The 56,272-nt window shown below is 57.2% G+C and carries 57 protein-coding genes and 1 tRNA gene (2 of these 58 only partly in view); 24 read left to right on the forward strand and 34 right to left on the reverse strand.

Annotation, left to right across the window (positions count from 1 at the left end):
• A protein-coding gene (locus ACR0JX_RS14175) for a COQ9 family protein (RefSeq protein WP_480544420.1) crosses the window boundary here: on the reverse strand, positions 1–103 show its 5' portion. It extends 590 nt beyond the left edge of the window; the window shows 103 of its 693 coding nt (coding positions 1–103); the start codon lies at positions 101–103; the stop codon falls past the left edge of the window.
• 111 nt (positions 104–214) lie between these two features.
• On the opposite strand from ACR0JX_RS14175, the gene rpsU reads away from it, so the two are divergent.
• Positions 215–421 (forward strand): 30S ribosomal protein S21, encoded by a 207-nt coding sequence (rpsU, locus tag ACR0JX_RS14180; protein ID WP_008207378.1) that lies wholly within the window; start codon positions 215–217, stop codon positions 419–421.
• A 302-nt stretch (positions 422–723) separates the two neighbouring features.
• Positions 724–1,779, forward strand: coding sequence for a CAP domain-containing protein (locus ACR0JX_RS14185; RefSeq protein WP_480544421.1), 1,056 nt, complete (start codon positions 724–726; stop codon positions 1,777–1,779).
• Between the two features lie 66 nt (positions 1,780–1,845).
• Here ACR0JX_RS14185 and ppk2 read toward each other — a convergent pair whose 3' ends face one another.
• Positions 1,846–2,781, reverse strand: coding sequence for a polyphosphate kinase 2 (gene ppk2 / locus ACR0JX_RS14190; protein WP_480544422.1), 936 nt, complete (start codon positions 2,779–2,781; stop codon positions 1,846–1,848).
• Between the two features lie 235 nt (positions 2,782–3,016).
• On the opposite strand from ppk2, the gene ACR0JX_RS14195 reads away from it, so the two are divergent.
• The gene (locus tag ACR0JX_RS14195) at positions 3,017–3,847 is read left to right on the forward strand and encodes a CPBP family intramembrane glutamic endopeptidase (protein ID WP_480544423.1); all 831 of its coding nucleotides are present in this window, start codon (positions 3,017–3,019) and stop codon (positions 3,845–3,847) included.
• Here the strand turns inward: ACR0JX_RS14195 and ACR0JX_RS14200 are convergent, their stop codons facing one another.
• Positions 3,848–4,306, reverse strand: coding sequence for an Lrp/AsnC family transcriptional regulator (locus tag ACR0JX_RS14200; RefSeq protein WP_480544424.1), 459 nt, complete (start codon positions 4,304–4,306; stop codon positions 3,848–3,850).
• Between the two features lie 138 nt (positions 4,307–4,444).
• On the opposite strand from ACR0JX_RS14200, the gene ald reads away from it, so the two are divergent.
• Entirely contained in the window at positions 4,445–5,563 is a 1,119-nt protein-coding gene (ald, locus tag ACR0JX_RS14205; RefSeq protein WP_480544425.1) for an alanine dehydrogenase, read from the forward strand.
• A 185-nt stretch (positions 5,564–5,748) separates the two neighbouring features.
• Here ald and ACR0JX_RS14210 read toward each other — a convergent pair whose 3' ends face one another.
• Positions 5,749–6,558 (reverse strand): mechanosensitive ion channel family protein, encoded by an 810-nt coding sequence (locus ACR0JX_RS14210; protein WP_480544496.1) that lies wholly within the window; start codon positions 6,556–6,558, stop codon positions 5,749–5,751.
• A gap of 96 nt (positions 6,559–6,654) precedes the next feature.
• Complete coding sequence (gene mscL / locus ACR0JX_RS14215; RefSeq protein ID WP_480544426.1) at positions 6,655–7,083, reverse strand: large conductance mechanosensitive channel protein MscL; 429 nt, start codon at positions 7,081–7,083, stop codon at positions 6,655–6,657.
• Positions 7,084–7,228: 145 nt separating this feature from the next.
• Between mscL and ACR0JX_RS14220 the strand changes: the two genes are divergently transcribed.
• Positions 7,229–7,927: a glutathione S-transferase family protein gene (locus tag ACR0JX_RS14220; protein WP_480544427.1), complete on the forward strand. Its 699-nt coding sequence runs from the start codon at positions 7,229–7,231 to the stop codon at positions 7,925–7,927.
• Between the two features lie 63 nt (positions 7,928–7,990).
• Here ACR0JX_RS14220 and ACR0JX_RS14225 read toward each other — a convergent pair whose 3' ends face one another.
• Complete coding sequence (locus ACR0JX_RS14225; RefSeq protein ID WP_353013522.1) at positions 7,991–8,440, reverse strand: YtoQ family protein; 450 nt, start codon at positions 8,438–8,440, stop codon at positions 7,991–7,993.
• Between the two features lie 85 nt (positions 8,441–8,525).
• Positions 8,526–9,161 carry a class I SAM-dependent methyltransferase gene (locus ACR0JX_RS14230; protein ID WP_480544428.1) on the reverse strand — a complete coding sequence of 212 codons (636 nt, stop codon included), beginning with the start codon at positions 9,159–9,161 and terminating at the stop codon, positions 8,526–8,528.
• A gap of 84 nt (positions 9,162–9,245) precedes the next feature.
• On the opposite strand from ACR0JX_RS14230, the gene ACR0JX_RS14235 reads away from it, so the two are divergent.
• A complete protein-coding gene (locus tag ACR0JX_RS14235; protein ID WP_480544429.1) occupies positions 9,246–10,130 on the forward strand; it encodes a LysR family transcriptional regulator in 885 nt (294 codons plus the stop codon).
• A 45-nt stretch (positions 10,131–10,175) separates the two neighbouring features.
• On the opposite strand, the gene pheT is transcribed toward ACR0JX_RS14235, so the two are convergent.
• The 9 genes from pheT to ACR0JX_RS14280 all read right to left on the reverse strand — a co-directional run bounded on the left by pheT (position 10,176) and on the right by ACR0JX_RS14280 (position 20,001).
• A complete protein-coding gene (pheT, locus tag ACR0JX_RS14240; RefSeq protein WP_480544430.1) occupies positions 10,176–12,572 on the reverse strand; it encodes a phenylalanine--tRNA ligase subunit beta in 2,397 nt (798 codons plus the stop codon).
• 78 nt (positions 12,573–12,650) lie between these two features.
• Positions 12,651–13,454 (reverse strand): CE1 family esterase, encoded by an 804-nt coding sequence (locus ACR0JX_RS14245; protein WP_480544431.1) that lies wholly within the window; start codon positions 13,452–13,454, stop codon positions 12,651–12,653.
• Positions 13,455–13,560: 106 nt separating this feature from the next.
• The gene (locus ACR0JX_RS14250) at positions 13,561–14,202 is read right to left on the reverse strand and encodes a hypothetical protein (protein ID WP_480544497.1); all 642 of its coding nucleotides are present in this window, start codon (positions 14,200–14,202) and stop codon (positions 13,561–13,563) included.
• Entirely contained in the window at positions 14,136–15,209 is a 1,074-nt protein-coding gene (gene pheS, locus ACR0JX_RS14255) for a phenylalanine--tRNA ligase subunit alpha (RefSeq protein ID WP_480544432.1), read from the reverse strand. The genes ACR0JX_RS14250 and pheS overlap by 67 nt, the downstream gene beginning before the upstream one ends.
• An 85-nt stretch (positions 15,210–15,294) precedes the next feature.
• Positions 15,295–16,365: a Hint domain-containing protein gene (locus ACR0JX_RS14260; RefSeq protein WP_480544433.1), complete on the reverse strand. Its 1,071-nt coding sequence runs from the start codon at positions 16,363–16,365 to the stop codon at positions 15,295–15,297.
• 106 nt (positions 16,366–16,471) lie between these two features.
• On the reverse strand, positions 16,472–17,842 hold the full coding sequence (locus ACR0JX_RS14265; RefSeq protein WP_480544434.1) for a glutamate--cysteine ligase: 1,371 nt from the start codon (positions 17,840–17,842) through the stop codon (positions 16,472–16,474).
• Positions 17,843–17,909: 67 nt separating this feature from the next.
• Complete coding sequence (locus ACR0JX_RS14270; protein ID WP_480544435.1) at positions 17,910–18,437, reverse strand: hypothetical protein; 528 nt, start codon at positions 18,435–18,437, stop codon at positions 17,910–17,912.
• Complete coding sequence (locus ACR0JX_RS14275; protein ID WP_480544436.1) at positions 18,434–19,279, reverse strand: GNAT family N-acetyltransferase; 846 nt, start codon at positions 19,277–19,279, stop codon at positions 18,434–18,436. Before ACR0JX_RS14275 ends, ACR0JX_RS14270 begins: the two co-directional genes overlap by 4 nt.
• The gene (locus ACR0JX_RS14280; protein WP_480544437.1) at positions 19,276–20,001 is read right to left on the reverse strand and encodes a 16S rRNA (uracil(1498)-N(3))-methyltransferase; all 726 of its coding nucleotides are present in this window, start codon (positions 19,999–20,001) and stop codon (positions 19,276–19,278) included. Before ACR0JX_RS14280 ends, ACR0JX_RS14275 begins: the two co-directional genes overlap by 4 nt.
• A gap of 12 nt (positions 20,002–20,013) precedes the next feature.
• On the opposite strand from ACR0JX_RS14280, the gene ubiA reads away from it, so the two are divergent.
• The 3 genes from ubiA to ACR0JX_RS14295 all read left to right on the forward strand — a co-directional run bounded on the left by ubiA (position 20,014) and on the right by ACR0JX_RS14295 (position 23,281).
• Positions 20,014–20,976 (forward strand): 4-hydroxybenzoate octaprenyltransferase, encoded by a 963-nt coding sequence (gene ubiA, locus ACR0JX_RS14285; protein WP_480544438.1) that lies wholly within the window; start codon positions 20,014–20,016, stop codon positions 20,974–20,976.
• 63 nt (positions 20,977–21,039) lie between these two features.
• On the forward strand, positions 21,040–22,959 hold the full coding sequence (locus ACR0JX_RS14290; protein WP_480544439.1) for an OmpA family protein: 1,920 nt from the start codon (positions 21,040–21,042) through the stop codon (positions 22,957–22,959).
• A 1-nt stretch (position 22,960) separates the two neighbouring features.
• Positions 22,961–23,281 (forward strand): hypothetical protein, encoded by a 321-nt coding sequence (locus ACR0JX_RS14295; protein WP_170446384.1) that lies wholly within the window; start codon positions 22,961–22,963, stop codon positions 23,279–23,281.
• Positions 23,282–23,291: 10 nt separating this feature from the next.
• Here the strand turns inward: ACR0JX_RS14295 and ACR0JX_RS14300 are convergent, their stop codons facing one another.
• The 3 genes from ACR0JX_RS14300 to pgsA are packed head-to-tail and all read right to left on the reverse strand — an operon-like array spanning position 23,292 to position 24,654.
• Positions 23,292–23,735 (reverse strand): molybdenum cofactor biosynthesis protein MoaE, encoded by a 444-nt coding sequence (locus ACR0JX_RS14300; RefSeq protein ID WP_480544440.1) that lies wholly within the window; start codon positions 23,733–23,735, stop codon positions 23,292–23,294.
• Position 23,736: 1 nt separating this feature from the next.
• The gene (gene moaD / locus ACR0JX_RS14305; protein WP_480544441.1) at positions 23,737–23,982 is read right to left on the reverse strand and encodes a molybdopterin converting factor subunit 1; all 246 of its coding nucleotides are present in this window, start codon (positions 23,980–23,982) and stop codon (positions 23,737–23,739) included.
• A gap of 3 nt (positions 23,983–23,985) precedes the next feature.
• Complete coding sequence (pgsA, locus tag ACR0JX_RS14310; protein WP_480544442.1) at positions 23,986–24,654, reverse strand: CDP-diacylglycerol--glycerol-3-phosphate 3-phosphatidyltransferase; 669 nt, start codon at positions 24,652–24,654, stop codon at positions 23,986–23,988.
• Between the two features lie 169 nt (positions 24,655–24,823).
• Here pgsA and ACR0JX_RS14315 point away from each other — a divergent pair, with 169 nt between their 5' ends.
• Positions 24,824–25,708, forward strand: a complete 885-nt coding sequence (locus ACR0JX_RS14315) for a DMT family transporter (protein ID WP_480544443.1) — start codon at positions 24,824–24,826, stop codon at positions 25,706–25,708.
• Here the strand turns inward: ACR0JX_RS14315 and uvrC are convergent.
• The 6 genes from uvrC to ACR0JX_RS14345 form a co-directional block, all read right to left on the reverse strand.
• Entirely contained in the window at positions 25,705–27,579 is a 1,875-nt protein-coding gene (gene uvrC, locus ACR0JX_RS14320) for an excinuclease ABC subunit UvrC (RefSeq protein ID WP_480544444.1), read from the reverse strand. The two genes, ACR0JX_RS14315 and uvrC, sit on opposite strands and share 4 nt — an antisense overlap.
• Before the next feature lie 290 nt (positions 27,580–27,869).
• On the reverse strand, positions 27,870–28,649 hold the full coding sequence (locus ACR0JX_RS14325; RefSeq protein WP_480544445.1) for an SDR family oxidoreductase: 780 nt from the start codon (positions 28,647–28,649) through the stop codon (positions 27,870–27,872).
• Between the two features lie 21 nt (positions 28,650–28,670).
• On the reverse strand, positions 28,671–29,621 hold the full coding sequence (locus ACR0JX_RS14330; RefSeq protein ID WP_170535642.1) for a calcium/sodium antiporter: 951 nt from the start codon (positions 29,619–29,621) through the stop codon (positions 28,671–28,673).
• Between the two features lie 168 nt (positions 29,622–29,789).
• Complete coding sequence (locus tag ACR0JX_RS14335; protein WP_480544446.1) at positions 29,790–30,587, reverse strand: S49 family peptidase; 798 nt, start codon at positions 30,585–30,587, stop codon at positions 29,790–29,792.
• Positions 30,588–30,690: 103 nt separating this feature from the next.
• Complete coding sequence (locus tag ACR0JX_RS14340) at positions 30,691–31,452, reverse strand: ABC transporter permease (RefSeq protein ID WP_170535638.1); 762 nt, start codon at positions 31,450–31,452, stop codon at positions 30,691–30,693.
• Positions 31,449–32,378 carry an ABC transporter ATP-binding protein gene (locus tag ACR0JX_RS14345; RefSeq protein WP_480544447.1) on the reverse strand — a complete coding sequence of 310 codons (930 nt, stop codon included), beginning with the start codon at positions 32,376–32,378 and terminating at the stop codon, positions 31,449–31,451. Before ACR0JX_RS14345 ends, ACR0JX_RS14340 begins: the two co-directional genes overlap by 4 nt.
• A gap of 158 nt (positions 32,379–32,536) precedes the next feature.
• Between ACR0JX_RS14345 and ACR0JX_RS14350 the strand changes: the two genes are divergently transcribed.
• Complete coding sequence (locus tag ACR0JX_RS14350; protein WP_480544448.1) at positions 32,537–33,646, forward strand: CaiB/BaiF CoA transferase family protein; 1,110 nt, start codon at positions 32,537–32,539, stop codon at positions 33,644–33,646.
• 59 nt (positions 33,647–33,705) lie between these two features.
• On the opposite strand, the gene hemE is transcribed toward ACR0JX_RS14350, so the two are convergent.
• A complete protein-coding gene (hemE, locus tag ACR0JX_RS14355) occupies positions 33,706–34,740 on the reverse strand; it encodes a uroporphyrinogen decarboxylase (RefSeq protein WP_480544449.1) in 1,035 nt (344 codons plus the stop codon).
• 107 nt (positions 34,741–34,847) lie between these two features.
• Between hemE and hemC the strand changes: the two genes are divergently transcribed.
• The gene (gene hemC, locus ACR0JX_RS14360) at positions 34,848–35,819 is read left to right on the forward strand and encodes a hydroxymethylbilane synthase (RefSeq protein WP_480544450.1); all 972 of its coding nucleotides are present in this window, start codon (positions 34,848–34,850) and stop codon (positions 35,817–35,819) included.
• Positions 35,820–36,037: 218 nt separating this feature from the next.
• Here hemC and ACR0JX_RS14365 read toward each other — a convergent pair whose 3' ends face one another.
• The 6 genes from ACR0JX_RS14365 to ACR0JX_RS14390 are packed head-to-tail and all read right to left on the reverse strand — an operon-like array spanning position 36,038 to position 41,487.
• Positions 36,038–37,309 (reverse strand): aspartate aminotransferase family protein, encoded by a 1,272-nt coding sequence (locus ACR0JX_RS14365; RefSeq protein WP_480544451.1) that lies wholly within the window; start codon positions 37,307–37,309, stop codon positions 36,038–36,040.
• 33 nt (positions 37,310–37,342) lie between these two features.
• Positions 37,343–38,449: a mandelate racemase/muconate lactonizing enzyme family protein gene (locus ACR0JX_RS14370; RefSeq protein ID WP_480544452.1), complete on the reverse strand. Its 1,107-nt coding sequence runs from the start codon at positions 38,447–38,449 to the stop codon at positions 37,343–37,345.
• Complete coding sequence (locus tag ACR0JX_RS14375; protein WP_480544453.1) at positions 38,446–38,730, reverse strand: cupin domain-containing protein; 285 nt, start codon at positions 38,728–38,730, stop codon at positions 38,446–38,448. The genes ACR0JX_RS14370 and ACR0JX_RS14375 overlap by 4 nt, the downstream gene beginning before the upstream one ends.
• Positions 38,727–39,833 (reverse strand): mandelate racemase/muconate lactonizing enzyme family protein, encoded by a 1,107-nt coding sequence (locus ACR0JX_RS14380; RefSeq protein ID WP_480544454.1) that lies wholly within the window; start codon positions 39,831–39,833, stop codon positions 38,727–38,729. The genes ACR0JX_RS14375 and ACR0JX_RS14380 overlap by 4 nt, the downstream gene beginning before the upstream one ends.
• Positions 39,830–40,408, reverse strand: coding sequence for a dimethylsulfonioproprionate lyase family protein (locus ACR0JX_RS14385; protein WP_480544455.1), 579 nt, complete (start codon positions 40,406–40,408; stop codon positions 39,830–39,832). Before ACR0JX_RS14385 ends, ACR0JX_RS14380 begins: the two co-directional genes overlap by 4 nt.
• A complete protein-coding gene (locus ACR0JX_RS14390) occupies positions 40,405–41,487 on the reverse strand; it encodes an alcohol dehydrogenase family protein (protein ID WP_480544456.1) in 1,083 nt (360 codons plus the stop codon). The genes ACR0JX_RS14385 and ACR0JX_RS14390 overlap by 4 nt, the downstream gene beginning before the upstream one ends.
• A gap of 96 nt (positions 41,488–41,583) precedes the next feature.
• On the opposite strand from ACR0JX_RS14390, the gene ACR0JX_RS14395 reads away from it, so the two are divergent.
• The 12 genes from ACR0JX_RS14395 (at position 41,584) to ACR0JX_RS14450 (ending at position 53,519) form a co-directional block, all read left to right on the forward strand.
• Positions 41,584–42,471, forward strand: coding sequence for a MurR/RpiR family transcriptional regulator (locus ACR0JX_RS14395; RefSeq protein WP_480544457.1), 888 nt, complete (start codon positions 41,584–41,586; stop codon positions 42,469–42,471).
• Positions 42,472–42,605: 134 nt separating this feature from the next.
• Positions 42,606–43,307 (forward strand): hypothetical protein, encoded by a 702-nt coding sequence (locus tag ACR0JX_RS14400; RefSeq protein WP_480544458.1) that lies wholly within the window; start codon positions 42,606–42,608, stop codon positions 43,305–43,307.
• The gene (locus ACR0JX_RS14405) at positions 43,304–44,614 is read left to right on the forward strand and encodes a hypothetical protein (protein WP_480544459.1); all 1,311 of its coding nucleotides are present in this window, start codon (positions 43,304–43,306) and stop codon (positions 44,612–44,614) included. Before ACR0JX_RS14400 ends, ACR0JX_RS14405 begins: the two co-directional genes overlap by 4 nt.
• Complete coding sequence (locus ACR0JX_RS14410; RefSeq protein ID WP_480544460.1) at positions 44,604–45,560, forward strand: AAA family ATPase; 957 nt, start codon at positions 44,604–44,606, stop codon at positions 45,558–45,560. The genes ACR0JX_RS14405 and ACR0JX_RS14410 overlap by 11 nt, the downstream gene beginning before the upstream one ends.
• 17 nt (positions 45,561–45,577) lie before the next feature.
• The gene (locus tag ACR0JX_RS14415) at positions 45,578–46,840 is read left to right on the forward strand and encodes a DUF58 domain-containing protein (protein ID WP_480544461.1); all 1,263 of its coding nucleotides are present in this window, start codon (positions 45,578–45,580) and stop codon (positions 46,838–46,840) included.
• On the forward strand, positions 46,840–47,835 hold the full coding sequence (locus ACR0JX_RS14420) for a stage II sporulation protein M (RefSeq protein WP_480544463.1): 996 nt from the start codon (positions 46,840–46,842) through the stop codon (positions 47,833–47,835). Before ACR0JX_RS14415 ends, ACR0JX_RS14420 begins: the two co-directional genes overlap by 1 nt.
• Complete coding sequence (locus ACR0JX_RS14425) at positions 47,832–48,725, forward strand: RDD family protein (RefSeq protein WP_480544464.1); 894 nt, start codon at positions 47,832–47,834, stop codon at positions 48,723–48,725. The genes ACR0JX_RS14420 and ACR0JX_RS14425 overlap by 4 nt, the downstream gene beginning before the upstream one ends.
• Positions 48,726–48,846: 121 nt before the next feature.
• Positions 48,847–49,638 (forward strand): hypothetical protein, encoded by a 792-nt coding sequence (locus tag ACR0JX_RS14430; RefSeq protein WP_480544465.1) that lies wholly within the window; start codon positions 48,847–48,849, stop codon positions 49,636–49,638.
• Positions 49,639–49,779: 141 nt separating this feature from the next.
• Positions 49,780–49,869, forward strand: a tRNA-Ser gene (locus tag ACR0JX_RS14435).
• A 150-nt stretch (positions 49,870–50,019) separates the two neighbouring features.
• Complete coding sequence (locus ACR0JX_RS14440; protein WP_480544466.1) at positions 50,020–51,336, forward strand: tyrosine-type recombinase/integrase; 1,317 nt, start codon at positions 50,020–50,022, stop codon at positions 51,334–51,336.
• 322 nt (positions 51,337–51,658) lie between these two features.
• A complete protein-coding gene (locus ACR0JX_RS14445; RefSeq protein ID WP_480544467.1) occupies positions 51,659–53,200 on the forward strand; it encodes a YfjI family protein in 1,542 nt (513 codons plus the stop codon).
• The gene (locus ACR0JX_RS14450) at positions 53,193–53,519 is read left to right on the forward strand and encodes a hypothetical protein (RefSeq protein ID WP_480544469.1); all 327 of its coding nucleotides are present in this window, start codon (positions 53,193–53,195) and stop codon (positions 53,517–53,519) included. Before ACR0JX_RS14445 ends, ACR0JX_RS14450 begins: the two co-directional genes overlap by 8 nt.
• A 469-nt stretch (positions 53,520–53,988) precedes the next feature.
• Here ACR0JX_RS14450 and ACR0JX_RS14455 read toward each other — a convergent pair whose 3' ends face one another.
• A complete protein-coding gene (locus ACR0JX_RS14455) occupies positions 53,989–55,632 on the reverse strand; it encodes a type I restriction-modification system subunit M (RefSeq protein WP_480544470.1) in 1,644 nt (547 codons plus the stop codon).
• Positions 55,629–56,272, reverse strand: the 3' portion of a protein-coding gene (locus tag ACR0JX_RS14460; protein WP_480544471.1) for a hypothetical protein. Its footprint extends 508 nt past the window's final position; 644 of the gene's 1,152 nt are visible here — the last part of the coding sequence; the start codon falls outside the window, past its right edge — the gene reads right to left on this strand; the stop codon is at positions 55,629–55,631. The genes ACR0JX_RS14455 and ACR0JX_RS14460 overlap by 4 nt, the downstream gene beginning before the upstream one ends.

Raw genomic sequence — 56,272 nt, forward strand, 5'->3', positions numbered from 1 at the left:
CAACGGCGGCGCGAAAGCTGGTTTCGGACCATCCGTCAAACGGAACATGGGCAAGCATCGCGTCCAGCATCTGCTGTTTTGCGTCTTCATAGGTCACTGTCATGGCGGTTCTCCGGTGTTCGGGGCCAGTACTAGACAAGATAGGACGGCTTTGCTATACGGCCAGCTCCTGCAATTTCCTTGCAACTCTATCTAGAAAGGTGGTGACAACCACATGCAGGTTAGTGTTCGCGACAATAACGTCGATCAGGCGCTTCGTGCCCTGAAGAAAAAGCTGCAGCGCGAAGGCGTGTTCCGTGAAATGAAGCTGAAGCAACATTTCGAGAAACCGTCCGAGAAAAAAGCGCGCGAGAAAGCTGAAGCGATCCGCCGTGCCCGTAAACTGGCACGCAAGAAAGCCCAGCGCGAAGGTATGCTCTAAGCAGCGACACGTCTCGTCCAGCTTTGGATGACACTATTTGACGACCCCCGAGGCACCGCCCGGGGGTTTGTCGTTTCTAAGACCGGTTTGATCTTGCCGACTCGTGCGTGAGGCTGTGCGACAAGCTGCCATTTCAGCCCCGGCAGAATTTTGCCCGGCATTTTGCAGCGCAGCGAATCCCGCATCGGTAGCACTGCGATGCCCAAATTCGCCTGCCAGATCAACCCGCCTATCCGCCACAGGAAAGGTCTTTGTATCAGCCTCTCGTCTACCCAGACACCAAATCAAAAATGGAGGCTACTATGTCGACTGCAAGCACAATCGAGCGCGAAATGCTCGCACTTATCAATGAAGAGCGAACATCCCGCGGGCTGAACCCACTGCAATTGGAAACCAACCTGAACGAATCTTCTGAAGATCACAGCACCTGGATGCTGGACCGCGATATTTTCAGCCATACAGGCGCAGGCGGGTCCAGCGCAACGCAACGGATGCAGGCTGCGGGGTTTGATCTATCGGGCAGCTGGCGCACGGGCGAAAACATCGCCTGGCAATCTGAGCGCGGCGCGCCGGGCATCAGCGACGACGTCGCTCAGCTGCATCAGAACCTGATGAACAGCCCGGGCCACCGCGCCAATATCCTGAATCCGAACTTCGACTATATCGGGATCGGGATCGAAACAGGCGATATGCAGGGTTTTGATGCCGTGATGGTCACGCAGAACTTTGGTGCAACCGGTGGTACGGTGGACCTGGATACAGGCACCACCCCAACCCCTACGCCGATGCCCGAAGAGCCCGAAACACCGGAAGAGCCTGAGACACCCGAAGAACCTCAGACGCCGGAAGTTCCAGAAGAACCAGAGACACCAACTGAACCTGGAACTCCGGAAGAACCGGAAACGCCCGAAGAGCCTGAGACGCCAGAAGAACCGGAAACGCCTGCGGAGCCGGAAGCGCCGGAGGAACCAGAGACTCCCATGGAACCCGAAACGCCAGAGGAACCCGAAGAACCTGTGGAACCTGAGACTCCGGAAGAACCAGAGGCGCCTGAAGAGCCAGAAACGCCTGAACCAACGGCTGAGAATGGTTTTGATATCGAAGCCTTTGTTGCGGCGCTGGAAGAATTCCTGAACGAGGTGCTGGCACTGGTCGATGATTTCGACTGGATCGACATCGAACTACCCGGCGCGCAACCCGGCGGTGATGTACCAATGGATGACGGTCTGATCCTGATCTCGGAAGCAGGCGATGGTGGAACGCCGCCGACAGAAGAACCCAACGCGGGCTTCACCGACGATGACGATATGCTGATCTTCTCCCCAATGGGTGAAGAATGCATGGTGGACGTCGTTTAACAACTCGTATTCTGGCGAGGCGCGATAATTCGCGCCTCGCTTTTTCCAGCTCGAATCCAGTTCCGCCTAGTAGATTTTCGGAACGTACAGCTCGTCGGGCAGAATACGACGTTCGTAATCAGGGTTATACCTACGATCAGGCAGATCGACCCGCTCCTGCGGCACGTCTGTATAGGGGATCTTGGTCAACAGATGCTCGATACAGTTCAGGCGTTCGCGCTTTTTGTCATTGCCCTCGACAATGTACCACGGCGCCTCAGAGATATTCGTCCGAAACAACATGTCCTCTTTGGCCTTGGTGTAGGATTCCCAGCGAATACGGGATTCCAGATCCATCGGAGACAGTTTCCACTGTTTCATCGGATCGTGAATCCGCATGAGGAATCGCAACTGTTGTTCTTCATCGGTGATCGAGAACCAGTATTTCAGCAAGATGATCCCGGACCGAACCAACATCCGTTCAAATTCGGGAACGTCCTGAAAGAACTGTTCGACCTGATCCTCGGTCGCAAAGCCCATGACGCGTTCAACCCCTGCCCGGTTGTACCAGGACCGGTCGAAGAACACGATTTCACCCGCCGCAGGCAAATGCGGGACATAGCGCTGGAAATACCACTGGCTCTGTTCCCGGCGGCTGGGTGCAGGCAGCGCCACCACACGCGCGACCCGAGGGTTCAGGCGTTGGGTGATCCGTTTGATCACGCCCCCCTTGCCCGCACTGTCGCGACCTTCGAACAGGATGCACACTTTGGCCCCGGTATGCTGCACCCAATCCTGAACCTTGATCAGCTCGGCCTGCAGGCGCAGCAGGTTGCGGAAATAGACCTTGCGATCTAGCATTTCGGGATGCTGATCCTTGTAGATCTTGCGCACTTCCATCGACAGCATGGGTTCGCTGAACTCGATCTCAAAGTCTTCGTCCAGCGTGTCTTCCAGCTCGGCCTCTAGCCAGTCTTTGGGAGAGTCGTTGTTTTCATACGCCAAAGTCTGTTCCTTCTTCATTCACCGGGTGCGGACAGTAATGCGCCTGTGTAACCGCCTGATGTCATCGGATAAGTTGATCTTACTACAGGCGCCGATGAGGTGACCGCTGCTAAGTAAAGACATTACGTGTAATTCTGAACCGCTCGCGCGGGGGATACAACCGTAAGAATTGCCGCAACTGGAAAGGCTTGCACCAGGGAAAGCTGCGCGCCATGACTAAGCCAGTCGAACTGTCGAGGCCACCGTGGCGTATGTGCTGACCCTTCTTCCGATGATCTGGCCCTGGCTGATACTGATCGCGGCCCAGATTACCGCGCTGAGCGGACGGATGGGCGTGGCATTGGCGCTGCTGGTTCTTTTCATCAGCGTCAGCTCAGTTGCCAATCTGATCACGCCATGGGCGATTGCAGTGATTGCGATCGGGTTGCTAGGGGCCGCGACCCTGCCACGCCTGAGCGGCGCGATGGCAGTTGCCGGGCATACGCTTCTGATCCTGTGGTGTTTCACCTTGGGCGCGCATCTGGTTCCTGGGTTCAACAATCTGCTTGTCTTGGATCAGGTCCATGCCGGTGAAAACAGCGCCGCGTTTACGATGTATCTGAACCTCGACAAACCAATGGTGTTCTTTGCGGTCCTATTGGCTTGGCCCAGCATGCTGTTTGCGCGTCAGAAAACCAATGCCACGTGGCTCGTCATCGGGCTTGCTCTACTGCCACTGATCTTTCTTGCAGCTGTTTCAATCGGGGCGCTGCGGCCAGAAGTTAAACTTCCCCCTTGGTGGTTGGTTTTTGCAGTTTCAAACTTGTTTCTGACCTGTTTCGCGGAAGAGGCTTTTTTTCGCGGCTACCTACAATCTCTGTTCAGTTCGAAACTTGACCCTATTGGTGGCGTTGTCGCAGCCAGCCTGTTGTTCGGTTTGGCGCATTTCGGCGGTGGTCCAGCACTCGTGATCTTTGCCACGGTGCTGGGCTTGGGTCTGGGGCTGGCCTATGCCGCGACCGGGCGGCTTTGGGTGCCGATTGCGATGCACTTTGCCTTTAACTTTGTCCACTTTGCCTATTTCACCTATCCCGTGCCGGCCTGATCAGACCGGCAAGGCCGTGGTCTTGAACACCGTCCGCAAGGCAAACGAGCTTTGCATCTGCGCCACGCCCGGCAGGCGCGAGAGATATTGGCGGTGAATGCGGGCGAAATCTTCGGTGTTTTCGGCCACGACTTTCAGAAGGTAATCTGCCGTCCCCGCCATCAGGTGGCATTCCAACACATCCGGAATGCGGGCCACCGCCTTTTCAAATGCATCCAGAACCTCTTCGGCTTGACCCTGCAAGGTGATCTCGACAAACACGGTTGTGGGAACATTCATCTTCCTTGCGTCCAGCAAGGCCACGTAGTTTCGAATATAGCCCTCCAGCTCTAGCCGTTGGACCCGGCGATGGCAGGCCGAGGGCGACAGGTTCACCTTTTCGGACAGGTCCGCATTCGAAACCCGACCATTCTTTTGCAGGGCGGCCAGAATCTTACGATCAGTCGTATCCAAGCTCATTCGCGCATATCCATTGCGTTGATTTCAGTATTCTCGCTGGATTCTTTCAAAAGAAAGCCCAATAGCAGGCATTGTTTCACAGAAATTGCGCCACGTAATGCACATAATTTAGGCAGTTTATGAACGGAGGAGGGTCACATGAAAATCGGGTGCCCAAAAGAAATAAAACCACAGGAATTCCGCGTTGGCATGACACCGAATGCAGCTCGGGAAGCGGTGTCACGTGGGCATGAGGTGCTTATCGAAACCGGTGCTGGGATCGGCGCGGGGTTCGACAATGACGCCTATATCGCGGCTGGTGCGCGCATTCTGGACACGGCAGAAGAGGTGTTTGCCACCGCCGACATGATCGTGAAGGTCAAAGAACCCCAGGCCGGAGAGCGCAAGATGTTGCGTGAAGGTCAGTTGCTGTTCACCTACCTGCATCTGGCACCCGATCCGGATCAGACCCATGATCTGCTGGAATCGGGCTGTACGGCGATTGCCTATGAAACCGTAACCGATGCCAATGGGGGCCTGCCTCTGCTCGCCCCGATGTCCGAAGTTGCCGGGCGCCTGGCCCCTCAGGTCGGATCATGGACCCTGCAGAAGGCCAATGGCGGACGCGGTGTGCTGATGGGCGGTGTGCCCGGGGTTGGTCCCGCCAAGGTCGTCGTGATCGGCGGCGGTGTGGTTGGCACCCATGCGGCAAAGATCGCCGCTGGCATGGGCGCAGATGTAACCGTTCTGGACCGGTCCCTGCCTCGCCTGCGCTATCTGGACGACGTGTTCGGTGGCCAGTTCAAGAACCAGTATTCGACCGCTGGCGCAACCGCCGAACTGATCCGTGAAGCCGATATGGTCATCGGCGCAGTTCTGATCCCCGGCGCAGCAGCGCCCAAACTGATCTCACGCGCGCAGCTGTCGACAATGAAACCCGGTGCGGTACTGGTGGACGTGGCCATCGATCAGGGCGGTTGTTTCGAAACCTCTCGCGCGACCACCCATGCGGACCCGATCTATGAGGTCGATGGGGTGATGCACTACTGCGTGGCCAACATGCCGGGCGCTGTAGCGCGCACCTCGACCATTGCGCTGGGCAACGCGACGATGCCGTTCATGTTGTCATTGGCAGATAAAGGCTGGAAACAGGCCTGTCAGGATGACCCGCATCTGCTGGCGGGATTGAACGTCCATGCCGGACAACTGACCTACTACGCAGTTGGCAAGGCGCTTGGGATCGACGTCGTCTCACCCAACGTGGTGATAAAGGCGTAATCCTCCCGCCCCTGAAAGCGCCTTTTGAAAAAGGTGCTTTATAGCCTTGGGCGCCGCGCCACAGGCGCGGCGCGGGTGCTTTAAACACTACGCGTTGAGAAAACGAAACAGCGCCGCACGATAGTGCGGCGCCGGGCCCAACCGGAGAAGGGCATTTTGAATGCCCGTTCGACGGGCGGGAGCCTTTAGCCCTGCTTCTGAATTTCGACCGAATGCGGATAAGGAATCGAGACACCCTTGGCGTCGAAGGCTTCCTTGATGGTCTTGGTCAGCTCGAATTTCACATCCCAGTAGTCCGCCGCAGCACACCACAAACGCGCAGTTAGATCGACCGAGCTGTCACCCAGATTTGTGACCCTCACCCAAGGCTCTGGATCCTTGTGGATGCGCGCATCCGCATTGGCGACATCCAAAATGATCTTCATGGCCTCATCCGCGCTGTCGCCGTAGTCAATTCCGAACACCAGATCGACACGCCGCGTCTCATGTGCGGAATAGTTGGTGATCACCGACCCCCAAGCCTGCCCGTTCGGGACAATGATCTGCACGTTGTCGGGCGTCACCAGCTCAGTGGTGAACAGGTTCAGGTCTTTGACTGTTCCCGCCGTTCCGCCAATATCCACATACTGACCCAGCTTATAGGGGCGGAACACAACCAGCATCACACCCGCCGCCAGATCGCTGAGCGTCCCTTGCAGCGCAAGACCAATCGCCAGCGAGGCGGCACCCAGAATGGCAACGATACTTGTGGCTTCGATCCCGAAGATCCCCAGAACGGCCACGAGGACGATCGCCAAGATCACCCATTTGACAACGCTGGCGGCAAAATTGCCAAGCGTGGGATCGATCTGAGGCGTTTTGTTGATGCGACGCCGCACTACGCCCGACACCATCCCGGCCACGATCCAACCGATGATCAGGACGATCAACGCCTTACCCGCACTCAACAGGATCGGCAAATAGCCACTCGCTAAATCCACAGCTTGATTTGCCATATCGACTGTCTGATCCATGTCAGGTTTCCTTCTCGATCAAATTAGAAGGGGCACCGACAACGATGCGGAGCCCCGTATGCTTGCCAACTTCCGGATTTACTTCTTCAAAGCGTCCCGGATTTCCATGAGGATATCCAGCTCGCTTGGACCAGCTGGGGCCTCCTCAACAGCTTCCTCTTCTTTGGCAGCCGCATCCTTAACGCGGTTCACGGACCGTACCAGCATGAAGACAACCCATGCGATGATCAGGAAGTTGATGACCGCCATGATGAACGCACCATAGGCAAACACCGAAGCGCCTGTTTCACGCGCGGCCTCCAGGCTCGCCCCTTCGGCAACGTCACCTGCAAGCACGGCATAGTTATTGGTAAAATCAATCCCGCCTGTGAACAGACCAATCAATGGATTGATCAGGTCCCCGACCAACGATGTCACGATTGCGGTGAATGCAGCACCGATAATGATACCCACAGCCATGTCCATGACATTGCCCTTGGCAATGAATGTTTTGAATTCCTGGATCATGTGTTCCCTCTTTCCTGTTGTTAGCGTTTTTCGCCTCTGTTCGCGCATAGGCGCAGATTAATTGTGCGCTAATTGCACCCTAAAACATATTTTTTTATGGGAAAGCATGCCTATTTTTCCCCAATCAGATCATTCAGGAGAGCCCATGTCCGCTTTAGCCCCCTTCGCCGTGACCCAAAAATGGCCCGCCAAAGGTCCGTCGGTCATTCAGCTATACTCTTTCCCAACCCCTAATGGGGTCAAAGCATCGATCATGTTGGAAGAAACCGGTCTTCCTTATGAGGCACATAAGGTCACACTGGCCGATGCCGACGTCAAAAGCCCCGAGTTTCTGTCACTGAACCCCAACAACAAAATCCCGGCGATCATTGACCCCAACGGTCCGGATGGTGAACCTATCGGCCTGTTCGAAAGCGGCGCGATCCTGCTGTATCTGGCCGAAAAGACCGGTAAGTTCATCGGTCAGAGTGCATCTGACAAACACCGCGTCACCCAATGGCTGATGTTTCAGATGGGTAGCATTGGGCCGATGTTTGGCCAGCTTGGTTTTTTCCACAAGTTCGCAGGCCGCGAGATCGAAGACCCCCGTCCCCGTGAACGCTATGTGGCCGAGGCCAAACGCCTGCTGAACGTCCTGAACACGCAGCTTGAAGGTCAGGATTGGGTTGCCGGAGACTACTCGATCGCTGACATGGCCATCGCCCCCTGGCTGCGCGGATTGGACTTTTACGAAGCGAAGGATTTGGTCGACTGGGACGATCACGCCAATGTCGTGGCCTATCTGGATCGTTTCCTTGAACGGCCTGCGGTTCAAAAAGGCTTGGTGACACCCGCGCGAGACTAAGGCCCCCCTCGCCCCGTTACCGACATCAGGCTTGCGGCCAGAGCCGGTCGCAAGCCCATATTCTTAGCCAGGCAGCTTACCGGTCAGCACATAGCGCAGAACTTCGACCACCTGAGCGGGTTCCTCAGCTACAGCAAGTGCGGCGGCGTCGACCTCTTTCAGCGCGTGCTGATGATCCGGCCCGTGCAGCACGATCAACGATTTGCCCAATGCAGCTGCGTATCCGGCGTCAAACGCTGCATTCCACTGTTTGTATTTGTCGCCAAATCGCACAACCACCACATCGGCGTCAGCGATACCCTTACGTGTGCGGATCGCGTTGACCATCGCACCCTTATGGTCATGCCAATACTTGTTCGGCTCAGCACCCAGAATGGCAACGCCGCAATCGTCACTGGCGGCATGATCGGTGACCGGGCTGTTGAATGAAACATCCAGCCCCTGTGCACCATCGATGATTTGTTCGCGCCAATCGGTGTGAATTTCCCCAGATAGATAGACGTTCAGGCCCATGGTTTCCTCCAAAACAGTTTGGACCCTACTTAAGCGGCAATCACGCAAAGCCCAATGCGTAAGCCGAAGAAACCGCCCAGGATTGCTATTTCTTTTGCGCCACCAGATACCGAGACGGGGGCTTTGCCGGATAGTTCCCGCTTTCGACAATTTCAAAGCCAGCATCTGTGATCGCAGCTTCAAGCGTTTTTACGTCGAACAGGTTCACATAGGGCGCTTTGCCAAACAGCTGCATCACAGGCAGCATGAGTTTCATCAGTCCGAATTTAAAACCCAAACTTCCCTCGGTAAGGCAAGGTGTTTTGGATATGAACAACCCGCCCGAGGGCAGACGTTCATAGATGTCCGCAAAGGCCTTTTCAATATCCGGCACAAGATGAAACACGTTGAAGCCAAGAATGACATCAAAGGACTGTTCATCGTCTGGCAAGGTGATGTCGATAGGCGTGAACGAGATATTGTCGACCCCTTCTTTTTTCGCCTTATCCCGGCCAATATCCAGCATCGCGTCAGAGAAATCGCTGGCCGTGATATGCGCGACTGACGATGCAAGCAGCAGCGCGGTTGAGCCGGTTCCGCAGCCAAGCTCAAGAACGTTGTGCTGTTGGGTCAGATAGGACCGGGTCCGTCCCAGAGTGTATTCATACGACTCCATGTCACGGATTGGGCTACGCGCGTATTTCGCCGCAATGCCATCCCAAAACTTTGCACCAGTCTTCATGGTAAATCTCCTTTGCGACCTATCTACTCATGCGGATATTGAATAGGAATTGCGGAAGATCGCAGAACACTTATACATATTTGTATGGCCAGCATCGATGAATTTGATTGGAACCACATGCGCGCCTTTCTGGCGACCGCGGATACCGGATCGCTTTCAGCAGCGGCGCGGCAACTGGGACAGAGTCAACCAACACTTAGCCGCCAGATCGCTGCGCTTGAGGCTGATTTGGGCGTTTTGCTGTTCGAGCGCGTGGGCCGCGCGTTAGAAATTACGCAAGCTGGTTTGGAGATTCTGGAACACGCCCGCGCCATGGGCGAAGCTGCCAATCGGATCGCCTTGACGGCATCTGGTCAGGCGCAATCGATCGAGGGTCGTGTTCGGATCACTGCCAGTGATGTCATGTCAGCGCACATTCTGCCGGATTTGCTACGCGAGGTTCAGGCACAGGCTCCACGTCTGCGCATAGAAGTGATCGCTTCGAACGATGTGAGTGACCTGATGCGGCGCGAAGCCGATATCGCAATCCGCCATGTGCGACCTGAACAACCTGATCTTATCGCCAAATTGGTGCAGCAAGCGCCCGGCCACTTTTATGCGTCTTCCGCGTATTTGAACCGCATGGGGCACCCTGAATCCAAAAGCGATTTGCCCAACCACGACTTCATTAGCTTCGGCGACGCCCATCAGATGATCGCTTATCTGGCGCCACTTGGCATTCACCTGACGGAAGATAATTTTAGGCTCGGTTCGCAAAATGGCGTTGTTGCTTGGGAATATGCCAAACATGGCTTCGGCATCGCGCCCATGTCACAGAATGTGGGGGATGCGGCTACGGAGATGGAACGGGTTCTGCCAGATATGGACCCCTTTGAATTTCCGATCTGGTTGGTCGCGCATCGCGAGCTGCATACCAGTCGACGCATCCGGTTGGTCTTTGATGTGCTGACCAAGTTCTTCTCGAACTGAAAAGCGCGCCAAAAGGCGCGCTCTGCAAAGTGTATATTGCTGCGATTACCCGCGTAGGACACCGCCCGTCGCTTTGGAAACCTTGGCGATGATCTTCTCGGCCACCGCCTCGATATCTTTTTCTTTAAGCGTCGCATCAGTCGGTTGCAGGCGCACGGTGATGGCCAAGGATTTCTTGCCCTCTCCCAAGCTACCCCCGATAAATTCGTCAAAGACGCGCACATCCTCGATCAACGCTTTGTCGGCTCCCGCAGCGGCGTTGACCAGCGTCAGCGCCTCGACACCTTCATCGACGACAAAGGCAAAGTCACGCTCGACCGCCTGCAAATCACGCAGCTCCAAAGCCGCGCGGGTCGCGCCGGATTTACGGGGCAGAGGCACCTGATCCGGCCAAATGTTAAAGGCCATCGCCGGGCCCTTGATATCCATCGACTGCAGGATGCGTGGATGCAATTCACCAAACACGCCCAGCACCTTTTTCGGACCCAGGCAAATCTTGCCGTGACGGCCCGGATGCCACCAGGCATCCCCATCACGCAGGATCTGAACCTTAGCAGGCGCGCCGATGGCTGCCAGAACAGCCTCAGCATCCGCTTTGACATCAAATAGATCAACCGGTCGGGACGCGCCATGTACGTCCTTTGGACCCGAACGGCCAACCAGAAGGCCGGTGATCTGCGTTTGCTGTTCCCCTGGCTCGCCGTCATGGAACACCGGACCAACCTCAAACAGGGCCACATCCGTATAGCCGCGCGCCTGATTGCGGGCCGCGGCCTGAAGCAATCCGGGCAGTAGATCCGGGCGCATGTGGCTCATCTCGGACGAGATGGGGTTCTCAAGCTGGGTCGCCGCATCCCCGCCTCCGAACAAAGCCGCTGCATCCTGATCAATGAAAGTGTAGGTAACACATTCATTGTAACCCAGTGCAGCGCAGGTGCGCCGCGCCATCGATTGGCGGCGCTGTGTCGGGGTCATCACCGGCTTCGGGATGCCATCGGTCACGCGTGGCAATGGTTTGCCCTGCAACTTGGTCAGCGAAGCAATCCGTGCGACCTCCTCCACCAGGTCAGCCTCACCCATGACATCAGGGCGCCAGCTGGGCACATGGGCCATTTCACCTTCGAGGCGGAAGCCCAGGCGCGTCAGGGTCTGGCGCTGATCGCTTTCAGGAATATCCATGCCAACCAGAGACTTCACACGTTCCGAATCCAGCTTGTAGGCACGCGCATGGTTCGGCGCTTTGCCAGCCTCAACCACCTTGGACGCTTCACCACCACAGATATCTAGGATCATCTGGGTCGCATGTTCCAGCCCTTCCAACGTGTATTCCGGATCAACGCCGCGTTCGAACCGATACCGTGCATCCGAGTTAATCTTGAGCGCACGACCCGTAAGGGCGATCTGCACGTGATCCCAGAAAGCGCTTTCAAGAAAGACATTCACTGTGTCTTCGGTACAGCCAGTCTCTTCCCCGCCCATGATACCAGCAATCGATTCGGGGCCGTTGTCGTCCGAGATTACCATCATGCCGGGGTGCAGCGTGTATTCCTTCTCATCCAGCGCGACCAGTGTCTCGCCACCCTTGGCGCGATGGACGCGCAGGTTTCCCTGTACCTTGTCCGCATCGAACACATGCAGCGGGCGGTTGTGGTCGAAGGTCATGTAGTTGGTGATATCCACCAGGGCCGAGATCGGACGCAGGCCAATCGCCTTCAGTTGATCCTGCAGCCATTGCGGGCTTGGGCCGTTCTTTACACCTTTGATCAGTCGTCCCGTGAAATGCGGCGCACCGTCCAGAGTATCCTCATCAATGGTCACCTTGATCGGGCTTTCAAAATCACCCGGCACCGGAACGTAGTCGCGCACTTTCAACGTCCCCAGACCGCGCGCTGCAAGATCACGCGCAATACCCGCAACGCCCAGCGCATCGGGACGGTTCGGGGTGATCGCAATCTCGATCATCGGGTCGATCTTTGACGGGGCATTCTCGGCCAGCCAGTCAACGAACTGATCACCAACCTCGCCCGAGGGCAGCTCGATGATACCGTCATGTTCATCCGACAGCTCCAGCTCGCGTTCCGAGGCCATCATGCCAAAGCTTTCGACACCGCGGATCTTGCCAACACTGATGGTGATATCCAGACCGGGGATATACATGCCCGGTTTGCAGACCACGACCGTGATGCCTTCGCGCGCATTTGGGGCGCCACAGATGATCTGCAGCTCGCCCTCGTCGGTGTCGACCTTGCAAACGCGCAGCTTGTCGGCGTCAGGGTGTTTTTCCGCATGTTTCACATGGCCCAGCGTAAAGCCCTTCAACCGGTCCGCCGGGTTCACGATCTCTTCGACCTCAAGGCCAAGATCGGTCAGCGCCTCGGCGATCTCATCAACCGACGCATCCGTATCGAGGTGGTCTTTCAACCAGGACAGAGTGAATTTCATTGCAAGCGGCCTTCTTGGGCAAACATCCGTTTGGCACAGGCAATGGCAAAGAATGGGCCGGGGTGCAAGCGCTGCGCGTCATGGATAGGTCGGGGTGCGTCCCAAAAGCTCGTCCAATTGCCGCCCGATCCAACCGTGGGGGATGAAATGCCCGCCGGGATGGGTGTCCAGCACCACCTGCCCCTGCGCGCAATCGGTCCATTCCATGCGGCTAAGCGTCAGGAACGGCTCGACACTCCAATCCCCGCGCGGGGTTGCATCATGGCAATCATAAGCCGCGCGCCACAGGGCCACCGGATAGGTGGTGTCGCCGTTTGCGCCATAGGGAAAATCCATCACTTTATCGCGCAGGCCATGCACATGGCGCGCCTCGACCGGGGCCTCTGGGCAGGTTTCGGTCTGCTGAATTGAACCGGCCACGGCCAGCAAGGCGGCGATGTCATCGCCCGACTGGCACACATAGCGCCAGGCCATCGCGCCGCCATAGGAATAGCCCGAAACATAGATGCGGTCGCGGTCAATCGGATAGTGTTTGGCAACATCCTCCAGCACCCGGTCGGCAAAGGGTACGTCCCGCGTATCCGCCGACCAGAAGTTCCAGGTTTTGCCCAATCCGTTGGGGGCCACCAGCAGCACGCCCCGTAGCTTGGTCGCCCCGGCAATGCGTTCGTGGTTCACCACCACGGTCCCCTGCCGCGCCCAACCGTGGAAATGCAGAAGCACCGGCAGAGGCGTTTCACCATCCCACCCGTCTGGTTCCAGCACGTGGTACGAGCGGTCGCCAACCTGACAGGCGGTATCGCCGTGGCATTCGGTGTTCCAAGGCCCCATGGCAAAAGCCGGTGTGGCTGTCATCAGAAGGAGAAGCAGTCGATAGATCATGGGCCTGACCCTACCCAGCCTGAGCACCGAGTCATGTCACAAGCCCGTGGGGCAATGTAACAAGCCGCGCCATCGCCAGACCGTGGGGCTCCGATCCCAAGTCGCTTTATATAAACCCTATCATTCGCGCGAAAACCTGAATCAAAAAAGCGAAACCGCAAAGAAACCCAATTGCAAAAAGGACTTCGACAGGTCTGGAGAATTTTCGGACAGTTTGAAAAGGTACTTCTTTTCCCAACGCCTCACTACATTTCACTGAAGTAATCCAAGCAGCTTTCATGTTGATGTAAACGCAATCGATTATCACTAATTCACCGGGCGCAACGCGAGGTATAGAAATAATGCAGTTTCCGTTTCCCGCTGGAACGTATTTTTCGTTTCTCGGTTGCCAAACGCGAATATTCGTTGGCCAATCACTGAGGACAAATTCTACTTCTGATGCAGGTTGTTTGCCCGTGTTTTGTAAGAAGAATTTTTCAACGTAGATTTCTGTTGAAGTACTTTGGCCTTCATTGTTTGGATCTGGAACGGTCACGTGGTTTAGACTATTGTTCGCCTGACCAAAAATCAGTCTTACTTTGGGCTTAAAGAGGGACAGTATTCCTGCGCCAAGCAATGAAAATGCAAGGCCAATCAGCTCTCCGTAGTAGGGCTCTAACCAACCAAAAACAGGCACTGCCGTCACCGCGACAAACCACCATGCAGGTTCGGCATATCCAGCGCCGCAAACCCGTAGTGGCGCAGCCAACGCAAATCGCTATCAAAGAACGCCCGCAAATCCGGAATGCCGTATTTCAGCATCGCCAGACGGTCGATCCCGATGCCAAAAGCAAAGCCCTGATAGACCTCGGGGTCGATCCCACCGGCGGCGATCACCTTGGGGTGGACCATGCCGGAACCCAGAATCTCCATCCAGTCGTCGCCCTCACCGATCTTCAGCTGACCGTTATCCCAGGAACAGCGGATATCGACCTCGGCCGATGGCTCGGTGAAGGGGAAGTGCGAGGCGCGGAAGCGCAGTTCGACGTCGTCGACCTCGAAGAACGCTTTCACGAACTCTTCCAGAACCCATTTCAGGTTCGCCATCGAGATGTCTTTGTCGATGGCCAGCCCCTCGACCTGATGGAACATCGGCGTGTGGGTCTGGTCATAATCGGCGCGATACACACCGCCCGGACAGATCACGCGGATCGGCGCGCCCTGCAGCTCCATCGAGCGGATCTGTACCGGAGACGTATGCGTCCGCAGCACATGCGGCGGGCGATTGTCGCCCTCAGCACGGTGCATGTAGAACGTGTCCATCTCAGCCCGCGCAGGGTGGTGACCGGGGATGTTCAGCGCATCAAAGTTGTGCCAGTCGGTCTCGATCCGCGGCCCTTCGGCCACCGAAAAGCCCAGTTCGGCAAAGATCGCAGTCAGTTCCTCGGTTGCCTGGCTGACCGGGTGAATCGAGCCCTGACGGCGCGCTCGGGTCGGCAGGGTGACGTCCAGCCATTCGGTGCGCAGACGCTCATCCAGCGCCGCATCGGCCAGCGCGGCCTTTTTGGCAGCCAGCGCCGAGTTGATTTCATCCTTCAAAGCATTCAGCGCCGGGCCGGCAACCTGGCGTTCCTCGGGCGTCATCTTGCCCAACTCGCGCATCTTCAACGCGACCTCGCCCTTTTTGCCCACGGCCGCGACGCGGATCGCCTCAAGCGCGTTTTCGTCGCCCGCCTCGGCGATCTGACCCAGATATTTTGTCTTTAGATCGTCCATGACGCTTCCTGAACTTGGCCCTGATTGCTATTGAGGACCTGCTATCACAGCAGCCCGCGAAAGCAAGAGGGGGCGCGTGGCGCAATCAGACCGAGCGCAACAATGCCACGGCTTTGCCTTGCCAAACAGGTCGAGTAACCTTGCCGTAAGATGCAGGTGAGCGCCGGAGTTCCGGGAACAAGGTAAACAGTTCTTCGGCAGTTTCCGGTGCCAGCCCAGCCAGACCTTGGCGACCAGGGAAAAAGCTTTCCGAGACAAGACCCGCGGTGCTGAGCAACTGGTGGTGATCAAACAGCAGGTGAACATAGGTGATGCTGTCGCTCGGCGCCTGGATCACGGTGGTTCCGTTGACCAGCGATATGGCGGGCACCAGTATCTCGGCCTCGCCGAACATCAGTTCTGCCTGCCAACCGGATATCAAAATGCGGTGCTGCGGCGAGACCAGCACATCAGCTTTTGCCCCCAGCGTGCCTGCGCAAATCTGGATCGGCGCGAACCGACCACGCCCGGGCACGGTACGCTGGCCAACCCAACGAACCGGTTGCAGGCCATTGTCCAGCGTGTTGACAGCGTCACCCGGTTGCAGCGTTTCGATCCGTCGCGCACCATCCGATGTATCCAACATCGTCCCGGCGGTGAAGCAGGCGGCGCCGCTGTCCCCGGGGCTTACAGGGGCATACACCAGCGTATTGGTGTCTGGTTGATTGAACTGCAGCGATGTCGTAGTTTGGTTCGGTCCGACCAACACCGGCAGATTGACCGAGGTCTCCCCGGCTGCAAGCCCATTCTGAGCAACGATATTCGTCGTGCCGCCGCCAATATCGTAGAAGTCGATCACCTCACCTGTGGCTGTGTTGGTTAGGGAGTACGCTTCGTAGTTTGTCGAGCCGCCACCGTTCGGGTCGGTGAGCAGAATCGGGAAGTCATCCGCTGAGATTACATAGACAACCTCATTGTTGTCGGCGTCGACGGTCACTTGCGCCGTTGGAACACTGGTGAGCGGGATTTCAATCCCGACCTGACCATTGGCCTGATAAAAGGACACAGTGAAATTGGCCGGGTCTTCGGAAGCACCAATCGACACTTCCAAAAATTCGCTGACGCCCGAGCTTGCAGCATAGGCGTTGGAATAGTGAAGTTCGCTGATACGGGCCAAACATCACCCTCCGATACAGACACACGACAGTGTCCGTCATCCCGGACCGTATTCAATCCGAAAGGAAGACACTGGCAAACCGAATGCTAACCGGAAAATGGCCTATTCAGTAGCTGTATTCGGGATAAATCCGCGTCAGATCGCCGTTCCAGTCACCATTGTAGTGTTCCAGCAACTCATCAGCAGGCACCTTGCCCGTTTCGATGCTTTCCTTCAGCGCGTTCAGGAAGTGCGTCTCATCTGGCACAAGACCCCCGGCACCCGGACGGGCGCGGGATTTGAGCCCGGCTTCTGAGATCGCCACAACCTCGCGCGCCAGATCGTGCATGTTGATGTCGCCAACTTGCGCTTGCAGGCCTTTGACGGCGGCTTTCACCCGCAATTCCTCGCGCGTTTCGGCATCCCAGCGCTTGACCAGATCCCAGGCGGCATCCAGCGCGCCTTGGTCGTAGGTCAGGCCAACCCAGAACGCAGGCAATGCACACAGCCTGCGCCACGGGCCACCATCGGCCCCGCGCATTTCCATAAATTTCTTGATCCGCGCTTCTGGGAAGGCGGTGGTCAGATGATCGGCCCAATCCGACAGCGTGGGCGTTTCACCGGGCAAAGCCGGCAATTCGCCTTTCAGGAAATCCCGGAAGGATTGCCCCAAGGCGTTGATGTATTCGCCGTTGCGGTAGACAAAATACATCGGCACATCCAGGGCGTATTGCACATAGCGTTCAAAACCGAACCCATCTTCGAACACAAAGGGCAACATACCGGTACGCGCATCATCCAGATGCCGCCAGATATGGCTACGCCAGCTTTTCTGGCCATTGGGCTTGCCTTCGAAGAACGGAGAATTGGCAAACAGCGCCGTTGCCACCGGTTGCAGCGCCAGCGCCACGCGCAGCTTCTGCACCATGTCGGCCTCGGAGCCAAAGTCGATATTGACCTGAACCGTGCAGGTCCGGCGCATCATGGCGCGGCCCATTGTGCCGACTTCTTCCATGTAATCGTTCATCAGCCGATAGCGCCCCTTGGGCATCAATGGCATCTCATCATGGGTCCAGATCGGAGCCGCGCCCAGACCTATGAAGCCCACGCCGATCTCATCGGCGATGTCCTTCACCTCTCGCAGGTGAGTATTCACCTCATCGCAGGTCTCGTGGATCGTCTCGAGCGGAGCGCCTGATAGTTCCAGCGCACCGCCGGGTTCCAGGCTGACATTGGCCCCGTCTTTTTCCAAACCGATCAGCTTGCCGCCTTCACGTACCTCGCCCCAGCCATGGCGATCCCGCAGCCCCTCCAACACCGCCACGATCGAGCGTTTGCCTTCAAACGGCAGCGGCTTAAGGGTGTCTTTGCAATAGCCGAACTTCTCGTGCTCGGTCCCGATGCGCCAATCTTGTTTGGGCTTGCAACCCGATTCCAGATATTCGGCCAGTTGTTCGTGGCGTTCGATCGGCCCGCCGCCGGACTGAGGGATGGACATGAGACCTGTGCTCCGATCCTGATGTGTCTGTCTTGACGGTCAGTCGTGGGCGCAATTGGCGCCAGTGTCAATGCAACCGAAGATGCGCAGGGCGTGAGGGCGTGCGCTCCCAAATCACCACCGGATGCGCCGAGCGGCCGTTCAATTCCGTCAGCATTTGTTCGGTTTTCAACCCCGGCAGGGCCGAGAAAACATCGAACAGCGCCTCGGCCCCTTCCGCATTCACAGGAATGTGAAGCGCCGGTTGTCCGGGTTGATCCAGAACCCAATGCGCCGGGGCCGAGGTGGGATCAAGCGCCAGCCTCTCAATCTCACGCGTGGCAACCATGCCACCGTCCAGCGGGCCGAAATAGGTAATCTGGCCCTCGTCCACCGTCACAATGCCCTGCCCGCCCGATCCCGTGCGGAACCGGGCACGCTGAATCCCGATCACAGCCAAGGCACTGGCGACCACGACCAGCACCCATCCAAGCCATCCCAGCAAACCACCCGGTCCGTTGATCCAACTGAGGCCGAGGATCAGAACAAACACAGCGATCAGCACTTCGCGCCAGCGCCATAGGGCCAGCTTTGCTTCGGGTCGGATAAAGCTCATGACAGCACCTTTTGTGGGTTTTGTAAAAGCGCGATGCGATACCAGCCAACCTGCTGGAACCCGAGCGCCTCGTAAGCCCGTGCAGCAGGTGGATTGTTGGCAAATAGAATGGCGGTGTCTGCACCCTGGTCCTTTGCCTGTTGCAAAAGCGCGGTAGTGACCTTGCGGCCAAGCCCCCGGTTTCTGTTCTCACGTGGCACGAAAACTCCGCCGACCTGAATATGACCCGCAACCGCCGCATTGATCGCTGCCATGGCCACCGGGGAGCCCTCATCCAGCAAAACGATGACGCGGCCGGATTGGACATCCATCGTGGCGCGACCGTCAGCCATATCGCGCGCTTCTTGACCGCTGGCCTGACCAGTGTCCTCGAAGTAGTCTGCAAACCAATTTAGCAGGATCGGGCGGTCCGCGTCGGTAGGGGCGCGATATGGCATCGGAGCTGTCGGGAGCTTCTGTAGATCAAGGCGATAAAGCGGCTCATCATGGTGCAGGCGATACGCTGCCTCCCCAATGCCCAGCGCTTTCAGAATAGCCTGAACCTGCGGGGCAACGCCGGTCATACCCAACACCGTCTGATCCTTGATCATGTCTGCGAAACCTTGCGCAGCCTCTGGCGTACTGTCCGGCAGCTGCGCCATCAGATACCCTTTTTTCGTCAGGCCGAACACGCCTTCGATCTGGTTTTTTCCCCAGACAAAGAATCGAGTCGAATGCTCAGATTCTGTGAACCCTACGCCATGCGCTGCTAGATTACTGCGCAGGAACATGGATGTATCGGGATAGTCGGCCAGAAACAACTCAATCGCCGGGGCATCAGATGAGTTGGCTTCCCGGATCATGACCAATCCCCCAATGCCTGTTGCCACATGGTCAGCGAGGCGACCGCTGCTGTATCGGCGCGCAGGATACGGGGCCCGAGGCTGACAACATGCGCATAGGGCAATGCCGCCAAACGCGCGCGCTCTTTGTCAGAAAACCCGCCCTCGGGACCGATGAGAATAGCCCATGGCTGGCCTTTCTCATTGGCGGCCAATCGAAGGGCCGAGCCAGCCTCGGCCTCATCACAAAACATCAGGTTCCGCCCCTCAGGCCATGTGTCCAGCACCCGGTCCAACCGCTTCAACTCGGCGACCTCGGGTACGAAGGTTCCGCCACATTGCTCGGCAGCCTCAACCGCATGGGCTTGCAGGCGATCTTGCCGAATACGTTCGGAATTGGTGAATTCTGTCTGCACCGGCAGAACCCGCGCAGCCCCCATCTCGGTTGCTTTTTCCACAATGAAATCCGTGCGCGCCTTTTTGATCGGTGCAAAAAGAAGCCACAAATCAGGGGGCAACTGCAGCGGTTTGGTCTGCTCCACACAGCTCAGAACACCGCCGCGTTTTCCGGCCTCGGCCACCTCGGCCAGCCACTCGCCATCCTCGCCATTGAACAGGGCCACAGACCCACCCACCGACAGGCGCATGACACCGAACAGGTAATGGGCCTGCTCGCGCGTCAATTCAACGGATTGCCCCTGACCCAAAGGCTGATCTACATACAGTCTGATCTTCGCACTCATGAGGCCTTACATATGCAAGGCAATGCCCCAACACCAGATGGTCAGGTCGCTGATGCCGTAAGCGGGAACTGGGTAGACACATATGCCCCGAACTTCACCCGCCCGTATCTGCGCCTCAGCCGCGCGGACCGACCTATCGGCACATGGCTGCTGCTGATTCCCTGTTGGTGGGGTTTGGCGCTCGCAATTTTGCATGACGGGCAACCCAGGCTCGAAGATTTGTGGATCGCCATCGGTTGTGCACTGGGTGCCTTCCTGATGCGCGGTGCGGGTTGCACCTGGAATGACATCACAGATCGCGAGTTCGACGCGCAAGTGGAACGCACGCGGTCGCGCCCTCTGCCATCCGGGCAGGTCACCGTTCGGCGAGCTGTGATCTGGATGATCCTACAATGTGTGCTGGCTCTGGGCATCCTGCTCAGCTTCAACCAAGCGGCAATTGCGATGGGCGTTCTGTCGCTGTTGCCCGTGACGATCTATCCCTTTGCCAAACGGTTCACATGGTGGCCACAGGTGTTTCTGGGCCTTGCATTCAACTGGGGCGCTTTGCTGGCTTGGGCAGCCCACACCGGCAGCGTGGGGTGGCCCGCAATCACGCTCTATCTGGCGGGGATTGCGTGGACGTTGTTTTATGACACCATCTACGCGCATCAGGATGCGGAAGATGACGAGCTTGTCGGTATCAAATCCACGGCACGCCTGTTTGGCACCGATACCGCCAACTGGCTCAAGTACTTTCTGGTTGCAACGGTGGCCCTGATGGGGCTGTCGATTGTCGACGCCATGGTACCCCAGGCATCTATTCTGGCACTGGTCATTGCGCTTGGCGGCCCCTGGGCCATGGGCTGGCACATGATGTGGCAGTTGCGTGGGCTGGATATCGAAGACAATGGCAAGCTGCTGCAACTGTTCCATTCCAACCGGGACACCGGCCTTATTCCGCTGATCTTCCTCTGCGTTGCACTGTTGCTCTGATTGCACCTGCTGGCCGGGGTCTGTAAGAGTTCGCCAAACGCCCGAGGAGTTCAAAGCCCGCACATGCGTCTGCCCTATGTTCTGTCTGTTTCCCTGATCTTTGTTGTGTCTGCAGGGCTTTCACTGTTGGCGGCCAGTTTTGCCGTCACAAAGATCGAGGAAACGTCGGAATTTGCGGTGCGCCGCGCGCTGGACCTGAACGGCCACGATTGGGCCGAAGTGCAATCCGACGGGTTGCGCGTTGTTCTGACCGGGACCGCACCGGACGAGGCCAAACGCTTTAACGCTCTGACCGCCGCAGGCACCGAGGTCGATACCTCGCGCGTCATCGACGAGATGGATGTCACCCTGACCACTGCTCTGGCCGCGCCTCGCTTTTCGACTGAGATCCTGCGCAATGACAGCGGCATCTCGATCATCGGCCTGATCCCGGCCAGTGAGGATCGGGAAGAACTTATCGACAGGTTAAACGATCTGGACCCGACTGTAGCAGTGTCGGATCTGATGGAAACCGCGGACTATCCCAAGCCAGAGGGCTGGGACGATGCCATTACCTTTGCCATCAGCGCGCTTTCCCGACTGCCCCGCGCCAAAATCTCGGCCAGCCCAGGGCTGGTCCGAGTGACTGCAATTGCCGACAGTCAGGCCGAGAAAGAACGGCTGGAGCAGGCGCTGACCCGCGCTGCCCCGCCCAGCTTGCGGATCGGCCTGTCGATCTCGGCCCCGCGCCCGGTGATCACGCCCTTCACGCTGCGCTATCTCATCGGTACTGATGGCGGGCAGTTCGATGCGTGTTCGGCCCAGAACGAAAAAGCCCGCGATCAAATCATGGCTGCGGCTCAGTCCGCAGGTTTAACCGCCCCGTTCAGCTGTACGATTGGCCTGGGCGTCCCTACGCCGCGCTGGCCCGAGGCGGCTTCGCTGGGAATCAAGGCATTGGCGGAAATCGGCCAGGGGTCATTGACTATATCAGACGCAGATATGACCCTGATCGCCGCGCAGGGCACAAATCCGAACGTGTTTGATCGTGTGGTAGGCGAGTTGGAAAACGCACTGCCCGAGGTCTTCGCCCTGCACGCCGTTCTGCCAAAACCAGAGGCAGAGGGGGCAAATGAGCCCACCGAATTCTCAGCTACCCGCAGCCCCGAGGGCCTTGTGCAACTGCGCGGTCGGGTCAGCGATGAAACACTGCGCGACATGGTCGACAGCTATGCCCGCGCAACCTTCGGTTCGGAACAGGTGTACACCGCCACCCGTATTGTCCCCGAACTTCCAGGGGACTGGCCCGTGCGCGTTTTGGCCGGGCTTGAGGCGCTGTCTCAGCTTCACAATGGCGCGCTGACCGTCACGACGGAGACGGTCGACCTGCATGGCATCAGCCATGATCAGGAGGCAAAAGCCCGGATCGCTCGCCTGTTGTCCGAGAAACTGGGCGACGCGCAAGAATTTAGCCTGTCGATCACCTACGTGGAGCCGCCCGAGCCCGAGGATGCCCTGCCCGACCCAGAGCAATGCGAAGAACAGATCGTCCAGATACAGTCCGCCAGCAAAATCGCGTTCGAGCCCGGCTCTGCCACGATTGCAAGCGACTCGCGCGATACAGTTAATCAGATCGCCGACATCCTGCGCGACTGTGGTCCAATCCGGATGGAGATTCAGGGTCATACCGACAGTCAGGGCCGCGAAGAGATGAACCAACAACTCAGTCAGGCGCGCGCGCAATCCATATTAAACGAGTTGCGCGGAAGGCGGATTCCAACCTCAAGCTACACAGCCGTTGGCTATGGTGAAACGCAACCCATCGCCGACAATGAGAGCGAAGAGGGCCGCGAAGAAAACCGCAGAATTGAGTTTCGTCTGATCCGCCCCGCGCCCACCGAGAACACCGAGACAGGGCTGGAAGCGCTTGAGTCCGAGACAGGCGCGGCAGAACAGACCGACACGACCGCATCGGAACCCGAGGCGGATGCAGAGGACCAGTAAGTTGAACAGAATCGAATTCATCATCGCCACAGCCATCATCTTGTTCGCGGCGTTCTGCATGGGCTGGTTCGCCAACTGGCTGGCACATCGCCTGTCGCGCGTCCGTCAAAGCGACGTGGCCGATCTGGACCGGATGAGCCAGGAACTGCACGAAGCCGAAGAAACCCGCGATCAGGCGATCACCTACCTGCAACAGCGCGAGGCGGAGCTGACCAACCAACTGACCCAGACCGAAGCCGAACTGGCCGCCGCCATGGACGGGTTGCGCGCGGCAAGGCAAGAGGCAGAGGAATTGCGCGGGCGCATCAACAACGCGGACTGATAGCCCACGACTACCAACGCCCCAGCGCGTCTTCGTCCTCATCCTTTGCGGCAACCCATTCCGCGCCTGAGCGCGTGATCTCTTTCTTCCAAAACGGCGCGCGGGATTTGAGGTAGTCCATAAGGTACTCGGCCGCCTCGAACGCATCCTTGCGATGCGGGGCGGCCGTGGCCACCATCATGATCCGGTCCCCTGGGGACAACCGCCCATAGCGATGAATGACCAGCACATCCCCCAATGACCATCGCATCTGCGCCTCTTCGGCGATCTTGGTGAGGGCGCGTTCGGTCATGCCCGGATAGTGTTCGATCTCCATCACGTCCAGATCACCCGAGACCAGATCGCGCACCACGCCGGTAAAGGTCACGATGGCGCCATTGGCGTCGCCCCCGGCGGCAAAGGCATTAGCCTCGGCCCCCAGATCGAACGGCTGTTCCTGAACGACGATACGCATGTCAGCCGCCGGTCATGGGTGGAAAAAACGCCACTTCGCGCACACCGTCCAAGGGCGCATCGAAATCCGATAGTTCCTGATCCAGCGCCACGCGCAGGGCCGAGATATCGGCAAATGCAGCAGCATAGCGGTCTTCACGTGCGCTGAGTTCTGCAACCAGTTCCGACACGGTCGCTGCATCTGTCTCGACCTTCTCTTTCGGCAGACCGATCCGCTCGCGCACCCAGGCGAAATACAGCACGTTCATCGGTTAGCTCTCCTTCAAATGAGGCATGGCTTTACGTAGGTAGTCATAGCCGGTGATCAATGTTAGCGCCGCAGCGAGCCACAGCAGCCATAGGCCGATCTGGCCTGACCAGTACATACCCTCAAGCGTCCAGCCTATGTTGTTCACATCCTCTATTTGGCCGGTCAAAACCTGATCAATGGTGATCGCATCCATCCCGAATGTGGCCATCACAAAATAGTGCTCGAAAATACCCTGCGAGAACAGGATCGCAATCGCTACCATTTGAGCGGTTGTCTTCCACTTGGCCAGTTTGGTGACCTTGAGTGTACCAGCGACATCGCCCAAATACTCGCGCAAACCCGAGACGAAGACCTCGCGGAACAGGATCACGGTGGCGGGAAGAACCAGCCACGGTGTCCAATGCTCGGTCGAATAGCCGACAAGGATCATCAGCGCGATCACCACCATCGCTTTGTCGGCAATCGGGTCCAGCATCGCCCCGATCTTGGTTTCCTGTTTCCACGCGCGCGCCAGATAGCCATCGAACCAGTCTGTAATCGCTGCCGACAGGAACAGGACCAGCGCAAACCAATCCGCATAGGGGCGGGTGAAATACAGAAACATTACGGCCAGACCGGGGGCTGCCAGCAAGCGCAGCAAGGTCAGAATATTCGGCAAGTTCCACTTCATGGGCTGACCCTACATCGCCGGGTCAGGACAGAAAAGACAAAGGGTTAAAAAACCGCACCAATCCCAGAGGCTTGGTCAAAGTGGCACAGCCGACCAGATGTGCCGTTTTCGCCCTTGGCCCCGGGCCGGAATGACGTCAGATTGCGGATGATTTTGCCAAAGGCAGACCATGACCTCACATATCGAAACGGACGCGCGCGCCAATTTGGTTGGCAGCGCCTGGATGATCGGCGCAATGGCGTGTTTCGCGCTGGAGGATGCGCTGCTGAAAGCAACCGCTTTGGCCTTGCCCATCTGGCAAACACTTGTCCTGTTCGGGCTGGGCGGATCGCTGATCTTTGCCAGCGTCGCCAAGGCGCGCGGCACACGCCTGTGGCAGCCCGACGTCTTATCGCCTGCAATGAAAATCCGTGCGGTTTTTGAGATTCTGGGGCGTCTGTTCTACATTCTGGCCTTCACGCTGACCCCATTGTCCTCGGCCACAGTCATCCTGCAAGCCACACCGCTGGTGGTTGTCGCGTGCGCCGCGCTGCTGTTCGGCGAAACCGTTGGCTGGCGGCGGTGGAGTGCCATTCTTGTGGGTCTGATCGGTGTCGTCATCATCATCCAACCAACAGGCGACAGCTTCAGCGTCCTATCTTTGCTTGCCGTGTTCGGGATGTTGGGGTTTGCGGGGCGTGATCTGGCCAGCCGTGCGGCACCGGCCAGTCTGGGCACCGAAGTGCTAGGGTTTTATGGCTTCGCCTGTGTGATCATCGCGGGGTTTGCCTATAGCTTTTGGGAACAAGCACCCATTGTATCGCTACCCCTTGACACAAGCCTGCATATGGCCGGCGCCGTGATCCTTGGAACCATTGCCTACGCGTCGCTGATGAAGGCCATGCGGACCGGAGAAGTGTCAGCTGTAACGCCCTTCCGCTACTCGCGCCTGCTGTTCGGGGTTGCGTTGGGCGTGATCTTCTTTGGTGAGCACCTGGATCAGACCATGTGGATCGGCAGCGCGCTGATCGTGGCATCTGGGCTTTACATCCTGTGGCGCGGGCGGCGGGCCTAGCCCTTGTCATGGAAGAAATCGTAGACTTTTTGCGCCAACCCGGCTGAGATCCCCTCGACCGCTTTCAGATCTGCCAGATTGGCGCGGCTGACCGCCTTGGCGCTGCCGAAATGGGTCAGCAAAGCACGTTTGCGCGCTGCACCCACGCCGGGGATTTCGTCCAGAGGCGTCGCCCCAACCGCCTTGGCGCGTTTCGCGCGATGGGTGCCGATGGCAAAGCGGTGAGCCTCATCCCTGAGGCGCTGAATAAAATACAATACAGGGTCGTTGCGTTTCAGGGCAAAGGGGCGCTGACCGATGCGGTGGAATTCTTCCTTACCGTGGTCCCGGTCGACGCCCTTGGCGACACCCACCATCGGGATGTCTTCAACGCCATACTGTTCCATGATCTCTTGCACTGCGCTCACCTGCCCGGCCCCGCCATCGATCAGCAGCAGATCGGGCCACATGCCTTTGTCGCGGTCGGGGTCTTCCTTTTGCAGGCGGGTAAAGCGACGGGTCAGAACCTCTTTCATCATTCCAAAGTCATCGCCCGGGGTCAGGTCATCGCCGCGAATGTTGAACTTGCGATAGGCGTTTTTCATGTAGCCTTCGGGCCCTGCCACGATCATGCCACCCACCGCATTGGTGCCCTGGATATGAGAGTTGTCGTAAACCTCAATTCGTGCCGGAGGCGCATCCAGATCAAACGCTTCGGCCACACCGCGCAGCAGCTTGGCTTGCGTGGCACTTTCCGACATGCGGCGCGCCAGCGACTCGCGCGCATTGCGCAGGGCACCGGCGACCAGCTCTTGTTTTTCACCGCGTTGAGGCACAAGGATTTCAACCTTGCGACCTGCCTTTTCAGTCAGCGCCTCTTGCATCAGATCAGCATTCTCGACCCCGTCTGACAGGATCAACTGGCGTGGCGGTTCCTTGTTGTCGTAGAATTGACCTAGGAAGGCCTCCATCACCTCAGCCGGAGACACATCGGCCCCAACCCGGGGATAGAAATCCTTGTTCCCCCAGTTCTGGTTGGCCCGGATGAAAAACACCTGCACGCAAGCCTGTCCGCTGTCCATATACAGGCCAATCACATCCGCCTCGGTCACACCGCGCGGGTTGATGCCCTGGCTGGTCTGTACCTGTGTCAGCGCCCGTATACGATCACGCAATCCGGCGGCGCGTTCGAACTCCATCGCTTCGGACGCGGCCATCATTTGGGCGGCCAGATCTTCCTGCACCTTGGTGGACCGCCCCGATAGGAACCGCTCCGCATCTTTGACGCTTTCGCGGTAGTCGCCCTCGGAAATCAGACCAACACACGGTCCAGAACACCGTTTGATCTGATACAGCAGACAGGGCCGTGTCCGGCTGTCGAACATGGAATCCGAGCAATTGCGCAGCAGGAATGCCTTTTGCAACTGGTTCAGCGTCCGGTTCACCGCACCCGCGCTGGCGAAGGGGCCGAAATACGTGCCTTTTTCCTTCTTCGCCCCACGATGCTTTTTGATCTGCGGAAAGGCATGATCTTTGGCGACCAGTATGTTCGGAAAGCTCTTATCGTCCCGCAGAAGCACATTGTACTTGGGCTTAAGCTGCTTGATTAGGTTTTGTTCCAGCAGCAGCGCTTCGGTCTCGGTCCGTGTGGTCAGGAACATCATCGATGCAGTCGCAGCGATCATCTTCTCGATCCGACCGGAATGCCCCGGGCGCGTATAGTTCGACACCCGCGCCTTCAGGTTTCGCGCTTTGCCCACGTACAAAACCCGACTATCGGCATCCAACATCCGATAGACGCCAGGCGAACTGTCCAGCGTCTTCAGATAGCGCTGAATGCAGGCGTAGCCGGTTGGCTGAGTGTCCGAGGTCGATTCGCTTGGGCCGGTCATAGCTCTGAGATATGATTCTCTGGCATTGGCTGCAATCTTGTGGACCACAGTTCAAGAGAAAACAAATCCACGGTTTCTGTGGATAAGTATGCAGATAAGTTTCCCTGATCTGGGATTCTTCCTTGTTTCATTGCCAGTTCGCTGATTTGCACAAAATTTAGGCGCTACCCTAATGCTTTGTTTTATAATGTTATTTTTTTGAGGCGCCGGCAAGTGCATGAAAAAAAAGACATTTTTGTAACGCGCATGTAACAGAAAAGCGAGCGGTGCAAAACTTGCAGCGGATTTACCTATTCTACGCCCAGAACATCGGGGGTTTGCCACCCCAGATGCTGCCCGCCATCCACGCATAACAGCTGCCCTGTGACCGCATGAGCATCGAGAAAATAGCCAAGTGCCGCCGTGATATCCGAGGGATTCGCACCGCGTTCCAGCACCGTGTTCGCGCGTTGGGCCTGAAAGTGCTCCTCAGATTGTCGATGTCCTTGCATGGTCGGGCCGGGCCCAATGGCGTTGACTCGGATCGCAGGTGTCAGCGCCTGCGCCGCCGTTCGGGTCAGTGCCCAAAGCCCCATCTTGGCAATGGTGTAGGTCATGAATTCCGGCGTCAGCTTGCGCACCCGCATATCTACCATGTTGACGATCAGCCCGGTCGCCACCGGTTCATCCTGCGCATCAGTTTCGGGCTGCAGGCCCTGTTCTGCCATAGCTTGCGTCAGCACGAAGGGTGCCCGAAGGTTGCTATCGATGTGCCGGTCCCAGCTTTGGCGCGTGGCCGTGTGGATGTTGTCATATTCAAAGATAGAGGCATTGTTCACCAGACAGGTGATCGGCCCGCCCAGCGCCTTAGCCGCGCGTGGAAGCAAGGCCGCGACCTGCGCTTCATCCAACAGATCAGCCTGCAGCGCGACCGCCTTACGGCCCAGGGCTTCGATCTGTGCAACTGTCTCTGACGCAGGCTGTTCCGAGGTCGCATAATGAACGACCACATCATACCCGCGCCCGGCCAGATACAGCGCCATTGCGCGTCCCAAACGGATACCTGCTCCAGTCACTAAGGCTCGGGACATGGGCTACCTCTCTTTGTCAGATCACATCAGCAATGCGGTGAGATAAAGCGCATAAAGAAACGTCAAGACTAGACCCCAGATGCGCGAGATATCCTGTTTGAAAAACACAAACGGGATCAGCAGCAGCGAGGCACCCAGCATCACCCACAGGTCAAAGCGCAGGAATTCCGGGTCGACTGGGATATTGCCGAACCAGGTGGCAATGCCGACAATAGCCAGAAGGTTGAACATGTTCGACCCGATCACATTGCCTAGCGCCACGTCCGCCTGCCGCCGCAGCGCGGCCATAACCGTTGTCGCCAGTTCAGGCAGAGACGTTCCAATCGCGACCAGCGTAAGGCCGATCACGGTTTCGCTGATGCCATACATACGTGCGATAATTGTGGCGTTGTCCACCAGAAGGTGCGCGCCCATGGGCAGGCCGATCAGGCCCAGGATCAAGTAGATCGAAATCTTCCAATACGGCATGTCTGGATCAGCCTCTTCCAGACCATCCAACTCATCATCAGCCGCGCAGGCTTTGCGATGTGCTTTTGCATCTCGAAACGCGTTCCACAGAACCAGCCCAAGTGCGGCCAACAGGATTGCGCCGCTGAACAGGTTGAAGACACCACAAAAGGCCAGGCCAATGAACAGAACACTCGCCAGCAACATAAAGACATAGCTTTTGCGGCTGTCGCATTCGCTTGTGTGCAGGGTCGCTAGCAATGCGGGCACACCCAGTACCAACAGGATGTTGGCCGTATTGGACCCAACGACATTGCCCAGCGCAAGACCAGGCGCACCTTCGTCAATCGCGCTGATAGCGATCAACAATTCAGGCGCCGAGGTGCCAAAGGCCACGATGGTCAGGCTGACGATCAGGGCAGGTACCCCCAATCGTAGGCTCAGGTTCACTGCGCCGCGTACCAGCGCATCGCCTGCCAACAGCAGGATCACCAAACCCAGGCCGGAGAGCAGCCATGCCGTCATGTCCGGCCTCCTTTTTCACAGGCACAAGGGCCCTTGCCGATCTGGAATCTGCCACAACGCGGACATTTGGCCGAGCTCAAACGTTTTTGCCCAGGAAACCGCAGCTTGCCGAACATCGCCAAAACACCCATGGCAACCAGAAACAAGGTGACAATTTTGATGATCACGTCACAGACCGAAACGCGCGTAGGCCGCCCGCTCCTCTAGCCCGGCAATGGCGTCTTGCACCAGCGAAGCCCCGAAGCGCGACCAAATTGGTTTGCGCACGCCGTAGCGCCGAAATTTAACCTTCTCGCCGAAACGCTCCTGCATCTTGGGTTTGAGATGGGCGATGCCTTCGATCAACCCCAACTCCTGCGCGCGTTTTCCAAGCCAGACTTCGCCCGTAAAAAGATCGGCACTTTCGTCCAGCTTGTCCCCACGGCGGGCTTTGACATGCGCAATGAAGTTTTCATGGATGTCGCCCAACAGGCCCTGCAGACGCTTGACGTCTTCCTTCTTTTCCGGCCGGAACGGGTCGAGCATCGATTTCGACTTGCCAGCCGTATGCACGCGCCGCTCGAACCCCTGCTTTGCCAGAAATTCATGCGCTCCAAAGCTGGCAGAAATCACTCCGATCGAACCCAAGACCGAGCTTTCATCGGCCCAGATTTCATCAGCTGCCGCTGCCAACCAATAGCCGCCCGAGGCCGCGACGTCCTCGACAAAGGCAATCACCGGGATGTCGAGCTCATCAGACAATCGCCGAATACGTGACCCAATCAGCGAGCTTTGAACCGGTGAGCCACCCGGAGAGTTGACCTCTAGCGCGACGGCAACCGGCTTTCCCTTACGAAACGCCTTTTCCAAAACAGGGGCGAGCGAGGTATCGTTTAACGCTCCGCGACCGGCCATTCCAATAGCCCCGGACAGGCGTATGACGGCGACGACAGGATGTTTTTTGACAAACGGCAGGCTGAGTTTCATGGGTGCCGATGTAGAGTGCCCCCAACCCGTAAACAAGGGACTCATCCGGCCTTAAACGCGACGTGAACCAAATTCACACACTCGAAGGGCAAAAATGCAACGCCTAGCTGCGGATACGCCATCCGGTTTTGAATATCCAACCGATCACCGCAAGGCAGATCAGCGTGAACGCCACGATGGCCAGCAAGCTGAACACAACGGGTACGTCCGCCAGCCCGTAAAACGACCATCTGAAGCCCGATATCAGATACACAACCGGGTTGAACAATGTGATGGTCTGCCACAGCGGCGGCAACATCGAGATCGAGTAAAAAGTGCCACCCAGAAAGATCAGCGGTGTCACAACAAGCTGCGGCACCAGCGACATCTGTTCAAAGTTGCTGGCCCAGATACCGATGATGAACCCCAGCAGCGAAAAGCTGAGGCAGGACAGGATCAGGAAAGCCGCCATCGCAAATGGGTGCTCTATTCGGATATCCACAAAGAATGTCGCCGTGATCAGGATCACCAGACCAACGAACAGGGCCTTGGTCGCCGCCGCGCCCACATAACCGATAACAATCTCAATAAAGTTCACCGGGGCCGAGAGCAGCTCGTAAATTGTGCCTAGAAACTTAGGGAAATAGATGCCGAAAGACGCGTTTGAAATCGACAGCGTCACAATCGACAACATGATCAACCCGGGCACGATGAAGGCACCATAAGACACGCCCTCGACCTCTTGAATGCGGCTGCCGATGGCGGTGCCAAAGACCACAAAGTACAGCGAGGTCGACAGAACCGGTGACAGAAAGCTTTGCGCCAAAGTCCTGAAGAAACGGGTCATTTCAAATCGGTAGATCGCAGCGACAGCAGACCAGTTCATGCGGGCTCTCCCGATACCAGATTAACAAATATCTCTTCCAGACTGGATTGCCGGGTCTGAACGTCCCGCAAGACCAATCCGGCCTGCGCCACATCATTCAAAAGCGTGGTGATCCCGGTCCGATCAGCATTCGTGTCATATGTATAAACCAGCGCGTCGCCATTGCCATTCAAGGCCAAGTTATGAGCAGCCAGACTATCCGGTATCTCTGATATCGGAGCCGCCAGCATCACTTCGATCTGCTTTTTGCCCATCTGCGCCATCAGGGTGTCCTTGTCCTGCACCAGCAGCAGCTCACCCTTGTCGATTACCCCGACCCGATCCGCAATCGCCTCGGCCTCTTCGATGTAGTGCGTCGTCAGAATGATGGTGACACCGGCCTGTTTCAACTCGGCCACAATCTCCCACATGTCCTTACGCAGTTCGACATCGACCCCGGCCGTGGGCTCATCCAGAAACAGAATACGGGGCTCATGCGCCAGTGCTTTGGCAATCAGAACCCGCCGCTTCATGCCCCCCGATAACTCTTTGATCGCATTGCTGCGCTTGTCCCACAGCGATAGCTTCCGCAATATTTCCTCGATCCGACTATCGTCGCGCCCATACCCGAACAGACCGCGCGAAAACCGGACGGTATTGTACACTTTCTCAAACGGCTCCAACGCGATTTCCTGCGGCACCAGACCGATCATCCTGCGGGCGGCGCGAAACTCGGCCTGAATGTCATGGCCACCAACGGTGACTGACCCGGAACTGGGCGTGGTGATCCCACAGACGGTCGAGATCAGGGTGGTCTTGCCCGCCCCGTTCGGCCCGAGCAGAGCCAGAATCTCACCTTCTTCAATGTCCAGCGAAACGCCTTTCAGCGCCTCAAACCCGTCGGCATAGGATTTGCGCAAATCCTTGATGGACAAAATAGCAGTCATGGCTGGCCCTCGTTTGTGGTCGGAACCATATCGCGACTTGCCAGCGTGCGACAGGTCAGTTCCGCACAGTGTTCTCCGCATTTTTGCGGAAAGATCAATCGCCACTCTTGCAATCTTACCGATCCGCCGGAAACTTCGGCCCAAACAGGAGGCGTCACATGCTGAACGGAACACGCATCATCGAGGTTGAAGGGCTTGGCCCCGCGCCCTTTGCCGCCATGTTGCTGGCCGATCTGGGCGCGGATGTGATCACCATCCATCGCAAAAACGGCACCCCGCCACCGGGAATGCCGGACCGCTCGATCCTGAACCGGGGCAAACGATCGATTGCGCTGGATCTGAAAGACGCTGACGATCTGGAAACCGCAAAGCAGTTGATCGACACCGCCGATGCGCTGATCGAAGGCTTCCGCCCCGGCGTGATGGAAAAGCTGGGCCTCGGGCCAGATGAATGCCTGCGAAGCAATCCAAAACTGGTCTATGGGCGCATGACTGGTTGGGGGCAGAACAGCCCCTTGGCCCAGACCGCAGGCCATGATCTGAACTACATCTCTCTTTCCGGTGCGCTTTGGTACGCATCAGCATCCGATGCGATTCCACAAACCCCAGCCACACTGGTGGGCGATATCGGCGGCGGTGCGATGTACCTGGTCGCAGGGTTGCTCGCAGGCCTCATCAACGCCCAAAGCACTGGAGAAGGCACGGTGGTCGACGCCGCCATCTATGACGGCTCGGCCCATATGATGAACCTGCTGATGACCATGCGCCAAACTGGCAACCTGCAAGAGGCACGCGGTCAAAGCCTGCTGGACGGCCCGCATTGGAGCCGCACGTACACCTGTTCGGATGGGCGTTATATCACCGTTCAATGTCTCGAACCCAAGTTCTACGCCGAATTCCTGAAGATCATTGGGCTGTCTGAACACGACGCCTTTGAACCTCAATACAACCCGACGCTCTGGCCCGAGCAGACCCGTCGCTTGGCGCAGCTATTCTGCAAACATCCGCGGGACCACTGGGCAAACTTGTTCCAAGGCTCAGACGCCTGTGTCGCTCCGGTTCTCAGCCCGGATGAAGCCCTCACCCATCCCATGAACGATATGCGTCAAACATGGCAGAGCGTCGACGGCACCCTTCAGGCAGCAGCCGCGCCCCGCTTCTCAAACCGCTGCTGGACCCCGCAGCCCAGCCCGACCCGAGGCGAACACAGCGCCGAGATCAAAGCGGAACTCGACCAATTGCGCCGATCCAACCCTTCATCTGGCTAAAAATATCCCGGGGGATGAATTGGCCGCAGGCCAAGAAGGGGGCTGGCCCCCTTTTCCCCTTACCGCCCACGCACAGTGTCGATCATCAACTGCACATTCTCTGGGTCCGCATCCGGCGTGATCCCATGCCCCAGGTTGAAGATATGGGGTCCTTTCGAAAACGCCTCGACAATGCGCCGGGTTTCATCCACCAGCGCCTGACCGCCTGTGACCATGTGCGAGGACGCAAGATTGCCCTGAACACAGCCGTCTACCTGCACATGCGCCGCCGCCCAATCAGGCGCGACCGAGTTGTCCAAAGCTACGCAATTCACGCCGGTGTCTTTGGCAAAACCGATATATCCATCGCCCGCTTCTCGCGGAAAACCAATGACCGGGATATCGGGATGGCGCGCTTTGATGGCCTGCGTAATTACCCGGCAGGGTTCCACCGCATATTTCCGGAACGCCTCGCCTTTCAAAGACCCAGCCCAGCTGTCGAAAATCTTGACCACTTCTGCACCCGCCTCAATCTGAGCCGAGAGGTATTCGATGGTCGCCAGCGTGATCCGATCCAGTAAAGCTTCAAACAGCGCAGTGTTCCCCTCGCGCAGCGCATGCGCGGGGCCCTGATCCGGTGTGCCGCGCCCTGCGATCATATAGGTCGCCACCGTCCAGGGCGCACCGGCAAAACCAATCAAGGTTGTTTCAGAAGGCAACTCGCGCGACAGAATCCGAACGGTTTCATAGACCGGAGACAATGTTTCATGAATATCCTCAACCGGCTTCAGAACATCAAAGTCCGATTGCTGCGTGACCGTCGACAAACGCGGGCCCTCACCGGTCACAAACCACAGATCAGCCCCCAATGCCTGCGGCACCAATAGAATATCGGCAAACAGAATCGCCGCATCGAACCCGTATCGGCGGATCGGCTGCAACGTGACCTCGGCAGCCAGCTCGGGGTTATAGCAAAGCGACAGGAAATCTCCGGCCTGCGCCCGCGTTTCGCGATATTCGGGCAGATACCGGCCAGCCTGACGCATCATCCAGATCGGCGGCACGTCCTGGACTTCACCCGCCAGCGTCCGCAACAACTTTTTCGTCTCGGCCATCTTTGCCCCCAAGTGTTCTAATTGGTCCACGGGGTCATCCTTTGGCGGCAATTTGTCAAGCGCAGCCCCCATTGTCAGGGCAATGTGACGCGACTAAAGCTGTGCCCATGACACTGACCCTGCCCACCCCCGCATCGCCGCTGAAGATCGGCACCCGAGGCTCGCCGCTTGCTCTGGCGCAGGCCTTTGAAACGCGCCAACGGTTACGTGATGCGTTCGATTTGCCCGAGAACGCGTTTGACATCGTGGTGATCAAAACCACCGGCGACAACCGCGCCATGATCGACGCGGACCGACCGCTGAAAGAAATCGGCAACAAGGGCCTGTTCACCAAAGAGATCGAAGAGGCGATGCTGCGCGGCGCTATCGACATCGCCGTGCATTCGACCAAAGACATGCCGGTTGCACAGCCCGAAGGTCTGGTGCTGGACGCGTTCCTGCCGCGTGAAGACGTTCGGGATGCCTTCATCTCTCCGCAGTTTCAGGCCATCCACGACCTGCCTCAGGATGCAGTGGTTGGCACCTCGTCGCTGCGGCGCAAGGCGCAATTGCTCAATCGCCGGCCTGATCTGAGTGTTGTCGAATTCCGGGGTAATGTTCAGACGCGCCTAAAGAAACTGGCAGATGGCGTGGCCGAATGCACGTTTCTGGCCATGGCGGGCATCCGGCGCCTGGACATGGCGGATGTTCCAGCCAGCCCGATCTCGCCCGACGAGATGCTGCCCGCCATTGCACAAGGCGCTATCGGAATAGAGCGTCGCGAAGATGACAGCCGCGCCGCCGAGATGCTTGAAGCAATTCACCATGTGGAGACCAGCAACCGACTGACAGCCGAGCGATCCTTGCTGGCGGCGCTGGATGGTTCATGCGAAACCCCAATCGCTGGTCTGGCCGAGATCAACAATGGTCAGCTAAGGCTGCGCGGCGAGGTTCTGCGCCCCGACGGGTCCGAAGCGATTGGTGAAGACACCACCGGAGCCATCGAAGACGGCGCTGAAATGGGCCGTGCCGTAGCTGATATCCTGCTCAAAAATGCAGGCCCCGGATTCTTTGATTGGAAAAAAATCGAAAAATTTTAACCAATGTGAACTTTTTCACAGCGCAGGGCCGGAATTCAGCTGATAGTGTGTTCATACCGGTTGGAAAATCGGGACAGTCTCGAAAGTATCGAAAAGTTTCAAGTTGTTAGTGTTTTAATCAGTGTTCGAGGGGGCGAGGCTGACCCCGACATTCAAAAGGTCCAGGGTCGCTGTTGGGGGTCAACAGCGGCCCGATTTTTTTGGATCAAGGCGTATCTTTAGCTTATAGCGCTGACTGCTTGCTGAATGGCATATTGTGTCTGTTCCAGATCCGCCTCGGTGATCGCCAAGGACGGATAGAGCTTACCTGGCGATTTGAAGATACCATGCGCGCGCAACACGTCATTGAACAGGACGTTGCGCTTTGGATCGTCATGCTTGGCGCTGCGATAGTCACGACAGTCGCTACTGGTGAAGTAGACGTCAAACAGGGTCACGTCACCGCAAATCTGGTGCGCGATCCCGGCCTCATTCAACGTATCGGCCAGCATATTTTGTAGGCGCGCACCAATGTCGCGCAGGCGATCATAAGTGCCGTCGCGGCGCAGAATCTCCATCGTTTTCAGCCCGGCGACCGAGGCAACGGGGTTGCCTGACAAGGTGCCAAGCTGCATCAGCCATCCACCCTCGCCCACTTGCGATTTGTCGAAATGCTTCATGATATCGGCACTTGCGCCCAACGCGGCCAGCGGGAAGCCTCCGCCGGTGATCTTGCCCATCGTACAGATGTCGGGTGTCACGCCATAGCGCTCCTGCGCGCCGCCATAGGCCAAGCGGAAACCAGTGACGATTTCATCAAAGATCAACAAAACATTGTGCTTGTCACACAGATCGCGCAGGCCCTGCAGATAGCCGGGCATGGGCGGGATGATCCGCTGCAGAGGTTCGACCATGATCGCGGCGATGTCGCCATGTTCGTTCAGCAGGGCTTCTACCGCGTCCAGGTCATTGAACGGAGCGATCAGCACCTGATCCGCGACCCCCTGTGGGATACCGGCGCTGTCGGGTACAGCCTGTGGGAAATTGACCTGTCGGCTAGGGGCTAGGCTCATCTGTGCCTCGGCGCTCATCCCGTGATAGCCACCTTCGAATTTCAGGATTTTATCGCGCCCGGTATAGGCCCGCGCCAGACGGATCGCATACATATCCGCCTCACCCCCCGAAGCAACAAAGCGGACCTGTTCGCAACAGGGCACCGCCTCAATGATCGCTTCTGCCAGTTCGATGCCCTTGGCGTTGTTGGCGAAAAAGGTCATACCCTTGGGCAGTTGCTCCAGCACGGCCTCCATCACCTCGGGATGACCGTGGCCCAGCAACATCGGCCCTGATCCGATCAGATAGTCGATGTATTCGTTGCCATCCTCATCCCAGACACGGCTGCCCTCACCACGAGAGATAATGATCCCCGGATCGAAATTGCCAAACCCGCCCGCTGGCAAAACAGCATTCGCGCGGTCGATCCATTCGGCTTGAGTGTTGATCTTCAGCATGTCACGCGATCTCCATCGTAATAAACTCAGTGACTATTCATAAATCGCGACCGGGTCACCCAGCGCGTCTTCATCGGGGTGCACGCCAAGACCCGGAGCCTCGGGCAAATGCAGGTGGCCGTTGATATTGCGGGGGCCGCGACCACCGGCAATATCGACGGTGATCATATCCTGACAGGCCCAGACGGCGTGACAGTAGTGATCCGGGATGGTCGCAGCCAGATGCAGGGCCTCGGTATCGGCCAGAACCGTTCCGCCAGTCGCCATCACGAACATGTCGATCCCGTGGGCCAGTGCGATATCCCGTAGCCGCGCGGCCTTGGTCAAACCACCGACCCGGTTCAACTTGATCCCAAAGACCTCAGCGATCCCTTCGCGGGCGATACGGGCGGCATCTTGCAACGTCACCAGACTTTCATCCACCGACACGGGTGAGGCATGACGGCCAGAGAGGGCGGCGATATCGTCGAGTGACTCGCCAGGCTGTTCGAACATCACGTTCAGGTCTTCACAGGCGCTCATCACCCGCAGGGCCTGTTGCCGCGTCCAGCCCCGGTTGACGTCATACAGGACAATCTCACCCGGTCGCCGGATGCTTTCCACATCGCGGACACGGGCGATGTCACGTTCCACATCGCCACCGATCTTCACCGAATGGGCCACATAGCCCCGGCTGCGGTAACGTTCGATCACCTCGCGGGTTTCTTCGACTGTCTTCGCCCCAACGGACGAGGCAATCGGGCGCGGTGTACGGGACCCGCCGCCCATCAGATCAGCAATCGGCAACGCCGCCGCCTGCCCGGCAATATCCCAGCAGGCCATATCAATCGGGCTTTTGGCGTAGAGATGGCCGGGCAAGGCCAGATCCATCGCGCGCTCAACCTCCAGCACCTTGCGCGGATCTAGGCTCAGAATGAACGGTGCCATGGTCTCGATCCCAGCCCGAATACCCGGCCCATGTGCGGGCACATAGGTGTGACCCCATGGCGTGCCCTCACCCCAACCGATCAGCCCCGCATCGGTTTCCACCTTCACCAGCGTCGCGTCCAACACTTCGAATTTCAGCCGCCCACCAGACAGCCAATAAGGATGCTCAAGCGGTAGATCGACGTGATAGACCGAAAGGCGCGTGATCTTCATTTCAGTTCCACTTCAACAAAAGACATCGGTTCGTCACCCGCGTTGATCACATTATGCTCGACGCCTTCATCGCGGCGATAGGCTGTTCCGGCGGGCACAGTGACCTCTTTGACGGAACCATCCGGCAGCTCAAGGCGCATGTGACAATCCGTGATGGCCGCGATGACGTAATCCATCTGGTGCCGGTGCCACCCGGTTTCTGCACCGGGGGCAAAGTCAAAACGTGTGACGCGCACGCGCGCGTCGTCGATCATCTGGGTAGCGATGGCTTGAGGCTTCATAAGGCATACTCCGCCACTGGTGCGCCGAGGCTTTCAAAGTCTGGTTTGACACCCAGGCCGGGTGTGTCAGTCGCGTATAGCTTGCCATCACGGGCAATCGGGCCGCCGATGCCGGTGGATCGGGTGTTGTAGTTCATCAAATCGGTTGTGTTCTGCAGATACTCCGACGGGGTCGAGGCCGCGAAATGGGCCACGACAGCGGATGTGATCTCACCGCCCCAAGTATCCTCGCTGACCACGGGTATCCGGTTTTCGACCAGATAGTCCCTCACCCGCCGCGCTTTGCTGAGACCGCCGAGGTTCGAGATCTTCAGACAGCAAATCTCGGCCCCGCGATCTGCAACAATCCGCTGCGCCACGTGCATGCTGGTTAGGCATTCGTCCAGCTTCATCGGCTGCTCAGCAACACGTCTGACTTGCTGGCATTCCTCATACGTCCGGCAGGGCTGTTCGAGGATGAAATCCAGATCGCGCGTGGCACGGGCCACCCGGATCGCATTGTCAACCCTCCAGCCCTGATTTGCATCTGCCATCGCCTTTTCGCTGGGTTCCAGAAAGGGCACTGTGCTGCGAATGCGGTCAATGTCACTGGCCCAGTCACCACCCACCTTGATCTGGAACTGGCGGTAGCCCTGATCGCGATACCGGTTCATCTCGGCAATTGTTTCGTCAGTGTCTTTCTGTGGTGCAACCCGATACATCGGCGCACCGTCGGTCAGCTTGCCCCCCAACAGCATCCAGACGGGTTGATCGCAGGCCTGCCCCAGAATATCCCAGCACGCGGCATCGAACGGGGCCTTGGCGTAGCCGTGACCTTGTACCATATGATCCATGATCTGTTCGATCTGACCCACTTGTCGCGGATCTTGACCCAACAGTGAGGATGCAACCAACCGCGCCAGCGCCGCGACCCCTTCGGAATGGGCAACCATGTAATTCTCGCCGCAGGGCGTAAACTCACCACAGCCCTGCAGGCCGGCATCCGTGTCGATCACCACGACCGATGCTATGGCGGTTTCAATCGCGTTTCCCGCACCCCAAACATAGGCGCCCCCAACATAGGGCAATCCGGTCTGATAGATGCGGATGCGTGTGATCTTCATGCCGCGTCCATTCTTGGCAGATCGCCCATACCCGCGCCGCGCCACAGAACAAATGTCAGGATGGGTTGATCGGTTGTAACCATGGCATGGCTTTCCCAACTGGAGTGCATTCGGGTTTGATCTGGCCCAACGAATGCCGCATCCTCGGCGCTCTTGAACACAGCGCCGCCCGCCAAGGTCAAATAAAGCTCCTCAGCCTGATGGCTGTGCCAGTCATAGTTCAACCCGGCGCCCCAATACCCGATATAGCCGCGCAGCTGGGTCGAGTAGAAATGGCCGGTTGGGCCAAACAGTTCATAATATCCATAGCGGGCCAGAAAATCCGCACCGACCTCGTCTTCGGTATAGGTCTGTTTCCAATGGGCCAGATGCGTCGTCCCTTGCACCGCGGCCACCAACCTTTGGGTCAATTCGCTGCCCTTGACCTCAAATTCCCGCACTTGGTCTGCCGCTGCGATGTGACTGAGGTGGGCGTGCGTAACTGACAGGTCCGAAGGCCACGCGCCAAACGCGGACAGCTCAGGATGTGCCTGATGCACCTGCCGAGCAGCTTCTAGGACATCATACAGCGTCATGGGATCACCACGATGTTGCCGGTATGTTGTTTTGCGACGAACGCGGCCTGGGCCTCTCGCAATTCTTCAAGCGGGTAGGTTGCGGCAAGGGCCGGTTTGATCTCACCCGCTTCGATGTATTTGACGAGGTTCTGCATGACCTGAGGGTCAATCACGGTGGAACCGGTGAAGGTCAGATCGCGCAGATAGAACGTGCGCAGGTCGAACTCGACCATAGGCCCGGCAATGGCACCCGAACATGTATACCGACCGCCGCGTTCCAATACGTCAATCAGGTGCGGCCAATAAGGACCACCCACCACATCTGCCACAACTGTGATTTTCTCAGCCCCAAGCGCTGCGCGCAGATTTTCAGGCGCACGGGGCAAGATTCTGTCTGGGCCAAGCTTGGCCACGTCTTCGTGCTTTGCCTCAGAAGCCATCGCGATCACACGGGCACCCCTGCGCTTGGCCAACTGCACCAAAGCACCGCCAACACCACCCGATGCGCCCGGTACCAGAACCGTATCCGTGTCGGTCACATTGGCGCGGGTCAGCATCCCTTCGGCAGTCGAATAGGAACAGGAGAATGTGGCCAGTTCAGCGTCCGAAAGGTCCGAGGTGACTGGCACGGCATTCACCGCCAATGTCGTCGCGAATTCAGCAAAGCCGCCATCCCGTTCGGACCCGTAGTAACCCGTCTTATCCATGTTCTGCGGATCGTCCGGGTCACGCAGCCAGCCATCGGTGATCACCCGTTGTCCGACGCACGATGGGTCCACACCCTCGCCAACCGCAACGATATGGCCACAAATGTCAGCGCCTTGAATGCGGGGAAAAGTGATGGGCGCACCGCCCCAAGTGGGATCATCTTCGCCAACCTCGGCAAACGCACCACCGGTTGTCGCGTCGGTCACGGTTTTCGAATACCAGCCCGACCGTGTGTTCACATCCGTATTATTCAGCCCGCATGCGGCCACACGGATCAACACCTCACCCGGCGCAGGATCGGGGCGCGGCCAGTTGTCGTGCAAAACCATCTGCTCGAGACCGCCATGTCCCATGGTCACCATGGCCTTCATTGTATCAGGCAGGGTCATCCTTTAGTCTCCGTAGTTGGGCCACGGGTTGATACACGTTTCATGGCCTGCGATTCTGCTCGACAGGCTAATTTCACAACTGTACCATCGTCAATCATGAATGACACAAATGTATCATCAATCGTTCTGGATCGTCTATCCGAGGAATGGGATGCCCTGACGCCCGAAGCCCAAAAGGCCGCACGGTATGTGCTGGAAAACCCTACGGATGTGGGCGTATCCACCGTGCGCGAGATTGCCGAGGCTGCCAAAGTCAAACCCAATACCTTTGTCCGCATGGCGCGGCAGGTCGGGTTCGAAGGCTACGAAGATTTCCGCGCGCCCTTCCGCGAAGCGATCCGCAAAGGTTCGGTTTCATTTCCCGACCGCGCCCGCTGGCTACAGGAAATCGGCAAATCGGGCGAAATGGGAGGGCTTTACGCCGACATGATCGGCGCGGCCATCCGCAATATTGAAGAGACATTTGCCGGCATCGATGTCGAACGACTGCGCGCAGCCGCCGAAGATATCTGGAACTGTCGCCAAATTTTCACGCTGGGCGTTGGTGTGAACAACTCGAACGCGCGCAACTTTACCTATCTGGCCTCGACAGGGATGAAGCAGTTTCACGCCATCCCCCGGTCAGGTTCGACCCCGGTGGATGATCTGGCCTGGGCGGATGAACAGGATGTCCTGATCGCCATCACCTGCCACCCCTACCGGACCGAAGTGATTGATGCGATCAAACTGGCCCGGCGGCAGGGGATGACAGTTGTTGGCATCTCGGACAGCCCCGCCAGCCCCGTGATCCTGAACGCACAACACGGGTTTGTCGTGGCCGCGGATACGCCGCAGTTTTTTCCCTCCTCAGTATCGACCATCGCCCTTTTGGAAACGCTGTTGTCCTTCGTCATCTCGGTTTCCAGCGATGAAATCGTGGAACGTGTCGAACGGTTTCACCAGCGCAGGCATCAGTTGGGCCTGTATGCGGCAGAGCCTGAATAGACCTACTATGCGGCTCTATCATCGCCCGGTTTCACATCCTCGATGTGGCCCATAGCAACAGGTTGTGGACGATGATCCTGACAAACGCGCCTAGGTTGTTGCCTGCCTTTCGCCAGTGATCTATCGATACCGCGATGAGATTTGTTTTGGCCTGTTTTTCTGCGTGTTTTCTGTGCGCCGTATCCTCTGCCTTCGCGCAGGAGGCGACGCTATCCCGACCGGACCTCAGCGCCTCGGGGCAAGACTATCTGAAAGCGGTCAGATATCGGGGAATCGACACGGATGTGCTGTATTTCGATCCCACCAAACCCGCGCCGCCGCTGGACACGGATTTCACGCCTCGGGCTGAAAACCAACCCGTTCAACTGCCTGCCGACAGTCGCTGGATCGTGGGTGCGATCTCGGCAATCGTTCTGATTTTTCTGGCGCTTTTCATCTATAACAGCGCGGGCAAATCATCTGTTTCTTTCCGAAGATCCTCGGACAATGCTAGGCGCAAGGGCCGGCACAACGATCCCAAGGCGGCGATGGACGGCGAGGAAATGCCTGATCTGGACGCGCTACTCAGGCTTAAGGATCGTGATCTGGCCGTCACCGGGTTGGCCCAGCTGGCACTGAGCCGCTGTCTGGCCGCCAATGAGGTGCTGTTCAAACGCAGCTGGACCCACCGCGAGGCCCTAAGCAGCATGCCGCAGAACCTGTGGTACATCCCTGATCTGCGCGCGCTGGTTCTGGAAAGCGAGCGCGTGAATTTCGGTCATCACTCGATCAGCAAGGGCGATTTTGACGCACTGCTCTCACGTATCCGGCCCGTCCTGCGCGAGGTGCGGGCATGAGCGAGACAACAGGGTTCCCACCGACAGATCGTATCCGTTTGGACTGGATCATCGTCGGCGTGGTGATTGCGATATGCGTCGGCATATTCCTCTATGTCATGGCGGGCCGCCAATATGCATTGCGCGAGTCGGCCAGCGGGTTTGACGGGCTGGATCGCTGGCTGAACAGCCAATCGCATGCCGCACAAAGCTTTACGGGCGGCTGGCCTTTGGATCGCAGCACCGTGGGCCTTTTGGTTCAGCCGCTTTACGACACGCGCCTCGATACAGATCGGACCGCCGCGAAGACCAAAGAAGAGTTGTTGTTTCAGCCCGATGAGTTCGATCAGGACATCGACGTCATTCGTGACAAGGCGCAATCGGTTCCCAGCCTGATCATTCTGCCGAAATGGCGCAGCGGCATGCGCCTGACCGGTTTCGGACATCCCTTTCTGATCGCGCAAAGGACCGATCTTGAAACGATCCTGCACGGGCTTGTCGGGCCCGAGGTCGGAGTCCTGCACTTCGCGCGCAGACCGTTTCTGGACTATGATCTGGTCGCAGACCCACAGCTGAAAGCCCGAATTTATGCGGCCCAGACCTTTGCCGGAAACGGGTGCGATCCCATCGTCGGACAACCAGGCGAGATGCTGCTGGGGCTGTGCCCGCTGCCGGGGTCTGAGGGCGAGCAACAAGTCTATATCCTGTCAGACCCGGATCTGTTGAACAATCATGGCCTGACCCTGGGTGACAATGCTTGGATTGCGGCGCGGGTCTTGCCTCAGATTGCAAGGGGTCAGCGGATCATCATCGATTACAGCGACCAGAACTGGCTGACCGCACCGGAAAACGTAGTCGCCCGTGAACGCACATGGGATGATTTGAAACGCCTGTTCGAACCTCCGTTTCGGGTTTTGTGGATCGGGGCGGGTCTTTTACTGGCGCTTTCGATCTGGCGTGGCGGTTTGCGCAGCGGGCCCGTGGTGGGCCTTGTCCCGACGCTGGGCACTGGCAAACGTACAGCCAATCGGGCACGCGCACGGCTTATGCGCCTGACGGATCAGGATGGCGCGATGCTATCGGACTATGTCGACACACGGTTGCGCGCCCGCGCCGCCGCGCTGTTTGGCAATACGCAAATGACAGTCGGCACACCTGAGGAGGCGTATCTGAAATACGTCCACGCCAGAAAGCCTGATCTGGCCGTCCAGCTGGACGGGTTGATCCAAACCATACGCGCCCTGCCCCCGCATTTGGGCGCAGATGACGCGATTTCCTACATTGACCAATTCGAACTGATACTGGAGCACCTTGCCAATGACGCTTGAAGAATTGTTCGCCCGGGCCGAGGCGTTACGCGCCGAGATCGGCAAAGTTGTGCAAGGCCAGCAAGAGGCTGTCGACCTGCTGCTAACCGCCTTGTTCGCACGCGGGCACGTGCTGCTCGAAGGCCCTCCGGGTACCGCGAAAACCCTGCTGGCCCGCAGCTTTGCCGGGGCGTTGAACCTGCAATTCGGACGTATCCAATTTACCCCCGACCTGATGCCGGGCGACGTGTTGGGCACCTCGATCTACAACTTCCAGACCAGCGAATTTGTTCTGACAAAAGGCCCTGTCTTCAGCCAGATCCTGCTGGCGGATGAGATCAACCGCGCCCCGCCCAAAACCCAGGCCGCGCTACTTCAGGCGATGAACGAACGGATGGTGACGATTGACGGCACCGACCACATGCTGGGGTCGGAATTCATCGTGGTCGCGACCCAAAACCCGATTGAACAGCAAGGCACCTACCCCTTGCCCGAGGCGCAGTTGGACCGGTTCCTGTTCAAGGTGAACCTGAGTTTCCCGCCCGAAGATGTTGAGCTGTCGATCCTGCGCCAGCATGCGAATGAGCCGCTGGATTTCCTGAGTGCCACCCAGACCGTTGAGCCCTTGTTAGATGCACCCACCATGATGGCCGCGCGACAGTTGATCGACGGGATCGTCCTGGATGACGACATTCTAGCCTATATCCTGCGGCTGGTCCGTGCCACGCGCGAAAGCGCGGACATCGCCTTTGGCGCCTCGACGCGTGCGGCGGATGCCATTGCCGGGGCAACCCGTGCGACGGCCGCCCTGAACGGGCGCGACTTTGCGATCCCCGATGATGTCAAAACCCTGATCATCCACGCGCTGCAACACCGCATCGTGCTGTCCCCGTCGGCTGAGATCGAAGGGCGTGGCCCGCGGCAAGTGCTGGAAAACATCCTCAACCAGATCGAGGCCCCCCGCTGATCCGGCCATCCCGCATATTGCTGATCGCGGCCTGCGCGGCGCTGTGCCTGTCGCTGCTGGCGATTGTTCTGGGGGATGCAACCCGGCCCATCGCTGGTTTGCCCTGGGTTGTGCTATGCGGTTTGGCGATTGTCGATCTGCTGTTGTCCTGGCCGCGTCGGCGGTCTGTGACGGTTGACCCCATGCCGGATATCTTTGTGGGCGAGGAAGGCCGGATCGACCTGACCGTCTCCCCCACTGCGCCGGGCATGTTGGGAGAGTTGGACTGGCCATCGGGCCTGATCGGCCCGTCGGGCTTTGACCTGTCGAAAGGCACGGTTCAAATCCCGTTTCGTGCGGGGCAAAGAGGCACCTGGGATTTGTCACATCTGTGGCTGTCATGGTCTTCGCGGCTGAAACTGTTCGAATTCGTCCCCAAACTGAGCTTTGGCCTGAAGGTCCCTGTGGTACCCAACATCCGCCGGGTTATGTCTGGTGAGATTTCGACCACCGTCCAATCGCGCCTGTTCGGTGTGAAGGAAAACCGCGCCATCGGCGAAGGCACCGAATTTCACCAGCTGCGCGATTTCGTGCGCGGCATGGATGCCAGCTCGATCGACTGGAAACGCTCGGCCCGGTATCGCTCGCTTGTCGCCAAAGAGGTGCGCGCCGAACGCAATCACCACGTGATTATCGCGCTGGATAACGGCTATCAGATGCGCGAAGAGGTCGCGGGATTGCCAAAGATCGATCACGCCATCACTGCTGCATTGGCAACCGCCTGGGCCGCCGCCATCGGTGGCGATCAGGTCGGACTTTATGCCTATGACGCCAAACCACGCATGTTCCTGCCCCCCGAACCGGGGCGCACCGCGTTCAACCGGCTGCGCAGCCGCACAGCCGAACTCAGCTATGAAAACGTTGAGACCAACCATACACTGGCCATGACCGAGCTGAACGGACGCACGCCAAAGCGCAGCCTGATCATCGTGTTCTCGGATTTCGTGGACACAACCACAGCCGAGCTGATGGTCGAGAATGTCAGCGTTCTGGCCAAGCGGCATTTGATCGTCTTCGTCACCCTGCGTGATCCGATATTGGAAGCGCAGGTCAATGAAGCCCCGTCGGATATGGACGGGGTGGCAGAGACGGTTTCGACCGGGCAACTGCTGCGCGAACGTCGCCTTGTACTGGAACGGTTGCATCAACTGGGTGTCACTGTGATCGATGCGGAACCGGGTGAGGTGTCGGCCCGCCTGATCTCCACCTATCTGGAAATCAAAGCGCGAGAGATGATCTGATGTCTGAACGTGACCTGATCCGCTCTGCCCGGTTTCGGCAGGAACGCGAAGGCGATTGGCGCAGATTGTCCGAACTGGTCGATAAGGCCGAGGGTCAGGGCCTGCATCGCATGAGTTTCCAAGAGGCGCGCGATCTGGCCGACCTGTACCGTCAGGCCACCACGTCCCTGTCCATCGCGCGTGAGATTTCGCTGGATCGTGGCTTGTTAGACTATCTCGAAGCCCTAACCAGCCGCGCCTATCTGAGCGTTTATGCCCCGCAACAAAGGCTGGGTGGTACCATTCGCAGGTTCCTGACCCGCGGCGGGCCACGGGCGATGCGATCCTCGTGGCGGGTCACACTGCTGGGGTTTCTGTGCATGGCTGCCGGGGCGCTGGCCGGATATTTCTTCTATTTTGACAACCCCGAATGGTTCTACGTCTTCATGCCATCCGACCTCGCCGGAGGACGCGGACCTGAGGCCAGCACCGAGTACCTACGGTCAGCGATCTATGGTGAAGAGGACGCCACGGGCCTTGGCGCCTTTGCGACCTATCTGTTTTCTCACAACACCCGGATCGCGATTTTTGTCTTTGGCCTCGGCGCGTTCCTATGCGCGCCGACGATCATGCTGCTGTTCTATAACGGACTGATCCTTGGCGTGTTCTACGCCCTGCATATCGACCGCGGGTTGGGTTGGGACATGTTCGGATGGCTCTCGATCCACGGCGTGACCGAGCTGTCGGCGATCTGCATCGCAGGCGCGGGGGGGCTGAAACTGGGTCTGGCTGTCCTGTTCCCCGGCCCTCAAACCCGAGCAGCGGCCCTGCGCGCGGCGGGCCATGATGCGGTCAAGCTGGCGCTGATCGCGGCGATGATGCTGGTGGTTGCGGCCCTTTTGGAAGGGTTCGGCAGGCAACTGGTTCAGGATCGCTCCACGCGCATTGCCATCGGCTGGACCATCGGGGCGCTTTGGCTATTGTGGTTCCTTCTCGGCGGAAGGAGGCGGTCATGAGCATTGCCGGAATGGACCGCCTGCTGCCACCTGAAGGTGTGCCGCTTTACTTCCGTGTCGCCGGTGTCGGCGTTCGAACCGCCGCGCAGCTAACCGACATTCTGATCACCGGGGCCGTGGCGGTTGCGCTGTTCCTTCTGGCGGTTTCCTTCGATCTGGTCGAACCGTTCACGGCTTCGGCAATTGGCGCGATGCTTTTCTTCGTCATCCGCATCCCCTACTACGCCGCCTCCGAGCTGATCTGGAATGGTCAAACCCTTGGTAAACGGCTGATGAAGATCAAAGTGGTATCGGCAGACGGTCAGGCCCTGACAACGCAATCGCTGGTCGTGCGCAACCTGATGAAAGAGGCCGAGATCTTCCTGCCCGGCACGATGGTGCTGACGCTTACAACCGATGCTCTGGTGCCATCCCTGATCTCGCTGGCCTGGGTCTTGGGCGTTCTGGCGGTCCCTTTGTTCAATAAACGTCGGCAGCGGCTTGGAGATGTAATCGCAGGCACCTACGTGATCCACTTACCGAAACCTCTTTTGCTGCCGGATATGTCAGAAACCAACCGGCCGCTGACGGCTACGCAATCCTCTTATCAATTCCTGTCACATCAATTGGAACATTATGGTGCGTTCGAATTGCAGACCCTCGAAGGGGTTCTTCGCGGTACAAATCGCGCCAAAGGGCCCGCCGCCTACAAGCAACAGAAAGAAACGCTGGCCGCCGTCTTTGCGCAAGTGCGCCGCAAGATCGAGTATGCCGACCCGGTTCCGAACGCAGACCACCAGGCCTTCCTCGAAGCCTTCTACAAGGCACAGCGCGCCTTCCTCGAACAACGTCAGTTGTTCGGAGACAAACGGAAGGACAAGCACCACACCGCCGAGAACGGAGACGTCTAATAAGAAGCTGTTGCCGTTTTGCCCAAGGGCGAGACTTAACGCGCAGTTTCCCCTTGCAGGTGAATGGAACTGCGCTGCTTTATCTGAGCCAAGACCATATCGTTTAATTTAGGATATACAGATGGCTGATACTGCAACTTCTCACGTCCACGCCCCCTTCGGAGTGGGCGCGGTTCTGAGTGATACATTTTCGATCTTCTTCCGGAAAATTCACATCGTGATCCTTTTGGGTTTCATCCCCGCTCTGATCGACGTCATTGTGAATACATATGCCTGGGACACGGATTTCGAAGCCGTTCCGGGGGTTGAGTTCGACTGGGCGACTTTCAGTTCCACCTTTGTCGTGGCCCTGCTGATCTCATCCGTCGCCATCTCACTAACCTCGGCCATGGTCATTCAACTGGCCTATGACGCCAAATCCGGACGGCCCGCCCAGATTGGCCAATACTTCAAAAACGCCTTGGTCAACCTGCCAGCCTTGGCGGTTTTGTCCATCGTAAGCGGCATTCTGATTGTGATCGGGTTTGCGCTTGTGTTTGTACCCGGGCTTTGGCTCTACGCGGTATTCTCAGTCATCGTCCCGGCCATCGTCATCGATAAATCCGGTTTCGGAGCTCTCAATCGCAGCTCGCAGCTCACAAAGGGCTATCGCTGGCCAATCGTCGGCACGTTAGTCCTGCTTATTCTGTGCATCTTTCTGGTGTCTGCAGCAGTGGGGTTCGTATTTGCGTTTGGATTTGGCGACACCTCTGCCATCGGATTTGAACCCACCCTTACGTGGATCGTAGCCGAGGCTGTCCTGAACGCGCTGGCCTATGGCTGGACAGGTGTGGCAATCGCGATGATCTTTGCCCGCCTGAAAGAAATCAAGGAAGGCGTCAGCGTCTCAGATCTGGTCGACGTGTTCCGTTAGAGCCCGCATATGCCCGGCGGCGGCATAACTGCCGCCGGGGCCCTGCTTCGTTTCCAGAACCGGGCTTGAGGTCATAAAAAATGACTCTAGCACCAGAATCGACCTTGTAACTCCGTGACATGCAAGGATATACCCGTCGGCGGAGACGTGGCCGAGTGGTCGAAGGCGCTCCCCTGCTAAGGGAGTAGGCCCGGAAGGGTCTCGAGGGTTCGAATCCCTTCGTCTCCGCCACTAAACTGCCCATACCATGGGCATTCTTCAGGAAAAAACGCATTCTTTTCAAACGCGTAAGGTTTCTTTAACCGGCGCATGCCAGTGTTTCCCGCATGAAATCCCGCATAGAATCCCGCATGGATGTGGAATTTGAAGGAGTGCACTGCAATGGGCATCACATTGGATCGAGGTCGCTATTACTTTGTAATGAATGTCCCAAAGCATCTCTTTGGCAAAGTACTGGGCAAGAATAGGCAGCCAGTAAAGCAGATCAGACAAGCACTCCAAACAGCGGATTTGAGTGTGGCTAAGCGCAAAGCTTTTGAGCTCGAAGAACTAAAAAGAGCTGAGTGGCAATTCCTGGCATTAGGCGAGGAAGCTCTGGCATACGAGAAATACCAAGCGGCCAAACAGATCTCAGAAGCGCATGGTTTTGACTATGTTCCGAGCGAAGTATTGCTAAAAAGAACCTTTGATGAGAATCTGCCGCGTTTAATGGCGGCAGCGGGAACAGTGTGCTCGCACCAGCCACCAGAAGTTGTTGAGGCGCTTCTAGGCAGCGTGAATGTCGCTCTGCCCCCATTGCGTAAGGTTCTCCAAGAATATGCTGAACTTACAAAAACACGACATTTGCGCAAGTCGGATCAACAACGACATCTTTGGTGGCTACCTCGAGAGCGAGCTGTCTCAAATTTCGAAAGAGCAGTTCCCAAAAGAAGGGCTACTGGCATCGATAAGATCACACGCGAGGATGCGTTGTCGTTCCGCGAATGGTGGTCGAAGCGGGTTCAATCGGGAGAAACGCGAGCGGAGACCGCTAACAAAGACTTTGGCCACCTCTCTCAGGTTTTTCGAGAGTGGTGCGAGCTGAAAGGGCACCACTCACTTGAAAACCCTTTTGCTCGGTTGCGCTTTGACAAATCAGTGGATCCCGTGATTTCCCGACCTCCATTTTCCAAGGAGTGGGTAAACACAAAGCTATTGGCGACCGGTGCGTTTAAAGGGTTGAACGCTGAAGCCGCAGATACACTATTGGTGCTTATCAATACAGGTTTGCGTCCCTCGGAGGTACTATCATGTCCACTAGAAGACTTTTGTCTCGAAGGTGAAATCCCGTTCATTCGCGTGGCCGCTCACGGACGTGAACTCAAACAACGACACTCCGCGCGTGATATTCCACTTTTGGGAGTATCCTTGGAAGCTGCAACGCGCATCGTCCGTCGAGGTGGTATCAATAGATACGCTCACAAGGCCAACGCCTGGTCTGGAGTTGCCAACAAGTATTTGGAAACGAACGGTTTGAAAGAAACGCCGCAGCACACGGTATATAGTTTGAGGCACTATGTTGAAGACGCACTTTTGAGTGCAGGGATCGATGATCGAGTGCGTGCAGATATCTTGGGGCACAAATATGCCCGGCCAGTCTATGAAACTGGTGGAGGTTTAAAGATGCGAAAAGAAGCGTTGGCAATGATTGCATTTTAGAATGGCATCGAACCGTGCTGTAGTAAATTATCAATAAAATCTGCTATTATTTGATTGTTGCATAAATACACGGAGGTCATTCATGACACCACTTGCAACGAAAGAACTCACCCAGACCAGAAAACTCAGAAGTCGAATAATCTTGCGATTAGCGACCTGCTGACTTTCTGTCTGGTTTCTCCATTAGATGAGCATCGTTCTTCAAGTTTTGTCTATACCTTGAATGAACTTACGTCTCGGCGAAAGCACCTCCCCAAAGTAGTCAGCGGGCGCTGACGTAATTCGCACATCGAACTACGCTTAAAATTGAAGGATTCAAAAAATGTCTATGAAAATAGGCAAGGGCGAAGCTGTGTCTGAAACCTCTGTTTCAAACCAATTTGCGACTGCCGCAAAATACCACCCGAAAAACGAAGCACCGGAACCCCTTCTACGCCAAAGAGACCTAGGATTAGCTCTGCCCGAAGATCATCTTGGCGCATTGCGGGAAGCTACTGAGGCAATAGCATTCCTAACTGATGCGCCAATCGAAATTGCGTTCCAGTCGGTTTTGGCGATGGCGTCACTTGCGACGCAGACTATCCGTGACGTAGAAACCTTGGCTGGTTCAGCTCCATTGAGTCTATTTCTGCTTACCATTGCATCCTCGGGGGAAAGAAAATCGTCTTGCGATAAACTCGCATCCAAGCCGATTCAGGACTGGGAAGAAGCTCAAGCCCCGGCCTACGAAGACGCTCGAAGAGCTTACGAATTCGAGTTGTCCATATACGAAAACATGAAGCGACAAGCCCTGAAGGCACAGACAGGGGAAGGTTGCGTAGTCGAAAACGCCGCCCCTCAATCGCCTGTTCCACCTGTCGTGCCTCGAAAGCTGCTGCCCGATATTACGTTTGAAGGCGTTCTTCGCCATTTCGAGGACGGCGATCCTTCGATTGGTATCTTCGCCGACGAAGGTGGCCAGTTCTTTGGCGGACACGGTATGGGCAAGGACAATCAGCTCAAGACCGCAGCCGGGTTATCAAAACTCTGGGACGCAGCACCCCTAAACCGCACCAGAGCCGGTTCCCCGCAAGTCACATATCGGCGCAGGCGCGGAGCTCTTCATTTGATGATTCAACCAGGTATCGCGGAAAGTGTGTTGCGAAACGACGTTCTACGAGATCAGGGGCTTCTTTCTCGCATGCTTATCGCTTGGCCCCAAAGCCGAATTGGCAAACGGCTCATCGTCATTTCCGATGACTATCTAGAAAAAAAGCGCTTGGCCGAAAATAAGCTTACCAAATACCACAATCAGTTAGCTTCACTTCTGCGCCGATCCAAAGATACCGGTGCAAATCACTTGGAGCTTGAGCCGAGAGTTTTGCCTTTAGATCCTGATGCGAAGGCACTCTTGATACGATTTGCAAACAAAGTTGAAGCCCAACAACTTCCAAATCAATCTCTGTCGCACATAACTGGTTTTGCATCCAAGGCAGCCGAACAAGCTGTACGAATTGCCGGTGTTCTGGCGGTTTTTTCAGATCCAGACGCAGAATCCGTGTCCATTCGGGATGTGGCATGCGGTATCAAACTCGCTTCTTGGTACATTGCAGAAGCTCAACGGCTCTTGGATGCAGGTCCTGTCGATAGATCTTTGGAACTGGCACAAGAACTGCTCAATTGGCTAAAGGCGCGGTATCCAGTTGAACCTTTCGACAAGAGAACGATCGTAAGATTTGGACCAACCGCGACTAGGGATACTAAGACTGTAAAACGCCTGCTGTGCATTCTGGCAGAGCATCGGCGCATTTGTGAATTGCCGGTCGGAACTGTGATCAATGGGCATGAGACCCGTGAAGCATGGGGGCTGTGCCACAATGAGTAAGCTGTTCAGTTTTGACCTTGAAGAAGATGTTTTGGATCCACGTGTAGCGTCTGTACCTGGTCAAAGTCACAATGAGCTCAATTCTCCAGAACCTGCGAAAACAAACTCAACAGCCGGTTACGTTTCCCGTCACCAAGGGCAATTGCAGCACCGGTCGCAAATGTCGCTTGTCGCAAAGTACATGGCTCTAGATCCGGTTGCACTTCACGCATTCGAGGAGAGAGCTGCAATACTAGAATTTGATCAGGGGTTTACCAGGGAAGAAGCTGAAATGGAGGCTTTTAGGAGGGTGATGAAAGAATTCCAAGATTCAGCCTGACGGTTTGGGTCCTTCTCTGTGGATGTAACGTGGGTTTGTTTGCGCCGTGTTGTGTTGGTCAACTCATAGTCTTCAATTCGGTGGCATTTGGGTTGGGGTTGTTGTTGTCCCAACCCGTGCTCCCGCAACTAAGTCATGGCATGTCCGCCGAAATATGATCTGAGGGGGTACTGTCTATGGACTATTCCGGTTCTATCATATCGACCTTGACGGTCCAGATTTAGGAAAAGTTCGGGAAGGCTGCCTAACTAAAGTGCGGTAGATGATGTGTCCTCATTCGCGAACGATATGTCATTTAACCAGAACGTTGGTTAAGCGTTCAACCAACGCTCGTTGTACAACTGGAAAACAGCCTGGGATTGCGAAAACAGTTGGCGAAATCGGTAAACGAGTTGGCCAATCTCCGCTCCGATCACCCATCACACAAGAAGCTCTTTGACCTGTTTCCAACAGCCTCAAATCAATCGCCTCATGGAAGCAAAGAAAGACCAAGTTCCTTCAGGAAGGTGTTGTGCCTTGAAGTTGTCTTTCGGACCTGCTTTTCGATCTCGACAAGCTCCTTTTGGACATCTGCAAGCTTGATCTCCTCCTCGGGAATCGCGGTGCTGATGTATCGAGAGATGTTTAGGTTATAACCTTCGTCGGCAATACGCTCTATACTCACACGCTTGGAATAGCGGTCCTCTTCCTTTCGGAATTGGTAGGTCGAAACGATCTTCCCGATATGGTCCGGTGTTCCGTTCGTGCCATCACCCAATTGGTTTTGCCGCTTGCCTTTTACGAAGTGTTCGGCGGCATTGATGAAGAGAACGTCGTCCGGTTTTTTGCATTTCTTGAGCACGAGAATGCAGACCGGGATACCGGTCGAATAGAACAGGTTCGCAGGCAGGCCAATGACCGTGTCGATATGACCGTCCTGCAATAGCTTCGTGCGGATGCGCTCCTCCGCCCCACCCCGAAACAAAACCCCGTGCGGCAGGATGATTGCCATCACGCCCTCATCTTTCAGATAATGAAAACCGTGCAGGAGGAAGGCGAAGTCGGCGGCAGACTTTGGTGCCAGCCCGTAGTTCTTGAACCGAACATCATCACCCATCGCCTCGGTTGGCTCCCAGCGGAAGCTAAAGGGCGGGTTGGCTACTACCGCATCGAAGGCGGGCTTCTTGGCCGGGTTCAGCTCGCGCAGGATGTCCCAATCGTTAGCCAAGGTATCGCCGTGGAAAATCTCAAACTCGGTATCTTTGACCCCATGCAGCAGCATGTTCATGCGGGCGAGGTTGTATGTTGTGATGTTGCTTTCTTGCCCGAATATCCTGCCGATACTTCCTCCGCTCTCCCCCATGCGCTTACGCACGTTGAGCAACAGCGACCCAGAGCCACAGGCAAAGTCTAGCACGCTCGTCAGGCGGTCCTTTTGACCAGTGGCCGGTTCCTGGCTGTCCAGGGTTACGATCGCGGACAGGATGTCAGAGACCTGCTGAGGCGTGTAGAATTCGCCCGCCTTTTTTCCGGAACCAGCGGCGAACTGACCTATCAAGTACTCGTAGGCATCGCCGAGATTATCCACCTCGGATGAGAACTCATCGAGCCCCTTGGCAATCTCGGCGATGACCGAACAAAGCTTCTTGTTCTTGTCCGCCTGCGTCTTGCCCAACTTTTCCGAGTAAAGGTTGATCTCCGAGAACAACCCGCCGAACGTGCTCTGGAAGGACTCGTTCTCGATGTACTTGAAGCCCTCATAAAGCGTCAGGAGCAGCTCATCGCTCTGTTTGCGCGCCAATTCTGCGATATTATTCCACAGATAGGGCGGCTGGATTACATAGTGCACCTTGCGGCGCATCTGCTTTTCAAACTCGGCAACGTCTTCTGGGTTGTCCTCGTACCATGCCTGCAATGGCGTGCTGGCTCCAGTGAGCTCAAGAACATCCGGCAGATCCGGATAGTCAGGTCCCAGTTCCCGCTTCGCCGCCGCCTCGTAGTTGTCCGAAAGATAGCGCAGGAACAGAAAGGACAGCATGTAGTCGCGGAAATCGTCCGCGTTCATGGCCCCGCGCAGCGTGTCGGCGATGTTCCAGAGTGTCTTGCCCAATTGCTTTTGGATTTGGTCATTCATTGTGCGTGTGCTTCCTGAGCAGCGGATGTGGGAGCCGGGGATGCGCGCGAGGCTGGAACGGCACCCGGTAGGGCGAATTCGAAGCGGGTGATGAACTCGCGCAGCATGCGGCGGAAAAGGTCCTTGTTGTCCTCGCCCATCTCTGTGGGTTCATGAACGGCATACGGCCCGTGGCTCAGCAGGTTTAGGGCCCGGTTGAATAGCGCCCGATCTTCCTCAGTGTCGAGCGCCTTCAGGCAAAAGGCGATGCTTGGATGGCCGAAAAAAGATGCCGTCTTCTCCATAACACTCCGTAGAGCATTGAAGTGAAAGGTATACAGTTTTCCCCTCTTCGGATCAGCCGCGCGCTGCAATTCAGCAAGCGTCGCCACATGATGAAAGAAAGGCGTGTCTTCCGTCGCCTGAAGCGTGTAGCAGCCGTCGCCCTCCGAGCGGTGCAGGAAATAGCGCCGATGGGCGACAGAAGGCGCATCATCAATCTTCCGGCCAACTTCGTTGCACATGACGTTGAAAAACAGCGCATGGTGCGAAGAGAAGACCACCTTGATCGGGGCTGGTGCACCGTCATCGTTCTTTCGTGCGGCGGCCCGACGCAATAGCTTAGCCAGGTCGCAGGCGATGGAAATTGCATTGTTGTCGT

Source organism: Ruegeria sp. AH7, from assembly GCF_056541325.1.

Excerpts from the sequence above, each read along its gene's own strand:
- rpsU (WP_008207378.1), top strand. The coding sequence starts at position 215 with ATGCAGGTTAGTGTTCGCGACAATAACGTCGATCAGGCGCTTCGTGCC.
- ACR0JX_RS14185 (WP_480544421.1), top strand. The coding sequence starts at position 724 with ATGTCGACTGCAAGCACAATCGAGCGCGAAATGCTCGCACTTATCAAT.
- ppk2 (WP_480544422.1), bottom strand. The coding sequence starts at position 2,781 with ATGAAGAAGGAACAGACTTTGGCGTATGAAAACAACGACTCTCCCAAA.
- ACR0JX_RS14200 (WP_480544424.1), bottom strand. The coding sequence starts at position 4,306 with ATGAGCTTGGATACGACTGATCGTAAGATTCTGGCCGCCCTGCAAAAG.
- ald (WP_480544425.1), top strand. The coding sequence starts at position 4,445 with ATGAAAATCGGGTGCCCAAAAGAAATAAAACCACAGGAATTCCGCGTT.
- ACR0JX_RS14210 (WP_480544496.1), bottom strand. The coding sequence starts at position 6,558 with ATGGCAAATCAAGCTGTGGATTTAGCGAGTGGCTATTTGCCGATCCTG.
- mscL (WP_480544426.1), bottom strand. The coding sequence starts at position 7,083 with ATGATCCAGGAATTCAAAACATTCATTGCCAAGGGCAATGTCATGGAC.
- ACR0JX_RS14220 (WP_480544427.1), top strand. The coding sequence starts at position 7,229 with ATGTCCGCTTTAGCCCCCTTCGCCGTGACCCAAAAATGGCCCGCCAAA.
- ACR0JX_RS14225 (WP_353013522.1), bottom strand. The coding sequence starts at position 8,440 with ATGGGCCTGAACGTCTATCTATCTGGGGAAATTCACACCGATTGGCGC.
- ACR0JX_RS14230 (WP_480544428.1), bottom strand. The coding sequence starts at position 9,161 with ATGAAGACTGGTGCAAAGTTTTGGGATGGCATTGCGGCGAAATACGCG.
- ACR0JX_RS14235 (WP_480544429.1), top strand. The coding sequence starts at position 9,246 with ATGGCCAGCATCGATGAATTTGATTGGAACCACATGCGCGCCTTTCTG.
- pheT (WP_480544430.1), bottom strand. The coding sequence starts at position 12,572 with ATGAAATTCACTCTGTCCTGGTTGAAAGACCACCTCGATACGGATGCG.
- ACR0JX_RS14245 (WP_480544431.1), bottom strand. The coding sequence starts at position 13,454 with ATGATCTATCGACTGCTTCTCCTTCTGATGACAGCCACACCGGCTTTT.
- pheS (WP_480544432.1), bottom strand. The coding sequence starts at position 15,209 with ATGGACGATCTAAAGACAAAATATCTGGGTCAGATCGCCGAGGCGGGC.
- ACR0JX_RS14265 (WP_480544434.1), bottom strand. The coding sequence starts at position 17,842 with ATGTCCATCCCTCAGTCCGGCGGCGGGCCGATCGAACGCCACGAACAA.
- ACR0JX_RS14270 (WP_480544435.1), bottom strand. The coding sequence starts at position 18,437 with ATGAGCTTTATCCGACCCGAAGCAAAGCTGGCCCTATGGCGCTGGCGC.
- ACR0JX_RS14275 (WP_480544436.1), bottom strand. The coding sequence starts at position 19,279 with ATGATCCGGGAAGCCAACTCATCTGATGCCCCGGCGATTGAGTTGTTT.
- ACR0JX_RS14280 (WP_480544437.1), bottom strand. The coding sequence starts at position 20,001 with ATGAGTGCGAAGATCAGACTGTATGTAGATCAGCCTTTGGGTCAGGGG.
- ubiA (WP_480544438.1), top strand. The coding sequence starts at position 20,014 with ATGCAAGGCAATGCCCCAACACCAGATGGTCAGGTCGCTGATGCCGTA.
- ACR0JX_RS14290 (WP_480544439.1), top strand. The coding sequence starts at position 21,040 with ATGCGTCTGCCCTATGTTCTGTCTGTTTCCCTGATCTTTGTTGTGTCT.
- ACR0JX_RS14300 (WP_480544440.1), bottom strand. The coding sequence starts at position 23,735 with ATGCGTATCGTCGTTCAGGAACAGCCGTTCGATCTGGGGGCCGAGGCT.
- moaD (WP_480544441.1), bottom strand. The coding sequence starts at position 23,982 with ATGAACGTGCTGTATTTCGCCTGGGTGCGCGAGCGGATCGGTCTGCCG.
- pgsA (WP_480544442.1), bottom strand. The coding sequence starts at position 24,654 with ATGAAGTGGAACTTGCCGAATATTCTGACCTTGCTGCGCTTGCTGGCA.
- ACR0JX_RS14315 (WP_480544443.1), top strand. The coding sequence starts at position 24,824 with ATGACCTCACATATCGAAACGGACGCGCGCGCCAATTTGGTTGGCAGC.
- uvrC (WP_480544444.1), bottom strand. The coding sequence starts at position 27,579 with ATGACCGGCCCAAGCGAATCGACCTCGGACACTCAGCCAACCGGCTAC.
- ACR0JX_RS14325 (WP_480544445.1), bottom strand. The coding sequence starts at position 28,649 with ATGTCCCGAGCCTTAGTGACTGGAGCAGGTATCCGTTTGGGACGCGCA.
- ACR0JX_RS14330 (WP_170535642.1), bottom strand. The coding sequence starts at position 29,621 with ATGACGGCATGGCTGCTCTCCGGCCTGGGTTTGGTGATCCTGCTGTTG.
- ACR0JX_RS14335 (WP_480544446.1), bottom strand. The coding sequence starts at position 30,587 with ATGAAACTCAGCCTGCCGTTTGTCAAAAAACATCCTGTCGTCGCCGTC.
- ACR0JX_RS14340 (WP_170535638.1), bottom strand. The coding sequence starts at position 31,452 with ATGAACTGGTCTGCTGTCGCTGCGATCTACCGATTTGAAATGACCCGT.
- ACR0JX_RS14345 (WP_480544447.1), bottom strand. The coding sequence starts at position 32,378 with ATGACTGCTATTTTGTCCATCAAGGATTTGCGCAAATCCTATGCCGAC.
- ACR0JX_RS14350 (WP_480544448.1), top strand. The coding sequence starts at position 32,537 with ATGCTGAACGGAACACGCATCATCGAGGTTGAAGGGCTTGGCCCCGCG.
- hemE (WP_480544449.1), bottom strand. The coding sequence starts at position 34,740 with ATGGCCGAGACGAAAAAGTTGTTGCGGACGCTGGCGGGTGAAGTCCAG.
- hemC (WP_480544450.1), top strand. The coding sequence starts at position 34,848 with ATGACACTGACCCTGCCCACCCCCGCATCGCCGCTGAAGATCGGCACC.
- ACR0JX_RS14365 (WP_480544451.1), bottom strand. The coding sequence starts at position 37,309 with ATGCTGAAGATCAACACTCAAGCCGAATGGATCGACCGCGCGAATGCT.
- ACR0JX_RS14370 (WP_480544452.1), bottom strand. The coding sequence starts at position 38,449 with ATGAAGATCACGCGCCTTTCGGTCTATCACGTCGATCTACCGCTTGAG.
- ACR0JX_RS14375 (WP_480544453.1), bottom strand. The coding sequence starts at position 38,730 with ATGAAGCCTCAAGCCATCGCTACCCAGATGATCGACGACGCGCGCGTG.
- ACR0JX_RS14380 (WP_480544454.1), bottom strand. The coding sequence starts at position 39,833 with ATGAAGATCACACGCATCCGCATCTATCAGACCGGATTGCCCTATGTT.
- ACR0JX_RS14385 (WP_480544455.1), bottom strand. The coding sequence starts at position 40,408 with ATGACGCTGTATGATGTCCTAGAAGCTGCTCGGCAGGTGCATCAGGCA.
- ACR0JX_RS14390 (WP_480544456.1), bottom strand. The coding sequence starts at position 41,487 with ATGACCCTGCCTGATACAATGAAGGCCATGGTGACCATGGGACATGGC.
- ACR0JX_RS14395 (WP_480544457.1), top strand. The coding sequence starts at position 41,584 with ATGAATGACACAAATGTATCATCAATCGTTCTGGATCGTCTATCCGAG.
- ACR0JX_RS14400 (WP_480544458.1), top strand. The coding sequence starts at position 42,606 with ATGAGATTTGTTTTGGCCTGTTTTTCTGCGTGTTTTCTGTGCGCCGTA.
- ACR0JX_RS14405 (WP_480544459.1), top strand. The coding sequence starts at position 43,304 with ATGAGCGAGACAACAGGGTTCCCACCGACAGATCGTATCCGTTTGGAC.
- ACR0JX_RS14410 (WP_480544460.1), top strand. The coding sequence starts at position 44,604 with ATGACGCTTGAAGAATTGTTCGCCCGGGCCGAGGCGTTACGCGCCGAG.
- ACR0JX_RS14420 (WP_480544463.1), top strand. The coding sequence starts at position 46,840 with ATGTCTGAACGTGACCTGATCCGCTCTGCCCGGTTTCGGCAGGAACGC.
- ACR0JX_RS14425 (WP_480544464.1), top strand. The coding sequence starts at position 47,832 with ATGAGCATTGCCGGAATGGACCGCCTGCTGCCACCTGAAGGTGTGCCG.
- ACR0JX_RS14430 (WP_480544465.1), top strand. The coding sequence starts at position 48,847 with ATGGCTGATACTGCAACTTCTCACGTCCACGCCCCCTTCGGAGTGGGC.
- ACR0JX_RS14440 (WP_480544466.1), top strand. The coding sequence starts at position 50,020 with ATGGGCATCACATTGGATCGAGGTCGCTATTACTTTGTAATGAATGTC.
- ACR0JX_RS14445 (WP_480544467.1), top strand. The coding sequence starts at position 51,659 with ATGTCTATGAAAATAGGCAAGGGCGAAGCTGTGTCTGAAACCTCTGTT.
- ACR0JX_RS14450 (WP_480544469.1), top strand. The coding sequence starts at position 53,193 with ATGAGTAAGCTGTTCAGTTTTGACCTTGAAGAAGATGTTTTGGATCCA.
- ACR0JX_RS14455 (WP_480544470.1), bottom strand. The coding sequence starts at position 55,632 with ATGAATGACCAAATCCAAAAGCAATTGGGCAAGACACTCTGGAACATC.